The organism is Streptococcus cristatus, assembly GCF_963529205.1.
Taxonomy (GTDB): domain Bacteria; phylum Bacillota; class Bacilli; order Lactobacillales; family Streptococcaceae; genus Streptococcus; species Streptococcus cristatus_O.
Genome location: NZ_CAURYF010000005.1, coordinates 1 through 57671, shown reverse-complemented (window position 1 = coordinate 57671; position 57671 = coordinate 1). Strand labels below are relative to the sequence as shown.

Annotated in this window: 58 protein-coding genes, 1 tRNA gene and 3 pseudogenes (1 of these 62 running past the window's edge); 8 read left to right on the top strand and 54 right to left on the bottom strand. The window is 40.3% G+C overall.

Features of this window, described 5'->3' with window-relative positions; genetic code table 11:
* The 6 genes and pseudogenes from RWS39_RS02285 to RWS39_RS02260 form a co-directional block, all read right to left on the bottom strand.
* On the bottom strand, positions 1 to 157 hold the 5' end (the start) of the coding sequence (locus RWS39_RS02285) for a gamma-glutamyl-gamma-aminobutyrate hydrolase family protein (protein WP_223368198.1). The gene continues 533 nt to the left of window position 1, outside the view; 157 of the gene's 690 nt are visible here — the first part of the coding sequence; the start codon lies at positions 155 to 157; its stop codon lies off the left edge, out of view.
* Positions 158 to 326: 169 nt separating this feature from the next.
* Complete coding sequence (locus RWS39_RS02280) at positions 327 to 1070, bottom strand: 16S rRNA (uracil(1498)-N(3))-methyltransferase (RefSeq protein WP_314480020.1); 744 nt, start codon at positions 1068 to 1070, stop codon at positions 327 to 329.
* On the bottom strand, positions 1071 to 2024 hold the full coding sequence (gene prmA, locus RWS39_RS02275; RefSeq protein WP_314480058.1) for a 50S ribosomal protein L11 methyltransferase: 954 nt from the start codon (positions 2022 to 2024) through the stop codon (positions 1071 to 1073).
* A gap of 142 nt (positions 2025 to 2166) precedes the next feature.
* Positions 2167 to 2636, bottom strand: a pseudogene (locus RWS39_RS02270) (GNAT family N-acetyltransferase).
* Positions 2633 to 3085, bottom strand: a complete 453-nt coding sequence (locus RWS39_RS02265; protein WP_314480017.1) for an NUDIX hydrolase — start codon at positions 3083 to 3085, stop codon at positions 2633 to 2635. The pseudogene RWS39_RS02270 and the gene RWS39_RS02265 overlap by 4 nt, the downstream one beginning before the upstream one ends.
* 9 nt (positions 3086 to 3094) lie before the next feature.
* Positions 3095 to 3565 (bottom strand): DUF3013 family protein, encoded by a 471-nt coding sequence (locus tag RWS39_RS02260; protein ID WP_314480014.1) that lies wholly within the window; start codon positions 3563 to 3565, stop codon positions 3095 to 3097.
* An 87-nt stretch (positions 3566 to 3652) separates the two neighbouring features.
* Here RWS39_RS02260 and RWS39_RS02255 point away from each other — a divergent pair, with 87 nt between their 5' ends.
* The gene (locus RWS39_RS02255; RefSeq protein ID WP_314480011.1) at positions 3653 to 4921 is read left to right on the top strand and encodes a replication-associated recombination protein A; all 1269 of its coding nucleotides are present in this window, start codon (positions 3653 to 3655) and stop codon (positions 4919 to 4921) included.
* A 265-nt stretch (positions 4922 to 5186) separates the two neighbouring features.
* Positions 5187 to 5259, top strand: a tRNA-Lys gene (locus RWS39_RS02245).
* A 54-nt stretch (positions 5260 to 5313) separates the two neighbouring features.
* Here RWS39_RS02245 and RWS39_RS02240 read toward each other — a convergent pair.
* From RWS39_RS02240 to RWS39_RS02115, 25 genes are all read right to left on the bottom strand, one after another.
* A complete protein-coding gene (locus tag RWS39_RS02240) occupies positions 5314 to 6480 on the bottom strand; it encodes a site-specific integrase (protein ID WP_314480009.1) in 1167 nt (388 codons plus the stop codon).
* Complete coding sequence (locus RWS39_RS02235) at positions 6480 to 6668, bottom strand: DUF3173 family protein (protein ID WP_314480008.1); 189 nt, start codon at positions 6666 to 6668, stop codon at positions 6480 to 6482. The genes RWS39_RS02240 and RWS39_RS02235 overlap by 1 nt, the downstream gene beginning before the upstream one ends.
* Before the next feature lie 165 nt (positions 6669 to 6833).
* Entirely contained in the window at positions 6834 to 9128 is a 2295-nt protein-coding gene (locus RWS39_RS09545) for a MucBP domain-containing protein (RefSeq protein WP_390896030.1), read from the bottom strand.
* A 25-nt stretch (positions 9129 to 9153) separates the two neighbouring features.
* Entirely contained in the window at positions 9154 to 9369 is a 216-nt protein-coding gene (locus RWS39_RS02220; RefSeq protein ID WP_314480006.1) for a hypothetical protein, read from the bottom strand.
* A gap of 48 nt (positions 9370 to 9417) precedes the next feature.
* Complete coding sequence (locus tag RWS39_RS02215; RefSeq protein WP_314480003.1) at positions 9418 to 12207, bottom strand: MucBP domain-containing protein; 2790 nt, start codon at positions 12205 to 12207, stop codon at positions 9418 to 9420.
* Positions 12208 to 12269: 62 nt separating this feature from the next.
* Complete coding sequence (locus tag RWS39_RS02210) at positions 12270 to 13013, bottom strand: LPXTG cell wall anchor domain-containing protein (protein ID WP_314480001.1); 744 nt, start codon at positions 13011 to 13013, stop codon at positions 12270 to 12272.
* Positions 13014 to 13033: 20 nt separating this feature from the next.
* Positions 13034 to 14113, bottom strand: coding sequence for a phage tail tip lysozyme (locus RWS39_RS02205; protein ID WP_314479998.1), 1080 nt, complete (start codon positions 14111 to 14113; stop codon positions 13034 to 13036).
* Between the two features lie 3 nt (positions 14114 to 14116).
* Positions 14117 to 16153, bottom strand: coding sequence for a hypothetical protein (locus tag RWS39_RS02200; RefSeq protein ID WP_314479995.1), 2037 nt, complete (start codon positions 16151 to 16153; stop codon positions 14117 to 14119).
* Between the two features lie 57 nt (positions 16154 to 16210).
* On the bottom strand, positions 16211 to 18673 hold the full coding sequence (locus tag RWS39_RS02195) for an ATP-binding protein (protein ID WP_390896032.1): 2463 nt from the start codon (positions 18671 to 18673) through the stop codon (positions 16211 to 16213).
* A gap of 32 nt (positions 18674 to 18705) precedes the next feature.
* Complete coding sequence (locus tag RWS39_RS02190; protein WP_314479989.1) at positions 18706 to 19101, bottom strand: TcpE family conjugal transfer membrane protein; 396 nt, start codon at positions 19099 to 19101, stop codon at positions 18706 to 18708.
* Positions 19102 to 19103: 2 nt separating this feature from the next.
* The gene (locus tag RWS39_RS02185) at positions 19104 to 19328 is read right to left on the bottom strand and encodes a TcpD family membrane protein (protein WP_314479987.1); all 225 of its coding nucleotides are present in this window, start codon (positions 19326 to 19328) and stop codon (positions 19104 to 19106) included.
* Between the two features lie 19 nt (positions 19329 to 19347).
* Complete coding sequence (locus RWS39_RS02180) at positions 19348 to 20283, bottom strand: conjugal transfer protein (protein WP_314479985.1); 936 nt, start codon at positions 20281 to 20283, stop codon at positions 19348 to 19350.
* A gap of 59 nt (positions 20284 to 20342) precedes the next feature.
* Positions 20343 to 20822, bottom strand: a complete 480-nt coding sequence (locus RWS39_RS02175) for a hypothetical protein (protein WP_314479982.1) — start codon at positions 20820 to 20822, stop codon at positions 20343 to 20345.
* 7 nt (positions 20823 to 20829) lie between these two features.
* Positions 20830 to 21048 carry a hypothetical protein gene (locus RWS39_RS02170; RefSeq protein WP_314479979.1) on the bottom strand — a complete coding sequence of 73 codons (219 nt, stop codon included), beginning with the start codon at positions 21046 to 21048 and terminating at the stop codon, positions 20830 to 20832.
* A gap of 84 nt (positions 21049 to 21132) precedes the next feature.
* Complete coding sequence (locus RWS39_RS02165) at positions 21133 to 21414, bottom strand: hypothetical protein (RefSeq protein WP_314479976.1); 282 nt, start codon at positions 21412 to 21414, stop codon at positions 21133 to 21135.
* Positions 21415 to 21471: 57 nt separating this feature from the next.
* Entirely contained in the window at positions 21472 to 21762 is a 291-nt protein-coding gene (locus RWS39_RS02160) for a hypothetical protein (RefSeq protein ID WP_314479973.1), read from the bottom strand.
* A gap of 91 nt (positions 21763 to 21853) precedes the next feature.
* Complete coding sequence (locus RWS39_RS02155) at positions 21854 to 22237, bottom strand: hypothetical protein (RefSeq protein WP_314479970.1); 384 nt, start codon at positions 22235 to 22237, stop codon at positions 21854 to 21856.
* Positions 22238 to 23512, bottom strand: a complete 1275-nt coding sequence (locus RWS39_RS02150) for a replication initiation factor domain-containing protein (protein WP_314479967.1) — start codon at positions 23510 to 23512, stop codon at positions 22238 to 22240.
* Positions 23513 to 23784: 272 nt separating this feature from the next.
* Positions 23785 to 25515: an FtsK/SpoIIIE domain-containing protein gene (locus RWS39_RS02145; RefSeq protein WP_314479965.1), complete on the bottom strand. Its 1731-nt coding sequence runs from the start codon at positions 25513 to 25515 to the stop codon at positions 23785 to 23787.
* A gap of 20 nt (positions 25516 to 25535) precedes the next feature.
* Positions 25536 to 26009, bottom strand: a complete 474-nt coding sequence (locus tag RWS39_RS02140; protein ID WP_314479963.1) for a hypothetical protein — start codon at positions 26007 to 26009, stop codon at positions 25536 to 25538.
* Between the two features lie 18 nt (positions 26010 to 26027).
* Positions 26028 to 26324, bottom strand: a complete 297-nt coding sequence (locus tag RWS39_RS02135; protein ID WP_314479960.1) for a hypothetical protein — start codon at positions 26322 to 26324, stop codon at positions 26028 to 26030.
* Positions 26325 to 26486: 162 nt separating this feature from the next.
* A complete protein-coding gene (locus RWS39_RS02130) occupies positions 26487 to 29168 on the bottom strand; it encodes an SEC10/PgrA surface exclusion domain-containing protein (RefSeq protein WP_314479958.1) in 2682 nt (893 codons plus the stop codon).
* A 102-nt stretch (positions 29169 to 29270) separates the two neighbouring features.
* Positions 29271 to 29603 (bottom strand): hypothetical protein, encoded by a 333-nt coding sequence (locus tag RWS39_RS02125; protein WP_314479957.1) that lies wholly within the window; start codon positions 29601 to 29603, stop codon positions 29271 to 29273.
* Between the two features lie 132 nt (positions 29604 to 29735).
* Positions 29736 to 30035, bottom strand: coding sequence for a hypothetical protein (locus RWS39_RS02120; RefSeq protein ID WP_314479954.1), 300 nt, complete (start codon positions 30033 to 30035; stop codon positions 29736 to 29738).
* Positions 30035 to 30457, bottom strand: coding sequence for a helix-turn-helix domain-containing protein (locus RWS39_RS02115; RefSeq protein WP_314479951.1), 423 nt, complete (start codon positions 30455 to 30457; stop codon positions 30035 to 30037). Before RWS39_RS02115 ends, RWS39_RS02120 begins: the two co-directional genes overlap by 1 nt.
* Before the next feature lie 993 nt (positions 30458 to 31450).
* Between RWS39_RS02115 and RWS39_RS02110 the strand changes: the two genes are divergently transcribed.
* Complete coding sequence (locus RWS39_RS02110; protein ID WP_314479949.1) at positions 31451 to 31798, top strand: helix-turn-helix domain-containing protein; 348 nt, start codon at positions 31451 to 31453, stop codon at positions 31796 to 31798.
* Positions 31795 to 32670 (top strand): ImmA/IrrE family metallo-endopeptidase, encoded by an 876-nt coding sequence (locus RWS39_RS02105; protein WP_314479945.1) that lies wholly within the window; start codon positions 31795 to 31797, stop codon positions 32668 to 32670. The genes RWS39_RS02110 and RWS39_RS02105 overlap by 4 nt, the downstream gene beginning before the upstream one ends.
* 9 nt (positions 32671 to 32679) lie before the next feature.
* On the opposite strand, the gene RWS39_RS02100 is transcribed toward RWS39_RS02105, so the two are convergent.
* The 5 genes and pseudogenes from RWS39_RS02100 to RWS39_RS02085 all read right to left on the bottom strand — a co-directional run bounded on the left by RWS39_RS02100 (position 32680) and on the right by RWS39_RS02085 (position 34705).
* Positions 32680 to 32820 (bottom strand): hypothetical protein, encoded by a 141-nt coding sequence (locus tag RWS39_RS02100; RefSeq protein ID WP_314479942.1) that lies wholly within the window; start codon positions 32818 to 32820, stop codon positions 32680 to 32682.
* 99 nt (positions 32821 to 32919) lie between these two features.
* Positions 32920 to 33273, bottom strand: coding sequence for a hypothetical protein (locus tag RWS39_RS02095; protein ID WP_314479939.1), 354 nt, complete (start codon positions 33271 to 33273; stop codon positions 32920 to 32922).
* A 586-nt stretch (positions 33274 to 33859) separates the two neighbouring features.
* Positions 33860 to 34162 (bottom strand): annotated as a pseudogene (locus RWS39_RS02090) (tyrosine-type recombinase/integrase); the annotation flags it as partial.
* Positions 34159 to 34477 (bottom strand): annotated as a pseudogene (locus RWS39_RS09540) (replication initiation protein); the annotation flags it as partial. The pseudogenes RWS39_RS09540 and RWS39_RS02090, both read right to left, overlap by 4 nt.
* A gap of 45 nt (positions 34478 to 34522) precedes the next feature.
* Positions 34523 to 34705, bottom strand: coding sequence for a hypothetical protein (locus RWS39_RS02085; RefSeq protein WP_002916824.1), 183 nt, complete (start codon positions 34703 to 34705; stop codon positions 34523 to 34525).
* 207 nt (positions 34706 to 34912) lie between these two features.
* On the opposite strand from RWS39_RS02085, the gene RWS39_RS02080 reads away from it, so the two are divergent.
* Positions 34913 to 35425 (top strand): helix-turn-helix domain-containing protein, encoded by a 513-nt coding sequence (locus tag RWS39_RS02080; RefSeq protein WP_003013606.1) that lies wholly within the window; start codon positions 34913 to 34915, stop codon positions 35423 to 35425.
* A gap of 217 nt (positions 35426 to 35642) precedes the next feature.
* Positions 35643 to 36158, top strand: coding sequence for an HdeD family acid-resistance protein (locus RWS39_RS02075; RefSeq protein ID WP_003004261.1), 516 nt, complete (start codon positions 35643 to 35645; stop codon positions 36156 to 36158).
* 540 nt (positions 36159 to 36698) lie between these two features.
* Here RWS39_RS02075 and groL read toward each other — a convergent pair.
* The 13 genes from groL to RWS39_RS02010 form a co-directional block, all read right to left on the bottom strand.
* Positions 36699 to 38321, bottom strand: coding sequence for a chaperonin GroEL (gene groL / locus RWS39_RS02070; RefSeq protein WP_314479928.1), 1623 nt, complete (start codon positions 38319 to 38321; stop codon positions 36699 to 36701).
* Positions 38322 to 38344: 23 nt separating this feature from the next.
* Complete coding sequence (gene groES, locus RWS39_RS02065; protein ID WP_048766103.1) at positions 38345 to 38626, bottom strand: co-chaperone GroES; 282 nt, start codon at positions 38624 to 38626, stop codon at positions 38345 to 38347.
* Between the two features lie 140 nt (positions 38627 to 38766).
* A complete protein-coding gene (locus RWS39_RS02060; protein WP_005591588.1) occupies positions 38767 to 39057 on the bottom strand; it encodes a hypothetical protein in 291 nt (96 codons plus the stop codon).
* 17 nt (positions 39058 to 39074) lie between these two features.
* Positions 39075 to 39914 (bottom strand): PTS system mannose/fructose/sorbose family transporter subunit IID, encoded by an 840-nt coding sequence (locus tag RWS39_RS02055; RefSeq protein WP_039975565.1) that lies wholly within the window; start codon positions 39912 to 39914, stop codon positions 39075 to 39077.
* A gap of 1 nt (position 39915) precedes the next feature.
* Positions 39916 to 40761 (bottom strand): PTS mannose/fructose/sorbose/N-acetylgalactosamine transporter subunit IIC, encoded by an 846-nt coding sequence (locus tag RWS39_RS02050; RefSeq protein WP_005591586.1) that lies wholly within the window; start codon positions 40759 to 40761, stop codon positions 39916 to 39918.
* Between the two features lie 124 nt (positions 40762 to 40885).
* The gene (locus RWS39_RS02045; RefSeq protein ID WP_314479927.1) at positions 40886 to 41380 is read right to left on the bottom strand and encodes a PTS system mannose/fructose/N-acetylgalactosamine-transporter subunit IIB; all 495 of its coding nucleotides are present in this window, start codon (positions 41378 to 41380) and stop codon (positions 40886 to 40888) included.
* Positions 41381 to 41418: 38 nt separating this feature from the next.
* Positions 41419 to 41853, bottom strand: a complete 435-nt coding sequence (locus RWS39_RS02040; RefSeq protein WP_314479925.1) for a PTS sugar transporter subunit IIA — start codon at positions 41851 to 41853, stop codon at positions 41419 to 41421.
* A 179-nt stretch (positions 41854 to 42032) separates the two neighbouring features.
* Positions 42033 to 43313: an ABC transporter substrate-binding protein gene (locus RWS39_RS02035; protein WP_314479922.1), complete on the bottom strand. Its 1281-nt coding sequence runs from the start codon at positions 43311 to 43313 to the stop codon at positions 42033 to 42035.
* On the bottom strand, positions 43310 to 43993 hold the full coding sequence (locus tag RWS39_RS02030) for a response regulator transcription factor (protein WP_061908824.1): 684 nt from the start codon (positions 43991 to 43993) through the stop codon (positions 43310 to 43312). Before RWS39_RS02030 ends, RWS39_RS02035 begins: the two co-directional genes overlap by 4 nt.
* Positions 43986 to 45299: a sensor histidine kinase gene (locus RWS39_RS02025; RefSeq protein WP_005591581.1), complete on the bottom strand. Its 1314-nt coding sequence runs from the start codon at positions 45297 to 45299 to the stop codon at positions 43986 to 43988. Before RWS39_RS02025 ends, RWS39_RS02030 begins: the two co-directional genes overlap by 8 nt.
* Positions 45299 to 46285, bottom strand: coding sequence for a substrate-binding domain-containing protein (locus tag RWS39_RS02020; protein WP_061908822.1), 987 nt, complete (start codon positions 46283 to 46285; stop codon positions 45299 to 45301). Before RWS39_RS02020 ends, RWS39_RS02025 begins: the two co-directional genes overlap by 1 nt.
* A 209-nt stretch (positions 46286 to 46494) precedes the next feature.
* Positions 46495 to 48273 carry an ABC transporter ATP-binding protein gene (locus RWS39_RS02015; protein ID WP_314479915.1) on the bottom strand — a complete coding sequence of 593 codons (1779 nt, stop codon included), beginning with the start codon at positions 48271 to 48273 and terminating at the stop codon, positions 46495 to 46497.
* A 1-nt stretch (position 48274) separates the two neighbouring features.
* Positions 48275 to 49981, bottom strand: coding sequence for an ABC transporter ATP-binding protein (locus tag RWS39_RS02010; protein WP_314479912.1), 1707 nt, complete (start codon positions 49979 to 49981; stop codon positions 48275 to 48277).
* Positions 49982 to 50139: 158 nt separating this feature from the next.
* On the opposite strand from RWS39_RS02010, the gene RWS39_RS02005 reads away from it, so the two are divergent.
* Positions 50140 to 51156: an NAD(P)H-dependent glycerol-3-phosphate dehydrogenase gene (locus tag RWS39_RS02005; RefSeq protein WP_314479908.1), complete on the top strand. Its 1017-nt coding sequence runs from the start codon at positions 50140 to 50142 to the stop codon at positions 51154 to 51156.
* Positions 51157 to 51186: 30 nt separating this feature from the next.
* Entirely contained in the window at positions 51187 to 52089 is a 903-nt protein-coding gene (gene galU / locus RWS39_RS02000; RefSeq protein WP_005591576.1) for a UTP--glucose-1-phosphate uridylyltransferase GalU, read from the top strand.
* Between the two features lie 106 nt (positions 52090 to 52195).
* On the opposite strand, the gene abpB is transcribed toward galU, so the two are convergent.
* From abpB to dapD, 5 genes are all read right to left on the bottom strand, one after another.
* Complete coding sequence (gene abpB / locus RWS39_RS01995) at positions 52196 to 54154, bottom strand: C69 family dipeptidase AbpB (RefSeq protein WP_314479905.1); 1959 nt, start codon at positions 54152 to 54154, stop codon at positions 52196 to 52198.
* Between the two features lie 282 nt (positions 54155 to 54436).
* Complete coding sequence (locus RWS39_RS01990) at positions 54437 to 55120, bottom strand: rhomboid family intramembrane serine protease (RefSeq protein ID WP_125382854.1); 684 nt, start codon at positions 55118 to 55120, stop codon at positions 54437 to 54439.
* Complete coding sequence (locus RWS39_RS01985; RefSeq protein WP_125382857.1) at positions 55104 to 55640, bottom strand: 5-formyltetrahydrofolate cyclo-ligase; 537 nt, start codon at positions 55638 to 55640, stop codon at positions 55104 to 55106. The genes RWS39_RS01990 and RWS39_RS01985 overlap by 17 nt, the downstream gene beginning before the upstream one ends.
* A 20-nt stretch (positions 55641 to 55660) precedes the next feature.
* Positions 55661 to 56794, bottom strand: a complete 1134-nt coding sequence (locus tag RWS39_RS01980) for an N-acetyldiaminopimelate deacetylase (RefSeq protein ID WP_005591572.1) — start codon at positions 56792 to 56794, stop codon at positions 55661 to 55663.
* A gap of 90 nt (positions 56795 to 56884) precedes the next feature.
* Entirely contained in the window at positions 56885 to 57583 is a 699-nt protein-coding gene (dapD, locus tag RWS39_RS01975; RefSeq protein ID WP_002917803.1) for a 2,3,4,5-tetrahydropyridine-2,6-dicarboxylate N-acetyltransferase, read from the bottom strand.
* Positions 57584 to 57671: the final 88 nt, after the last annotated feature.

Below are 57671 nucleotides of genomic sequence, written 5' to 3'. Positions count from 1 at the left end.
TGACCAGACTTTTATCCCCAACAGGAATCACCATCGGCAGACCGCCGACCAGCTTGATGCTTTCGGCAAATTTGCAGGATACAGATGAATGAATGTTTTTGCCCGCCTGATCCACTGGACAAAGATTAGCTGACACTCCAACAATTGTTCTGCACATAGATGATCCCTCCTTAACTTGATATAGAATATCTTACCATTCCACCTCTCAGCCGTCCAATAGTATTTTTTTAAGCTGGCCATAAAAATTTTTTATGTCAAGAACAGTTTTCCACAAAAAGGGATATAGTAGCGACAGACAAGAAAAAATGAGCAAAAGTCCGCTGATTTCATTTTTCTAATTCAAGCATGACACTGACTGCGGTCAAGGCATAAAGCGGAGCGGTTTCAGCCCGCAGGATCCGTGGGCCTAGACCTGCTGAGACAGCGCCTGCTTGGCCAAAGGCTGCTATTTCATCTGGCGATAGACCACCTTCTGGTCCGAAGATGAAGAGCAGTTTGTCTCCCTTGGTCAAGCCTTTCACAGCCTGAACTAGAGCAGCAGCTTCACCTTCCTTGGCTGCTTCCTCATAGGCTACAATGATGCGGTCAAAGTCTGCCAAGGCCGCCAGAAAGTCGGCCTGTTTATCAAAGAGCCGAACCTCTGGTATCAGATTGCGCTTACTCTGCTCAGCTGCTCCCTGAGCAATCTTCTCCAGCTTTTCACTCTTTTTAGCCAGTTTTTTGCCATCCCACTTGGCTACCGACCAGTCAGCCGGAAAGGCCCAGATAGCATTCGCCCCCAGCTCCGTTGCCTTCTGGGTGATAAATTCCAACTTATCGCCCTTGGGAAAGCCTGAAGCAATGGTCACTTGAACCGGCAACTCGGTATTGTCCGCTAGCTCCTCCAAGATTTCCAAGCTCTGCTGGGCTGGGTCTAGCACTCGCGCCAGCCGTTTCACGCCATCATCAAAGACCAGTGTGACTTGGTCGCCCTCTTTGAGCCGCATGACTGAAAACATGTGTTTGGCCGTGTCCTTATCTGTGACCACCAAAGGAGACTGATGACTTCCTTTTATAAAATACTGCTGCATCTAACCACCTATCACGCCTGAAATGTCCTGCGTTTTCTTAAAGACACAGGCATTCCATTCGCCCTGAATCATATGCGTTTCCAGGAAAAATCCTGCCGCTTCTGCTGACTCGCACACCATTTCCCACTTCTCAGAAATAATCCCACTCATAATCAGATAGCCCTCATCCTTGACCAGACGGTAGGCATCCTCGGTCAGATGGATGAGAATATCGGCCAAGATATTGGCAACTATGACATCCGCCTTGATTTCCACACCTCGGAGAAGATCCCCTGGCGCTACGTGGATGTTCTCCATACCTGGATTGAGCTCAATATTTTCCTGCGCCACGCGCACCGCCACCTCGTCTAAATCATAGGCGTAGATGTCCTTAGCACCTAAGAGAGAGCTGGCAATGGAGAGGACGCCGCTGCCCGTGCCTACATCCAGCACCGTTTCTCCGCCTCGCAAGACCTGCTCCAGCGCAAAGAGGCTCATCTTGGTCGTCGGGTGAGTGCCTGTACCGAAGGCCATGCCAGGATCCAGCTTGATAATCTTCTCACCAGCTGTCGCCTCGTAGTCCGTCCAGGACGGCACAATTGTCAAGGCATGGGTGATACGAGCTGGCTCAAAGTATTTCTTCCAGTTGTCCGCCCAGTCTTCCTCAGCCAGTTCCTGCCGGGTCAGCTGAATATCTCCCGTCTCCAAGCCGAAGCCATCCAGCTCAGCTAGTCGCTCATTGGCCTGGGCTGCAACAGCCTCTATATCCACCGAATCCGGGTAGTAGCCGGTAATCTTGACCCGCTCGCTCTGCTCAACTTCTGGAAAAAGCTCACCATACCGGTCAACCTGTCCCAGATAATCAGCGCTGTCATCGATAGCCACCCCCTGACTGCCCAGCTCAATCAGAATGTTCGAGGCTGCTTCCTCCGCCTCCCGCTTCACTTCAATCGTTAATTCCTGCCAAGTTTCCATCATTAAAATACCAAGCCCGTAAAACACAAAGCCAAAATAGGAAATTCTCTGACGACGTTTGCGTCTAAGAGAACCTTAACTTTTGGAACAGTGTTTAGGGCGGGTTCAGTTTAGAAATTTAACTGAACAATCCTTTCTTTGTTTATTTCATTGTCTTCGTCATGTAGACCATATCCATGCCCTCTTTTTCGGGCTCAGTATGAGTCTGTCGGTAGCCATTTTTCTCATAAAAAGCTACCATACCTTTATCCTGGAAAACCGTACACAAATCCCATCTGATAACGGTGGAGAATTTCTCCTCAATCAGACCAAGGCCTTCAGAACCATATCCTTTATCTGGTACTGAGGCAAAATCGCTACGGTTCCAATCCAGCCTGCTGTCTGTTCGTCATTTGTATTCAAGCGAATAAAGCCAAGAATCTTCTCGTCGTCTTTGACAAAATAATAAAAACTATTGGGCCGCTCAACCAGCTTCCAGCGAATCCGCTCTCGCTCCTCCAGATAGGGGTCGTATTGATCCTGATATTTTTCATAAACAGCCTTAAAACTCGCTCGCTGAATGGCAATAATGGTCTCTAAATCCTCAGCTCCCGCCCGCTCAATATGAATCATGCTCGCACCTCCAAATAATCGCTCAACCTGTCCTGCAGCTGCGGAATAACCTTTTCATCTGCTAAAAACTGGCTCACATCCATCATCTGATAAGCCTGCCCCTCATCGCCAAAGGCGATACTGGCAAAATCTTCCTGAGTGATAGTTCCCACCATAAAAATAGAGGTTTTGTCTGGATCAAGCATTCCTTGATATTCCTTAGCCCAGACAATAGCCGTTTCTTCAAGATTCAAACCAAGTTCTTCGAAAACTTCTCTTTGAACACATTCAAAAGGAGTCTCCTCGTCCTCGCGGCCACCGCCTGGCAGCTCCCACATATTGGGCCAAGGAATGGTTGAAATATCGTCTCGCAAGATAGTCAACAGCTTATCATCACAGAGCAAGGCAATCTTGCAACCAGAAAACTCCATCTGTTTGTGCAGCAAATCTAGTCCTTCTGCATCCGCCATCAGCGCCTCCTAATACCTCGTATATGAATAAAATTCTGTCTCAGTCAAATCCGCTCTACCATTTTCAAAAGCCTCAGCATTCCAAGCTATCTCAAACTCTGCCGCCTCTGGGTCTGCTAAGAAGTCCATAAGTGCATCGAGACCAGACTCAGCCGTTTGGGTTAGGAAATCCACGAAATAAGCCAGAAACTCCCGTGACAGGCCCTTCTTAGGCTCATAGGGCAGGGCTGCCAGATAGTCCTCTGCCTCAAAACGAGACTTGACTGGATTGTAGAAAAGCACAGCTTCCTCAAAGTAAATATCCTCAGCCGAGGCATTTCCCTTAGCATCAACCGTCTCAATCCCGCCTGGATTTTGCACCTCAAGGAGAAAGGCCACTTCCACTGCGTGATTCTTCTTGTCCCAGTTTATCTCATAGTCAAAAGGAAAGCTCTTCCCCATTTCCTCGTCCAATATCTCCAAAAAACCGTACTTAGCCATGATTTCCTCTTTTCATTGTGATAAAATATTACTATCTACAATAGTAACACAAAAATCCAAGAAAAACACTTGCAGAAAGGAAATCTTATGCCAGAAAACCTAGCCCTGCGCATGCGACCGACCAGCATTGATCAGATCATCGGCCAGCAACATCTGGTCGGATCTGGAAAAATCATCCGCCGTATGGTTGAAGCCAACCGCCTGTCCTCGATGATTCTCTACGGGCCACCCGGCATCGGCAAAACCTCCATAGCCTCGGCTATTGCCGGCACAACCAAGTATGCCTTTCGGACCTTTAATGCCACCGTAGATAGCAAGAAGCGCCTGCAGGAAATCGCTGAAGAAGCGAAATTTTCCGGCGGACTGGTGCTCCTGCTGGATGAAATTCACCGCTTGGACAAGACCAAGCAAGACTTCCTGCTGCCGCTATTAGAAAGCGGTTTGGTCATCATGATTGGGGCGACGACGGAAAATCCTTTCTTTTCTGTCACTCCCGCTATTCGCAGCCGGGTTCAGATATTTGAGCTTGAGCCCCTCAGCAACGACGACATCCGGACAGCCATTCAGCTAGCCTTGACGGATAAGGAACGAGGATTTGATTTTTCAGTAGAGCTAGACGATGAGGCTCTGGATTTCATTGCTATCTCTACCAACGGAGACCTGCGCTCCGCCTATAATTCACTGGACCTAGCCGTACTCTCTACCCCAGAAGATAGCAAGGGCATTCGCCACATCACGCTCGATGTCATGGAAAACAGCCTGCAAAAAAGCTATATCACCATGGATAAGGACGGAGACGGCCATTATGATGTCCTCTCTGCCCTGCAGAAGTCTATCCGTGGCTCCGATGTCAATGCCAGTCTCCACTACGCAGCCCGCCTCATTGAGGCTGGAGACCTCCCTAGCCTAGCTCGACGCTTGACCGTTATCGCTTACGAAGATATTGGCCTTGCAAATCCTGATGCCCAAGTCCATACCGTCACAGCGCTAGAAGCGGCCCAGCGGATTGGCTTTCCTGAAGCCCGTATCCTCATTGCCAATATTATCATTGATCTGGCTCTATCTCCCAAGTCCAACTCAGCCTATGTGGCCATGGACAAGGCCCTAGCCGACCTAAGAAAGAATGGAAATCTTCCCATTCCCCGCCACTTACGCGACGGCCACTATGCCGGCAGCAAGGAATTGGGCAACGCACAGGACTATCTCTACCCTCACTCCTATCCTGGCAATTGGGTCAAGCAGGACTATCTGCCTGACAAAATCAAAGATGCCAATTATTTCACTCCTAATGAGAATGGCAAATACGAACGCGCTCTCGGTATGACTAAAGATAAGATTGATCACTTTAAAAAATGATGGCATCGTTTGCAAAAAATCACATTTTTCTCTTGAATTTTTCAAAATTTATGGTATTATAATTATAGAAACGCTGTGGTGTACGACTTCACACTTAAGTGTTGACCGACTATTTTTTGTATTATTAGGGAAACAAAAGACTTCTAACAGCGTGCAGGCCGTGTCACGCGGAAGCAGCTTCAGTTAGAGCGAGTTGCCCACCTGCTTAATTGCGCGGGTTCAATACAAATCGTGAAGGTCCGGCACCAATACAGCTTTTTCTGTTGCCTCCTTAGCTCAGTTGGTAGAGCAGTAGACTCTTAATCTATGGGTCGCAGGTTCGAGCCCTGCAGGGGGCATAGAAAGTATGACTAAGAAAGCCTATTCTATAGGCTTTTTTACTTGCTCTAAAATCACTTTGCCCCACTTTTTGCCCCACTTTTTGAATTTTCGTATTTCAGCGAACGAATTCGATTAAATTCCTCATCTATTTTCTCTTCTAAAGTATGACCATAAACTTCTATCAACATCGTTATATCTTTATGACCTAATACTTTTGCAATCACTCCTAAGTCAATTCCTCGGTGCCATAAATAACTACCATAAGTATGACGTGCTCCTTTTGTCGTAATAACAGGCCTAAGCTCCAATTCTTCTAACATTTCTCGTAAATACTTATTAACTGTATCTGTCAATGGCACACCATATTTATATGAAAAATGCTGAAAAACTAAGCACTCAGGATTATTTAGTCCAAGTTCTTTATTAACCCTCTCTTGTAAAGCAATCAACTCACGCAAAAGCTCCATATCTTCTCTCTTGAGTGGCACATAACGTATAGAAGTCTTATTCTTTGGTGGTACAAATTTTCTTAACAAGGTATTATATCGCCTATAAGTATAAATACGATTATTCTCAAAGTCTACCTCATCTGAAGTTAAAGCCATCAATTCCCCAAACCGCATTCCTGTCACAAATAAAAAATACAAAATAAAAGGCACAATCGACTTAAAATAGTCAAACCGTTTTCTTAATTCTACTAAAACTAAAAAATATTCTTCTTCACTATGCAAATATTTTTCATCTGTTTCCTGCTCTTTCATTCCTGGATATAATTCTACATCTTTTGTAAAATCATCAACCATCAACTTATCCCCAATAGCCATTCTCAACGCAGCTTTAACACCATTATGAAAGCGCCGTAACACATCCCTGCCAACTCGTTCAGCGTATTTGTTTAAAGCACGTTGATAATCACTTCTTCGAATAGAAGAAATTTTCTCATCTCCAAACAATTCAATAATGACCTTTTTCCTAGCTACATATTTTTGTTTAGTTGACTCACTTTTATTACTCGGAAGAATTTTTAACTCTAACCATTCCTGATACAACGACACCAAAGTCATATCCTTGCTCAGCCTTCCACCCAAACGTATTTTCTGAGCTATCTTTTCCGCTTCAACAATAGCCTCTTTCTTTGTTTTGAAACTACTTCCATGAGCGACTGTTTGACCTTTCTCCCTTACCTCATACGACCAAAGTCCTGTAGATCCTCTTCTTCTATAACGAATACTAGCCATTAGACTTGAACCCCTAGAATTTCAGCTACAACCTTTTTAGGTACAATCATCAAACGTTTCCTATCATAAAACGTAAACCCCCTTTTCACTAGTAATTCTCTTGATTCCTTTATAATTCTTTGAGCTGTCGCTTTATTGTAACCCATAGACATCAGCTCTTTATCCGAAATAACATTCTCATTTTTCATTCTTTTTCCTTCCTATATCCGAACATTAAATAAACCTGGTTTCCAGGTAATTCATTAAAAATCCGAACGATTTTTTGACTGCAGAGCCTAGATAAGCATTCAGAAGACGAACATTCTATAAAAAAAGAAGCAAGCAAGCACCTATGCTCACCTGCTCTCTTTTAGCTAATTATTCTTACGTTTCTTTGTATAACCATAACCAGCAGCATAACTTACAACTGAAGCAGCTGCAACCAAGGCTAGTTGAGCTGATGAATCCGTCTTCGAAACATTTGAACCTGGAACCGCACTAGTCTTTGGTAAAGTTTTAGGAGCAACCTTATCTGCTTTTGGCTTGGCAGGCTTAGCTGGTTGCTCAGGTTTAGGCTCTTCCTTCAACTTATAAACAAACTTCAAAGTCTGATTATCAGAGGTCACCTCACCTTGCAAACGTTCTGGCACAGCTGTCAAAATGTAAGTTTTATCACCTACTTTGAGTTCCTTTTGGAGTTCGCTATCATATTTCCAGCTGCTTCCAACCAACTGACCTGTTTCAGCAACAACTTGAGAGTCCTTCAACTCTTTGCCACTCTCATCTGTAAAGATGGCTTTTACTTGACCACCTTTTTCATGAGCAAGGTAAGTCAAGGTTACATCTTTATTAGAAAGTTTGCCTGCTGCAGAGCCTTCTTTAAGGGATACTTCGTAACCATCGACTTTTGGCGATAGCACGTTATAGCCAGAACCTTCAAAACCTTTTGCAACAACAAATTCTTTGTCAATTTGTTTACCAGTAATAGCATCCAAGACCTTGAAAGTTACTGTATAAACCTTTTTGTCGGAAGGTTTAGCTTGGTAAACATAGTGCAAAGTAACGTTGTCCTTTGTTACTTTTCCAGTTTGTGTTTTTGGCGCACCAACAAGCATATACGTTTGACCGTTGACCATAATTGACTTGTCAGCTTCTGGAGCTTTCCAATCAGCGCCAATTTCCTTTCCTGCTTCTGAAACAGTTAAATCACTTTTACCAGAAATTGTTTTGCCATCATTTGTTCGGAAGTCTGCTTTTACAAATCCTCCTTTTGATGAAAGTGTATCAGCTTTTTTAGCTGCTTCTTTCCCATCCAATGAGACAGAAGCAGTGACTGTGCCTACACCAGTAAAATTGTATGAAATTTCATAGTCCCCATCAGGTAGTTTTTCTGTGAAGTCAACTTTACCGTCTTTAATCGGTAAATCCTTACTTACATTTTTACCTTTCAAAGTAGTCTTTGTGACTTCGATTCCTGCACCACCAATAGTGATCTTAGCTGTTTGATTTTCTCCTTTGGTTACTTTCACCTTTTCAGTTGCAGTTTCCATAAACTGCTTCAGCACTTCTGCATCCACAATCTTTGGATCTTTCCCTGTGGCATCATAAATATTAGGATGCCCTAACTTTTTCATCTGATTGATGGATTCGTTACTATTTGTGTCCTTATCTGTAACCTTATTACGGTTCACCACCGTCATAAAGGTTTTTGCACGTGTTTTTGCCCAGTTGGCAAAAGTAGGATCCATTTCCTCACGACCTTCACCCCATCCATCTGTGTATTGAATAACACTGATGGTATCTGTCGGTTTGGTAAGCTTGGTGACAATATCTTCAAATGGAACTTTCGTTCCTGGAGTATCAGTCTTATAACCAAGCTCTCCAAAGGCTTTGGCTATAGCAATGTAATAATCTCCCTCCTTTTGGAAGGTAGAACCCTTCTCTGAAGGATGCTTGATTGCCATTAGCTTGTCGATCAATCCGAGAGCCTGCTCTTTAGTCAAAAGCAAAGATGATACACCATAATTATTTTTTAAAGTGTTCTCATCATTTACACCAACAGCTACATAGCTATCAGTGAAATTCACTGCATACGTTTGTAGAATGTGTTTGCTCTGAGGATTAGTATTAGCCTCAATAATTTTTCGGCTCTGCAACAAAGAAGCTTTCAACTTGCCAGCATACGACACAGAGGTATCATAGATATGCGTCGTTGTCAATGGTTCGATTTCGTTTGTTTTGCTAGTATTTGTAGGAGCTTTTGCTGTGAAATTCAGCTCACTTGAACCTACTTTATCTGCCACGGTTTCAACTGAATTTTCAGTAGCTTTCACTTCTGGCTTAAATTCAGGTTGTTTAGGCTCAGCTGGAGTTGGGTTTGGATTTTCCACTACTGGAGCAGCCTTTTCAACTTTTTCAACTTCAACAGGTGTCTTATCCAAGTCCTTAAATTCTTCAGCTGAAGATGGTTGTTCTTTTTCTTGTTGAGGTTGAGCTGCAACACTTTCTTCCCCAGTTTTTACAACAGTTTTTTCAGGTTCAGCTTTAACCTCATCCGCACTGGCTGATACAGCTCCGACAGATACGATAGCAGCTGCTCCTAAAACAGCACCACATAGGCTACGTGCGACTTTTGATTTTCTAAATCCATATTTCAATTTTTGTTTCATTCAGTCTTTCCTCATCATTATTTTTCTAATACAAAGGTACTTGCTGCACTTTCATTTTTTTAGGTTCTTCTTTTTCTGGTTTTTTTAGAAATGATTGACCATTTATCAAATGGAAATCCTGAATACTCACTTCATTATTGAGTTTCTTCCTTCTACTTGCATCTAAAATCGCATGAGCTACCATATATATAAAATACATCAAGCTCAAAACAAAAATTACTACGCTAACATATAAAACCATTCTTTCTCCTTTTAAAAAACAAAGGTGCAGCCTCCTGCACCTTATATTCTATTCTTCATCCTTTCTGCTCTTCAGACCAACAACTCCTAATCCTCCTAATGCAGCACCAACCACAGACAAAATAGAAGTAGCCGTTCCCGTTTCAGGCAAAGCACTCAATTTCTGTGTTGCAGGAGCTGCAGGGCTTGGTTGCGCTGGTTCTGCTGGTGTCGTTGGCTGAACTGGCTTATCTTCCAACTTCTTATACACTCGAACAGTGATGCCATTTACATTTTCAACATTTTTTGGATCTTCAGGATATTTTTCATAACCTGGAATTTCCTTGAAACCTTTCGTGCCATCTTCTTTAGGTGCCACTGTTTTTCCTTCAGTGTCAATATGAATTGTCACTGGATTTTCTTTCGGATCTACTTTAGGCTCCACTTTTCGATAAACACGCACTGACTGACCCTTTGGATCCTCTTTATTCAGCAAACTTGTTGGATCCGCCTCATAACCTGGGATTTTCTTAAATCCTTTCGTGCCTTTCTCTTTTGGAGCAATCTCTTTACCATCACGGTCAATATGAATGGTTGTTGGGTCATTCACTGGTACTGGTGTTGGTTTAGGAGTCACCTTCTTGTAAACCCGCACGGTCACACCGTTAGGGTCTTCATTGTTGCGAGGATTTTCTGGATCAGGCTCATATCCAGGAATTTTCGCAAACGGCTTCGTTCCGTCCTCTGGAGGAGTAAGTTCTTTTCCACCACCATCAACGTGGATAGTAGTCGGTTTGACGGTCTCACGGTAGATGTAGGTTACTACAATCTTCCCTTCAACCACTTCGCCTGTTTCCTTACCTTCAGTACGAACAAGTTGGTATTCTTTACCATCTTTAGTGATGGTCTTAGGCTTATTGTCGGTTGTGTCATACTTGGTTCCGACCTTAGCATGGTCAATGTCTGTGACTGGTTCTTTAAGAACCGTTTTAGCAGCGTCGTCCTTCACATAGTGCACTTCAACTGAACCCATTTTTTCAACTGGCGCTGGAGTAGGTTTAGGAGTCACCTTCTTGTAAACCCGAACAGTCTCACCGTTAGGGTCTTCATTGTTGCGAGGATTTTCTGGATCAGGCTCATATCCAGGAATTTTCGCAAACGGCTTCGTTCCGTCCTCTGGAGGAGTAAGTTCTTTTCCACCACCATCAACGTGGATAGTAGTCGGTTTGACGGTCTCACGGTAGATGTAGGTTACTACAATCTTCCCTTCAACCACTTCGCCTGTTTCCTTACCTTCAGTACGAACAAGTTGGTATTCTTTACCATCTTTAGTGATGGTCTTAGGCTTATTGTCGGTTGTGTCATACTTGGTTCCGACCTTAGCATGGTCAATGTCTGTGACTGGTTCTTTAAGAACCGTTTTAGCAGCGTCATCCTTCACATAGTGAACTTCAACTGAACCAGTAGCATTATCCCCTGGAAGTGTACTCTTAACTGCCTTCTTATAAGAAACCAAATGATATTTCACAGAAGGTTTAGCTGGAACACCAATTCCTGAAACATCTGCTTGTTGCAACTTTTGAGAATGATAAAACATTTCATGACCATGAGGATTGATTGCACTACTATCTCTTTGAGTCACTGTTTCAACTAAAGTTGATTTCAAGAATGCTTCTCCACCATATACACCTGTCAGACTCTTCTTTTGACTTAAATCAGCATCAGAGCCATTATGAATAGTCCAGTCACGGTTTTGAGGAGATACAGCAAGTTGAATATCACTTGCTTTCATCACATCTTTACCACCAAACGCATACTTGTTGAAAACATTAGCTGTCAATTCTTTTGAGTCAATAACCTTGCCGCTTTTGTCGTAGTAGGTCTTTGTAAACTCATAGCTCCAATCACCAATGTTCAACACATCATTATTAGCATTTCCTGTTCCACCAATTACAAAATTCCCGCTTACACTACCATAACGGTCAGCCAATAAAACCGTTTTGCCATTTTTTACAGGTGATTTTACCAGAGTAATTTTCTTTTCTACATATGCAACACCCAATTTCCCTAATTCAGAATCCGCTGCATAATTCACTTTGTAAGTGATTGTTTCACCTTGGGAAATTGAAATAGGAACCACTTTAGCATTTTTCTTATCTGCTACACTTGTATTTCCTGAGAACATATCCCCCTGAGCGTAGTAAGTTGTGATCTCTTTCATTTGACCAGCTGCAGACCCAACAACTGACTTCATTCCACTTAAATTCAATTCAACACTATTCGGTGCATTTAGAAAAGTAACAGAACCTTTACTTGAAGAAAAATCTCCGAAACTAGCTTTCCCATTGTTAAAATCCACATCAGCTGCATCATTCAACTGAGAAGATGCTGCATAATAAAGCAAAGGATTTTGAGCTACACTATCAACTACAGTTTTACGAGCTTTTTCCGCAGACGTTACTGCAGCAGCATAATCAGCCGCTTTCTGCTCGATTTCAGCCTTTTGAGCAGCTACCTCTTTTTTCGCTGCATCATCAAACTGTTTAACTTGGTCTTCAGTAGTTGCAGTTCCCAAATCTTTAGTTGCTTCCTGTTCCACTGTCAAGCCAGCTGCTTTCGCTTTGGTTACAGCATCCGTCAAGCCTTCATCAACTGTAACCGTTGACTCTTGAGCTTGTCCTTGAGCTTTAGGCGCTGAACTTTCAGCTGTCGTTGCTGGTGCTGGAGTAGCAGTAACTTCATCAGCTGAAGCACTATTTACTCCTGCAAACAATGCAGCTCCTAACACAATGCCGCAAACAAGACCAGCTGCCTTTGACTTACGAACATAACCATGACCTTTAAGTTGTTTTGATTCCATGTGAATCTCCTTCTTTAATATTTTTTTCAAACCTTTTTATGACTTGTTCAGGTCAATGTGATTTATTTTCCGAATTTAAAGTTTTTGAATTTTAATGCTCCTGCAAACAAAGCAAAACTCGCTCCCAATAATGAAACGACCATTTTTTGCTCTTCTCCAGTTGAAGGCAAAATCTTCAATTCTCCCTTCTCATCTTTCAAAGCAACTGTGCCATCCTTCTGACGGACAGCTCCAATTTCTGCTGCTTTTTTCTCAACTACAGAACCATCTGCTTTCTTCACCAATACATTTCCATCTTTAGTTCCTACTACCGTATTTCCTTTATGGTCAATAATCGGCTTAACATTCAAATCAGCTTCCGTCACATTAGGAGCAACTGGCTTCTCTGGATTAACAGGTACATCTGGATTAACTGGACTGATCGGATTGACAGGCTGTGTTGGCTTTTCCTCCACCTTTTTGTCTTCTGCTGGTTTAGGCAATTCCTTGTCCTTCTCAGGATTCGCTGGCTGACTCGGTTCTGTTGACTTACCTTCATCCTTTGGCTTTTCAACATCACTCGGCTGAGTATCTGGCTTTTTATTTTCACCAATAACACCATCTTTTGTAGATGGCTCGGCTGGAGCAGGTTTCGTTGTTTCTTTTCCAATCACAACTCCTGTGTCTCCCCCTTTATCTGGAGCTTCTACACTTGTTCCTGGCTCACTAGAGCCAATTGTTACTCCATCTGCAGATACGTTTCCTGCAAACATCAAAATCGAAGTTGCTACAACAGTAGCTACACCAATGACTTGTTCTTTTTTCATTTCCATTTTCCTTTACATTTTTATTTATGACCAATAACATAGGTCAACTTTTTAGCACTCTCTGAATCAAATACACGATAAGTAACCACACCTAACCCAGAAACGTTGCTTTCCGAAATTAAAACTGATCCATCTGCGGCTACATCTTCTACAAATGAAACATGACCATATGTAAAATCTGCTCCTGCTTGCCCTGGATAGAAACTAACTGCTGCATGTTTGGTTGGAGTATTCGTCACTTCATATCCTGATTGACTTTTCCAATCTCCACCATTTCCCATATAGGGTGAAAATGATACACCAAACTCTTTTGCTCGATTAAATACAAACCAAGTGCATTGTCCATACGGATAAGAACTAGCAATAAAACCTGAAGTATTCATAGGTTTGTCTAATGTAAAACCTGCAGGAATTTCACTAGAAATTTGACCTGAAGCAACTTGCGCATTGCCTTTTACTTTGCCCTTCTTCTTTTTACTACTTTTCCTCTGGTTTGAAACCGTACCTTTAAATACTTCCTGCCATTTTTTGGCATTCTTCTTTAAAGTTTCAGCTTTTGTTTGTCCATCCGATAAGGAAACCCCTTCATAATGTTCTGACCAATACAAAGCGGCTTCTTCAGGACTCTTTGCCGTTTTTAAATAATCCTTAACCTTTTTCCAGTTGCCATTTAGCTCTTTACTCATTAAATCCAGTTCCACATCTGGATCTAACTTTCTTTCTCTAGCCAATGCCCAACGATTTCCGTTGACTTGGTTAGACCAGCCAGACCACTGGAAATAGCCAGCGACACCTCCCCCTGTATTGATTGCTGCAGGATCAAATCCTGACTCTCGCTCAGCAACAGCTAATACTCCAGTCGCTCCTTCTAAAGTAGATTCTTCCTTTCCCATGAGCCAATTTAATATCTTAATGACATCCTTAGCCCTTTCTTCAGAAATATCTGTTTTAGAAGCAACTTCTTTAGCTGTTAAGCTCGTTCCAACTCCTGTCGTTCCTTCACTTCCACCGCCTGCAGCAGAAGAAAATAAAAGAAACGACATCATGACTAGCGGCAGCATCACCCCCATCAATGGCAAAAATAGCCATTTCTTTTTCATCTTCTACCTCCTAAAGCGATTCCGAAATTTTACTTCTGGCACAAATAGATTCTCTCTATCTGTCTTTATCTCAGGTTCCGAAAACGGAGAGTCCTCCACTTTGGATGGTGGTCTCACAATCGGTTTTCTCACTTCTGGAATTGGTTTTGGTTCTGAAATCTCATGTGGCTGTTCAATCGGTCGTTTGACCTCTTGTTTAGGCGGACTGCTCTCTGATTTTTTACGTGTCTTATCCAAACGCTCTTCAACTTCCTCAGGCTCAACAACTGGTGGTCTCACCTGTGGAGGGGATGGTTCTTCTTTCAACACTTCTGGCGCTGGTTGATAAGGCGTTAGTGGACGAGGCGCTGGATTGCGTTGCTCATTCTCCAATAATTCTTCCACTCTTTCTACCTCATGTTCTGACTGAGGTGGAATAGGCGGCAAATTTGGTCTCTCCACAACTGGTTTCGGTGCCAAATCTTCCTCTTCTAAACGAGACGGAATTTTGTTCCGTAGTCCAGGTACTTCTTCCTCTCGAAACGGCTGATCTGTTTCAAAATCTGGACGTTGAATTGGTTTTGGCACCATTTCAATACTTTCATTTGGCGAAACACCCCCTTCAGGGTTTCCTGCCCCAAAATCCGAAACAGGAGCTGGAGCAGGTGTTGGAACTTGAGTAGAAGGCTGACTCTTGTTTTTGAGCCAGTTCTTCCAATTCCCTTTTTGCATCCAACTCATCCTGGTTGCCTTGCCCTCTTCACCTTCATACTCCAGCTCATTTACTGATCCTTGCGTATTTAATTGTGGCAACTTATGAACCCAATCTTGAGCCACAGAAGTCACCCTATTCGCTGTCAGAATGCTGATGAGCCAATCTCTCTTCTTCCAGAGAATAAAGAGGACAAGAGCTTTTAAAATCGTTCCTAAGATCAAGTTGCCAGCTACAGCCTGAGTCAAAATCTCCCCTAATTTATTGTAAAAATACAAAAACAAGACCGAGATAATAGACATGGAACCACTCAAACCCAAGGAAATCAACATTTTCTTATAAATATTAAAAAGAATGTTTTCAAACGTTGGAATCAACGACAATAGGATGGCTATTGGGGATAAAAAGACAATCAAAATAAACATCAATCTCATGACGAAAGCAAAGATAGCAAAGCCATCTATCACCACTCCCATGACAAAAGACTCTATCACAGAGATAAAAGCATAAGTGAACTTCATACCCCAAGAATCTACTAAACCGTAGTATTTTGTCTTTTTGTTATCTCCAACAAAATCTTTCATTTTTTTATTGCCAATTTTAAAATCATCATCCCCATCATTGTAGAAGACCAAGCGTTTCAGTTCCTCGTCACTGAGAATGATTTTCCCGCTTTTATCTTCACCATTCATATGACTGTAAGGTGTCCAAATAGCTTTTAAAAAATATTCATCTAAAACAGCTGTCTGCTCTGAATGAATCCCAGATAAACTCCCTGTGACCTTATTTGAAAGCTCGTTTGTCACTGTCTCCACCGTATCATATAGAATTTCTGCCACATAACCACTTTTATCCTGAATCGTGGTCTGGGTAAACAAGGCTCCGCTAAAAGCAAAAACTGCTAACAATTTCATCAGCGTTTTTACAAAAGAACCATTCCTGACAAAATACACATAAACTGCATAAGCTGCCATCATTATCCCTACAGGCATAAGCAAACTATTCTTTAAATTCCCAAAAACTTGAGCCATTTCTCCAATCACAGTTCGAATTAAATCAGAAAGATTGCCAAGACCATTTGCGGCAGATAAGATTTCATAAATTCCTGCAAAAATTTTGAACTCAAACTTAGTAATCCAGAAAACAGCTTGAACAAATTTATTGATTAGATAACCTGTTTCTAAGCTTATTCCTAAAAAACCATCATCAAACCAGACTTTACTGGTAAACTGATCCAAGTGTTCTTTGACACTTTTGTAATCTAAGCCAGTTAAGGTTTGTTGAGCTTCTTCATCCGCTAAAACGAGGAAACTCGTACCTAGAACAACTAACCCAAAAATACTAAGCAACCAAAACACTTTCCTTTTGTTAAACTTTTCGTATAGTTTAATGTTTCCTCACCCCCTCTACGAAACAGCTTTAAGATCAGATTTTACCGTGTCAAACAGTTTCGTAATCTCAGGAAAAAGACCATCTACCGTTATGCGTTCTTTTCTACCAAACGTATCATAGTAGATACACTGACCCATTGTCATATTCCCAATCCATTCTCTAGTGGACTTAGTTACTGGAATTTTGAGATATTTCAGAACCTCTTCAATCTCATTTTTCTCCAGAAAGGCAAATACTGTACCAAAGCCAGTCGTATCATCTTCAGACTGAATGTCATTGACAGACTGAGTAATGAATACAAGAAAGTTATTCTCTGAACGCCCAACCCGTTTCATCATCTTGAGAATCTTCTTCCCTACTGAAGTTGAGTTAAAGAACCAAGCTTCATCAAAGAACTCAATCGTTTCCTGATGCGGATTTTGCTTTCCAAATTTTGTACAAAAGTAACCCAACGCATACATAACCGATAAACTCTTCCGCTCATCCTGAGTCAGTTCCAGATTGCTTGATGCTTCATTTGGAAGATTCAGACCTGTAATCTCCAAAATCGTAATCTTGGCATCCGTATCAATCCCCTCATTTTTTCCATCTGAGAAACAAAGGGAAAGAATGGACTGCTCAACTGCAGAAATCAAGAACTCTCCTGCATCACGAATCGTCTCATTTTCATGCTCTTTGAGATCTTCAAAAACTTGAATCATACCAACTTTCTGACCATCTTCTCTTAGAGCCAAGTATTTATCAAGTAATTTCAAATAGGCTGTTCGGATCTTGAGAGTATTCTCTTTTCCTAGCAAAGTATCAATCATACTATCCGCCAAGTCACGTGCCTCTCGACCTTTCAAAAATACTAATGGATCTAAAACCCCATAATTCTTTGGATCATTGGCATCCAACGTGACAAAATCAATCGAACGAATGTACTCTTGAATTTCTGGATAAATACCTTTCTCTTCATACTCTTTCAACACTGCTTGATATTGCCTTCGCATTTCCGCTTTCGGATCAATATACAAGGTTTTAGTTTTCAATAAGGTATGATAAGTAAATAGCAATTTAGTCAGATAAGATTTTCCAGACCCCGTCTCACCAATAATGGCGACATGGGGATTACTCGTTGTCTTATCTTTTACATTCAATTTATTCGCCTGAAGCAAATTTGTGAAAATAACATTCGAACTTGATTCTATCGCCGCTTTATAATCTCCTTGCCAAGAGCCGTTTTGATGATCCACACGTCCTATGTACAGACCAATATCTGTTCCCACTTTCTTAGTCATGAAAAACAGGTTTTCACAAAAAGCTTCTAAAGACATAGCCTGAAGGAAATTCTTGTCTTCTCTTTCTAATACTTCACCAATTCTTGTCTTGTAGAAGAGATACAATTGATCCGCATTAGCTCTAACTACTTCTACCCCAATTTGGTTAAGATAAGCATAGAGCGCTTCATACTTATTCTTCAAGCCTTCCATTGTTTGATCGGTTACAATCAAAACATTCAAGTAAGAAACTAAAGCTTCTTCCTCATCCACTTTTCGTCTCAGATCTTCTAAAAGAAAGATACTTTTTAAAACAGATGATTTCTGAACATCATCTGTTTCAGCTGCTTCTTGAGAAGTATTCTTGAGTCGCTTTCTAGCACGCTTGGCTTTTTCAGTCAGAGAAAAAACACCTTTCGGCAACGAAAACTGAACCTTAAAATTGCCCTCTACTGGAAAACGCAAATTCTGCAATTCTTCTTGTAAATGCAAATGAGACATGTTTTCTGGCACATGATTCACTGGTAACAAAGCAACATAACTAGATTGATCGAAATTTGTCAATTTTAAAATATTCACATTTTCAAATTCTATATTCACCTCGTCCAAATTGTCCATGGAGTTCTGAACTATAGAAATTTCCGTGTTTTTATCATAAAATTGACCTCTTAGGTACTGCAGGCGATTCAGAAAAATTGTTTCCCGAGTCGTTAAGGAGCGAATATCTAAAAGAGACAGCGTATTTTCTAAAACTTCTCTTTGATTCTGATACCCCTTCTCCCAATCTTTGGGAACTACTTCTCCAATGCCAAGAGTAGATAAAACAGTCTTTCTTGCATTATCATAACCTTGCTTCACGACACTTTTTAAGTCCACCGATACATGAATCGACTTCAACGGAACAATCAAATAATATTGATACTCATACAACGTGCCAATTGACTGTTCTAACTTTTCAATCGTGCCATTTAAGACATATTCCGCAAGAGAACCTGCACCACTGTCCCAATCAATATCTTGAGAAAGCTTTTTGAAATTTTCAATCAAATCTACATCAACTGGCAACATTTGAATCTCAAAATCATGATAAGACCTAAGATTATTCAATGCTGCATAGACCATTTTCTTAAACTCTTCCTTCGCAGCAGCATCCGTTGAATTGATAACTTTTGAAGGAATCCGATAAACTGCTAAAACAGAACCATCTGTCTTTAGCATCAAATTGTCTTTAATATCCCAAATCTGATTTTTCAATCATTCTCCTTTCTCTTTTTATGCTTTTCATAAATGATTCCTTTGTTGATATAAATACGATCTGACTTCAACCCGTACATCACATAAAATTTAAGATAATCTATGATATAGAAAATCAGAGCTTTCCCATCTACAACTAGATCTGATAAAATTCTAGCTGCATAAAAGGCTACCATACTAGCAAACATCCCTTTCAATCCAAAAGGGAAAGACTTAAACAATACATCCAACAGGACATAAAGTAGAGCAAATACCAACAAAAAATAAACAAGCAATGAAAACTTGATTGGAGCATCTAAAGACAGCCTATCATTCAATCGTTGAATCCAGTAAGGCTGATTGAGCGCTCGCTTGTAAGAATAAAGTTTCTTATCTTTTAATTCCTGTTCCATAACTAACCTTGACCAAAGATCTTAGCTATAATCGTTCCGACTTGACGCAAAACCTGTTCTGGATTTTTTACAAAGTAATAAGCTGCTCCACCAATCAAAAGTGAAAATACTGCTTTACCAATTTTTTGCTCTCGGATGCCATCAATAAACTTCCATCCAGCAAAACCAGCAATCACCCAAACCAATACTGCTTCAACAAACCAACTAAATACTGCTTGTAAACCCATCTTCTACCTCGTTTTCTTTCTATTTTTTGGCATAATCTTTCGGAATACCATGTTCCATCTTCGTAATAAAAAAGCTATCAGCTTTTTCTTCCAACTCAAACGTAAAATTCTCACTATGAGTTGTTCCAGCAATCTCTATTGTTGCCTGGATATAAGCCGTCACCTTCTTACCATCCTTTTTGTAATAAGCATAATCCAATGTTTTAAACACCGCTCCAGAAATAGCTCTTACATCCTTTGCGACTGCATTTAGATTATCTTGAGAAGTCGTATAGTTGCTGAAAAACAATTTGATAAAGTTATCCAATTTTTCCTGCTCTTCTTCTACCACTTCATCTGTTGCGGTCAGGTTCAAAACATTTTTTGCATCTACTTCAGTTGCCTTGAAACTTTCCACTGCTTCAAACCAGGGCAGACCAGACACATAGAATCCAGTTTTATTTTCTCCGTAAGGAATTGAAAAATTCACTGTAATTCTAGTCTTTTCCGCACCTGTTTCATAAGTTACACGATAAACAGCCACATTCTTCTTAATCTCTTGTACACGAGAAGAAATCAAGCTTGTAGGCTGTCTTAACTGACCTTGTGAGCGGACTTCTGGAATCACATCATAATAACTATTCAAACGTTCAATCTCTTCTTTTTGTAAAGACTCCTCACCCGAATAATTAAAATAGCTACTTACATAGCCATTTAAGAATAACTCCAAGCGATTATCTGTCTGATAACCATTATCCGTCTTCTCCACCACTTTCACAGTTGGCTTATTTGGCACTACTTGCCGTGTAAAAGTAACTATCACTGTTCCAGCTGCTAAACCAACCAACGCTAAAATTCCACCCAAAAACAACAAATTAGCTGTTCTTTGATTAACTTTTTTAGGCAATTTCATCTTAATTTTTTGCTTCTGATTGATTTTCTTCAAAAACCGCTTTTCTTTTTTCTCTTCTGCCATTTCTCTCCTTTTGCAACAATATTTTTCCGTCACAACGGAAATTTTATGTTTTTTCCAATCTAGTGGAAATATTCTTCATCTACATAAAATCCTTTCGGTGTGTTTAGCACCACCCCCTTTTCAATATAGCTATTTACAGCTGTTATCCAGCTACCCGCTTTATAAAAGAAATGAATAACAGAGCTAAATTCTGCCTGTTCTAGTAATTTCACCATCAATTCTGCTTCATCTCTTGTCAAAAAACGATAAGTCCTTGTAGCAATATCAACAAGCGATTTTCCTTGTTTTAACAAGTAAGATACAACAAACTCATCCCCCTTATACAACTCAACAATAATCTTCTTCAAAAGATAGGCTTTTCCTAAACTAAAAATCGTATCTACTCCCCAATCAGAAAATCCACAAACAAAAAAGGACTCCTCATCAATCCCTCTTTCATTTATTCTTTCCTGTACCTGTTCTTTTGTAAACTTCATCAAATCTAGCTCACACAGAAAACGTGATTCGCCATTTTCATGCACTCGAATGTTCGCAAGCATACATACCTCAATATTCCTCTGCTTGTCTATTTAATTGCTCCAAGTCCTCAACAGTGAAAGAACCTGTACCAATATAAGCAGAACCTTCCGTCTCTACAATCTCAATTTGTTCATCATACGAACCAGACAAACCAATCTTTGTGAGTTTTCCAAAATAAAAAGGCAAGCTAAACCATGCCTGCCTACCGTTTTGCGGATTCCTGATTAAAACCCTAGATTTACACACTTACTAAGCCTCCCTCTCTAACGAATAAATAAAAAGCCTCACCATAAACGATAAGTGCTTACAATGCAAAGTACCACATCGAACCTACTTACCATTCCACCTTTCGACAATACATTTTACTTCCTCAATCTGCTCTTCATCAAAAGCTCTAGAAAATCTGGAAGGCAAATAATTGAAATGCCTACTCACAACATTTCCTTCTTCATCAACTACAATAAAAGCCCTAAACACATATTTCTTTTTTAAAAAAAGTACAAAATCACACCTAGTTTTTCTAGTGTCTGTAGGTGTTACATCAGCACAATAACTTAGTCCACGAGTATGCGCCAACCGCAACAAGTCTTCAAATATTTCTTCCGCTGTCATTTTCAATCCCTTCATTGAATATAAAGAAAAAGGGAATCGAACCCTTTTCCTCTACTACTAATTTGCAAGCTCAGAGAAGCTGCTGCCACGTTTACGCAAAATACCTTGGTATTTTCGCATTTCCCCGTTCGCCCACCAATACTTCTTCAATTCATCCTGCATCTCCGAAATACCAGCTTCAGAAAGTTCCCGTCCTGTAAAATCATTTAGCTGATCGTCTTTCAACAAAACGTTCAACTTATTCGCAATATCAAACGCTTCTTCAAATTTGTTTGATTGCAAAAGCTCACCAAATTCTTGAGAAGTACCTTTAATTTTCTTAATCAATTCTTTTTTATTTTCAGCCATTTTCATTTCTCCATTTTTATTTTTTATTTGTTTTCGTAGTTCATTAACATTTAATGACTAGTCGGCGACCTAACCGATTTCATATCCTACCTCATCTATACTTTCTTAGCCGCTTAAGCAGATTGTTTTTATAAATCATCAAATACAAAAGAGCTACCTTCTCATCATCTGAAGCAAGCAACAATTCCTGTTTCAATGACTCACGCTTCTTTTCTGCAAGCTCTTTTAACATTTGTGTATATCCTGCCAATGCTTGATTATATGTCACTTTCGCATTCTTATCATTACGATAAGCAAAAGAATTCATCTTACTTTGTAATGCTTTTAAATTTAAACGTTGTTCTCTAAAACACTCATTTTGAATTTCTGGATCATAAAAGCTCGAATCAGGCAGCCTTAAAACTACATCATCAACAACATAGTCAAGTTTATCAATATGCTCGACTAGATATTTTTCAATTGCTGCAGCTTTCATTTACACCTCATGTGCTAAAAGTTCTTCTTTGCTCTTGCTTTGAGACTGAAGCTTCAAGGTTTCTAAAATCTTTCTTTCCTTGTCAGTGATTTCACCTGAATCCAAGATAATCTGAATATAATTCGTATTCATAAGCTTGTCATACTCACTGACCATGAGCCAGCTGTTTGAGACTGCATAAGTCAACCAACTGATTGTACGCCCTATACTATAGGGTTCAGGCTGAACTGATAATTTCATTGGCTCCACACCACCGAAGAGCCTCTGCCATTTTCGATCAGGAAGAAATGCACCATATGAATTTCTCTCGCCATAAACCTGAATCTCCTTATTGATAATCCCTTTCGCAATTTCTGCCAGATCAACACCGTAACTATATTCTTCAACTGCCTTATGTGCTTTTTCTTGAGCAAAGCGTAATTCATACCGATTCCAAATTCCAAAAACTTCCAACGCTTCAATCAGACTCATCTTTTCTTTCTTCGCTATTTCATAACGTTTCTCATAAAAGTTGAAGTACAGATTGGATTGCCTAGAACCGAAATATAAGGAAATACCTTGTCTAGCTTCCTCCTTTTCAAACTCATTCTGAAAACCAAGACCGCCACCACCAATATGATTCCAAGTCTTCAACTTATCAAAAATGACCTCGTTATGATAGACTTTCGTAATCATATCTGACAACAAAAAATGTTCCGACTCACTCTCTTGCCCCTGGTACATTTCATCCATTGCAATATCAAGTCTTGTCACCTTCATATCTTTGCGTTCAAAAATCATTTTGGATAAAATGTCGTGCCAACTCTTGTCATGATTTTCTAAAATCAACTCCATCTGACGGCAACCTTGACCCGACATTTGAACTGTAATTTGATAATTTCCTGTAAGATTCTTATCTACATAATCAAATATCCAAATATCACCTCTTCGCCACAAGTGATTGTAAGCCATCAACTTTGTATCCTCAGACACAAACTCCTTCAAATCACACAAGAGATACGCTTCAGTGAAATACGCTAAGTCACGTACCTCTTTGAATGTAATTCTCAGGTAGTCAATCATGACCCTTAACGCATCTTTTTTAGCCGATACATAGCCCAAAGCATTTTTTATTTCCCGAAAACGTGTTGAGGTTAGCCCTCTTTGATTAGACTCATAAGCTCTCAAACTTCTTACATTGATATTAACAAGCTCTGCAAATTGTTTTTGAGTCAAATTTGTTGTTTTTCGTAAGTCTTTTAAATGTTTTCCATCAATAATTCTGTCTTTTGCCATTTTTTCTCCATTTTGTGACACGCTTTTTTTGCGAAAATGACACACTTTCCAAATCTCGCAATCCCTTGAGCTACCTAGCGTTAGGCAAGGTCTTCATGCTCGTTTTTCGTTTTTCTACCCCCCTATTAGAAATTGGGGGTTGTTTGTTAAGACAACCCTTCCTGAGCATAGATGGTCGGTGCAATCGGGATATACGGTCTGGGCTACGCCCAGCCCTATCCCTGCACCTATCCATACTCAGGAAGAGCTGCCTTACCATAGCTCTTCCACCACTAACCAAAATAATTGGCTAATAGTTCCTTCCAAGTCTCTGTTCCAGACTCTTTCTTCTCAAATAAACGCTCCATTAGCTGCACTTGATCCTGAGAAAACAGTATTTCTCCATCCTCACGACTGAAAGAGGAGTATTTCCCATCTTCCAAAAGAGCAACCAATTTCACAACCTGAGACAAACTCTTACCTAAGTCTTTAGATAATTGTTTAGCACCAATTTTATCTTCTTCCATCAGCATTTCTTCCATTTCTTCAAATTCAGAGTCTCTCACAATTTCTGGCAACTCTACCTCTGGTAAGTCTACAGAAACAGACTCAGCAAATTGCAACAAATCTTCATCATGAATAATATCCGTTGAAACCTGGTTATTCTCCGTTGGATCAAACTGGTTTTCATGACGTGAAATCCTAGAAAACTCATCATGAAACGAAAATCTTTTCGGTAACAAAGGTGAATAAAACTCTCTAGCTACTTCACCGAATACAGCTGCATAACCACGACCATAAATTCTTCTTCCTCCAAGATATTTCAGATACTTGAACTCTTTGTTGCGGTTTTCAGAACCAAAAAGGATATCATATCCCATTTCGTCCAACCGACCAACAGAGATCCTAAAGTTGATATTAGATTGCAGCTTACTGCCTAAATCTTCCCTTGATGGCTTTTGCATAGCTAGAATACCGAAGCACCCAGCTTGCCGACCTAAAAGTAAGAATTGACCAATAGCATTATCAACCCTTTCTCTATCTTTATAGGACAACATAGCCATCAAAGCGTTATACTCATCACAAACGAAGAAATAAGGCTCTAAACCATATTCATGAAACTTTTTCATATCCTTATGGCCAAGCCGCTTCATTTCTGAACGCATAAAATCATATCTAGCCATCATAATAACAACTGCTTTTTCAAAATGAGAAACAATATCAGCAATCTCAAAAACAACCCGTCCTTTAAAAGCTTCAATATCACTCATAGTCACAAAATCAGCCCGCTTGGGATCACATATATCCGCAACACCAACTTTAGACAAAGCCAATATTAAAGAACGTAAAAGAACTGTTTTACCACCACCAGTACCACCAGCAACAAGCAAATGCGGATCACTAATAAAGTCCCAATAAAAGCCCTTCATCAGCTCCACACCTTTATCTTTATCCCAATGTACTTCAGGTATCGTGATCCTATTCAAATACGCAGAATAAGCCAATCTATACACCTTATATTTTGGTTCATCCAAAGTCTCCATAAAATCCATAAAGAAAGTGTCTTCTAAAGCTCCACCAATCTTCTTGAATTTCTCCTGGAATTTATTTCCTGCCATCTTGAAATGAACTGCTAGATCATATTTTCCCTGTTGAAGATAAATTTTCGGAAATTTAATAGAATGACCTTGATTATTAGATTTTTTCTTCTCGTAAACATATTTATTTTCATAAAGAAAAAACGATAGTTTGCCTAACCGCTCTAATCTTTTAAAAAAAGGTGTTGTCTCCTGAAGAAACCAAGTCAGATATAAAGACAATAAAAATGATAAAACCAACAAAAAAAGCGTTAAACCAATTTGTGACCAATCTAACGCTTGATAATCTTCAATGTGCAAATACACATAAAAAGCTAATCCACTTAAAAATGGAAGCAACAAAAATCCAAAGATAATAAAATTCATATACCGCATATAAGGACGAACCCTCACACCACGATACTGAGGAAGTAAACGTATAGACATTCTATACCTCCTTTAAAATATTATCCTTTGTGTTCTTCCTTACCTTTGTTTTCAGGCTGCTTTGGTGCATTCACATGCTGTGCAACGTTTGCACGCTTAATACCATCCGCAAAAATTTTGTATGTACCACCTGCAACATTGCTCCAAGTAATCACTACACCTTCCAATTCAACTACATCACCCAATTTCAAATTCAGATCTTCAATAGCATGCCGTGGCATATTAACGATTGACACAAAAATAGGTGCTTTCTGAGCATCAGAAAACACAGTCACATCGTTCCACTTTACTTCACCAGTTGACATTTGAGGATATACCCCAAAACGATCAGGCTGCTTCGTAGTGTCGTCTTCAGTAAAGAATACAGGTTCTTCCAATCGACGCCAGGACAGGCTTCCCAAAATAGCCTTTTCATCTAATCCATCAGAGAACGTGCGATACTCCTTATCAGCAATCTTAATTTTTTCACCAAATTCTAATCCAATTTTAGCCATAAACAAAATCCTTTCTTTCTATTTCAAAACAGTTAAGCCTTTAGCCCATACATTTTTGGCAGGCTCAACATTACGACCATTTACACCATAATCCACATACAATAGTGGATCTTCAACCTTAACCATTGCTCCTTGCGGAATAACGGCTGCAGATGCCGTTGTAATTACATGAAAAACTCCATGTTTTTCATTGAATAGATGATGTCTTGTATAAGACCCCTTTTGACCATCCATGTGAGTTGGCCCAGCTTCAAAACCATCATAAATTGCTTCTCCAATAAATTCTGGTTTTAGTTTCAATGTTTCTTGTTTCATTTTACAAATACCTCTTCTATTTTTTTTCTAAATCTTTTTTATAAAACTATTGCAAATAAAAAGAAGGCGAACGTGCCCTCCATTTTCTTATATTCAAATTTCAACCCTTTCACCATGTTAAATAAAAAGACCATCAAACAATTTTGACGGTCTAATAAATTACTATTGTACTTCTTTACGCAAACTTGCCAATCCTAAAATAGCAAGCATTGAAAATCCAATTAAAGCAAATTGAGAAACAGCTTCGCCAGTTGAAGGAAGTGCTTTACCTTTTTCAACTTCATGCACTGCAGGCGCTAAATAAGAAGTTATAGCAGCACCCTTATAAGCTAATTCCTTGTTGCCTTTAATCGCTGATAAAACAACCTGATCAGATTCTTTCTGAAGATTACCAGGCAAAGTTTCCACAACTTGATTTGCCTTAGAAACTACAAAGTTTTGTTTAGATTCACCTTGAATGAATACCGTTTCGCTTGAATTATTACTCTTACGATCAGCTTCTTCTCTAGCCCGTTTCTCTGCCTCTGCCTTGATTTGAGCTTGACGCTGAGCTTCCAAATATTCACGATAAGATTTCACAAGTTCTTTGTGAGTTGCAGACAATGCCTCAAAATTAGCTTTCGCAGCATCTAATTTAGCCTGAGCAGCTTCTAAAGCATCCTTCTTCTCTTTCAAATTAGAGTTCGCAAGTGAAAGATTAGATTCAGCTTCTTTCAATACAGAAGGAGCATTCTTCAAATCTTTTAGACGAGCTTCAGCATCCACAACAGATTGACTCAATCCCTCTACTGAACCTTGAAGAACTTCCAATTCATTTACAAGTTTCTCATAAGCAAGCTTCTTAGAATCAAAATCATTACGCTCTACATTCAATTTAGCTTCAGCACTTTGTTTTTCAGCTTTTTTCGTTTCTAACTTCGCTTGAGCAACTCTTAACTCTTCCCTCTTAGACTGAATATCTGCATTCAAACGTGAAACAGCAACCTGAGCAAGAGCATTCTCAACTTCAGCTTCAGTTAATGAAGCCTTTGCTTTATTCAATGTTTCTTGAGCAGCTTGTGCTTTCAACTCTACAGACTCTAAAGCTTTACGTTTATCCATTGCCTCATTATAAGCTTTCAGTGCTTTTTCATATTCTGACTTAGCTTGATTTAACTCATTCTGACCTGCATCATAAGCTGCTTTGGCTTGATTATAAGCCTTTTCAGCTTTGGCTTTTTCTGCTAAAAGCACACTACTGTCATAATGGTTCTGAACAACTGTACGATCAAAATTATTTTTTGTCGCTGTATCTAAATAATCAGAATCAATCGTAAGGAAATGCAAACCATTCCAAGAACCTTCTCCACCTTTCGGACTAGAAACATCAATACCTATATAGTCGTGTTTGCCAGCAGAAATTCTATGAGCTGCATCAGCAATACTTGAAGCATGATCCCACTCATATTCTGAAAACATAAACTGAAGCATAGACTCATAAACAGCAGCCTTCAATTGCGCTAAAGTCATCTTATCAGAATATGCACTACTTCCAGCCCAATTCTCATAATACTGCCAACCTTGCGCTTCACGAGTAGGATTAGTAGTCGGCAAACCATAATAAGCTGCAGCCTCATTTACTGCTTTTGCATCATGACCTACAGCACCACGTCTACGTGCCTCATCTAAATTCCACTTATGCGCAACATATCCATCTGTTACTCTATCAGCAAAATCAATAGAAGATGGACTAACTACAGAAGAACTAGATCCAACTTGCTTACGAACTTGATTAACCAAGTCAGAACCGAATAAAGACAATTCTTTAATCACTTCAGTCGGCAACTCGTTAATATCGTAGGCTACAGTATTATCGTCATTAGGATTAACTTTATACTGATGCAACTTCTCTAATTTTGCACTCTCAGCTTTCAAAATAGGTGCAAGTTTCTCTTTCTCTGCTCGAGAGCTAACAGCATACTTCTTCAAAGCTTCAACATAAGTAGCAGTTAATTGAATAGTGTTAAGCGAATCTACATTTGACTTCGCTAATTCATACGCAGCTTTTGTTTCCTTATGCTTAGACTCCAAAACATCATTCTTATTTACAACAGCATCATAAGAACTCTTGGCTTCATCTTTCTTCTTCGATTTAGCATCTTCTTCTTGATTAGCAGCCATAAAATCATTCATGTGCTTTCTATCAAACTCTTGTGCTTCTTTCAAAGCATTTTCAGCTGTTTTTACTGCTTGCTTACTTTTCTCAAGTTTTGCTGAAGCATCATCCGCTGCCTTAAAGATTTCAGCTGAATTCGTCCCATCCAAAAGTGCTTGTTTTTCAGAAACAACCTTCTCTGCTGAAGCAACTTCCTTACCTTTTTCAGATACTACAGCTGCTGCTTTATCAACTTTCTCACTCTGCTTATCCAATTCTTCTAAAGCCTTAACTCTAGCATCTTTAGCTTCAGCAACAGACTTTTTCGCATCTTCAAGATTCTTTTGTTTTGAAGCAATTTCTTCTTCAGCTTTTTTTATAGCTTCAGGATTAGCATTTTTCACCAACTCTTCAGCATCTTTCACAGCCTTAGAATCTTTTTCTACTTGGCTTTCAGCTGCCTTTACATCTGCAGCAGCACTAGAAACAGACTCTTCTTGAGCTTTAACCTCTGCTTCTGCCTTAGAAACTTTAGCTTCTGAAACTGCAATATCAGCTTCAGTAACAGTTTGATTAACTTTCTCAACTGCATCTACAGAACTAGCTGGATTACTAACTGTTCCTACTTCTTCAGCTTTTACTTGACTACCCAAGCCAAAAGCGCCTGCTACAATCGCTCCAGTTAATAAAACTTTGTCAACTTTTTTCATCTTTGAACTCCTTTTATATTTAATAAACGAAAATGTTTCCGTTTACTACCTTTTCTATTTTATATCAATTTATTTGCTTTTTCAAACAATTTAACTATTATATTATGTGACAATTACCCCTTTCTGATACCAATACTCCTTAAATCTTTCTCTAGCCCCTGTATTAAAACCATACAGACTAAAAGAAAAACCAATGGAATTTCTCTTTTTATAATAAGCTAACAATTCTTCTTTATACAAAGAAATAAACTCAAACAACGATTTTTTATCACTTTCTGTCAAGGCAAAAGGATAAACTGGATAATAACATTCTTCCTTCAAATCAAGGACTGCTATAGAATATACATAAGATGGTATTTTAACACCAGTCTCATACCTTTCCTTTTTTATTATCTTCAAAGTACCAATAACAGACTCCTTTCCTAAAATTCCCAACACTAATCTTCAATCACAATGCTTTCTTCATATCTCGAAATTCGACTTGAAACCACCAGCATTGAATACAAAAAAACGAGCCATAAAAGACCCAACATCAAAAAAATATATACAATAATCATCTATCTATTTCTACGAATAACTACGTATCAATACCTTTCCCCAGGAACGCTTTTTAGACAAGATGAAACGGTAAATCGTTACACTCACACGACCATCTGCAATCAAAAAAGCACCTTCCCTGAAATTATTTCGAATCGTCAATAATAGAGGTTCTGGTAAACTTAAATAATAACAACGACTCTTATTCTTGAGTGTTTCTACAATCATCAAATATTCTTCTTCAAAATAAAGAGTCACATATTTACCTTTTTTTAAATTTGTCAAACACCTATATAACAGACACTTATTAAAAACATTCTTTAAATCCATCACAACTTCTCCAAAAAGCCTTCAAGTAACTCTCGAACTTCTTCTTTAGTCACATATTTTTTATTCTCATTTTCAAAAACATGGACTACTTCGCTTTCTGACTGATGATCAATAATCTGCTTTACCAAACCATAAGCAAACTTTTTATCATAACCCAGACTCATGATTTCTGAAAAATCAAGAACCCGATCACGGGCAACATAATTCTTCTCTTGTGGAATATCCATCCCAACAAGATGATCTAAAGAACAATTGAAATATCTAGCTAAAGACTTCATTTTATCTAAATCAGGTACTCTTTCTCCACACTCGTATCTTTGATAAGCTCGAACTTGTATTTCTAAATAATTAGCAACCTGTTCTTTCGTCTTATTACGATCCTCACGAATACCTTTTAAGCGATTCCCCAGAGTATTTTCCATATGTAATTTCCTTTCAATACAAACAAAAAAGACGGTTTGGGAGCTAACCGTCTTAGAACACATACCATCTACAACTCTGACTTATCAGCTTATAAGAAACTACTTACTCTAAATAATCTCTTACAAACTAATAAGCCAGCCATCAATTTTACAGCACAAAAGCCATTATGTATCATCAATAAACTAGCTATTAGTTTATAGAATATTTGTATGCTCGTATCTTCGCACACTAGCTTTCATAATGCTTCACAGCATGACTACTCACTTCGATTACTCAATGATACAAAATATCACCTTTCACCATCAGCAAAATACAATATAATTATTGTATCTTACACCCCGCCCAATCAACTTGCGCCCTTATCTCTCTCTAAGGATAACAAGCATCATCTCCGACTCACCAAGCCAGCAGTTCTAGTCTCTTTGTTCTACACAGGTCACTAGCTAAACCCTAATGCTACGCATGTAAACTTAACGAGTTTTAAGAAGAAATTCACCAAAAACAACCAAAAAAGAAAAACTGCTCATGGATAAAGCAAATAAAAATGTTTTTTGAAAAAAGTTGTACTGTAGTCATTTTTACATAAAATCTGCTTAAAACTCGTTAAATTTACATACCTCTGAATCATCTTACCATTCACGAACACACTCATCATCACCTAATTTTTATACAGAGACAAAACTCATTTTGACAAAACATAATGGATAATGTATAATAAAATTGCTACATTTTATTTATTGGTGTGTTTGTAGTCTGGACTTCAGATTTCAGACGCACTTTTTATTTAATTATCAAAGAGCTAACTCTTTTAAAAAGATTAAGTAAAATGAAATAATTCCAATTCTTTATTCAAGATTTAATAAAGAACTTATTTTGTTATAATCTTTTTGAATTTGTAATCAACTGATTACATTTAATATTATATAATCAAATGATTACTTTGTCAACACTTTTTTTAGAAAAATTATATATTTTTTTGAAAGGCCACTATTATGTTTACCAAACGCCTTAAAAGCTTGCGAAAAGAAGCTGGTTTAACCCAAAAAGAAATAGCAGATCACTTCAAAACTAGCCCACAAAGCTATGCTCAATGGGAAAAAGGACTTAGAAGTCCGTCTAAAGAAAGCTTAGAAAAATTAGCACAATTTTTTAATGTTTCAACCGATTATCTTCTAGGCAATTCTGAACTCAAAAATCCAGAAGATCAACTATCAAATGTAGAACTTCTATTCCGCAAAACTTCAAAAAATATGACTCCTGAACAAAAAGAGACCTTTCAAAAAGAACTCTTAGAATTTATGGAAATTAGAAGAAAAGCCTTTGAGGAAGACGACCAGTGACAGAAACTTATTTCAAAGTTTGGGAAATCGCAAGAAAAGAACTCTATTCATTTATTAAGTTATATAATATTTCCAAAATCAATTATACTTTTGAAAATTATTTCAATCACATTATAAAAAAGCATAAAATCAAATTGCTGCCTCATCACTTTTCAGACGAGGCTATTTTAGGCTTAACCCTAATTGATAATCTAGGGATCTCTTTTTCTTACGAAGCTTCTAGTATTCCAACCAGACAAAATTTTACAAAATGCCACGAACTAGGACATTTAATTTTACGACATTCTGGAACTGTATTCGCAGAAAATACACAGAATAATGACCAACAGGAGAAAGAAGCTAATTATTTTTCATCCTTCATTCTCATGCCAGATATTGTATTGCTCACCAAAATCTTCTATCAGAAAAAAAATTTCCAAGAAACAAAACTTGAACTAAAAGTCTCTACACAAGCCTTTGAATTGCGCTTAAATGAGCTTTTAATAAACCAAGGTGACATTCCACCAAGCACTGCTCAAAAACTTGTTACAGGCTATATTACAGGCTCTAACAAACCTATCATGAAAATCTTTGCTTCTCTCAAAGATAAAATCATATCAGAATATGAGAGCATCTATATTGACGATATAGACAGATTTAAAATCCTTATCAATACAAAAGGTTTCCTTACACAATTAGATATTACCTCTCTATCTGACCTTGAATTTCAAAAAACAGCACAAGCTTTACAAAATATCGAAGTCAAAACCTACTACAATCAAGGCTTTGCCGTATTCTACTCCTGGAACACGGACTTCTTTTCAGAAGATGAAAGTTTGAGAAAAGCAAAACTCATCCATTACGACCTAACACAAAAGAGGACTAGCAATTAGCCCTCTTTTCTACCTTTCCTGAATTGTCTTTTCTAAATTATCTATCCTAATTCGTAACCTAAAAATCGCACTCCTTAATTCATCATTTGAATTGTGCCTATTCAAACTCTCTGCAATACGTTTTATATCAAATATCATTTCTTCTTTCATAATCTTAGTTTACCATTTCCCCATTAGAAATATAACTAAAAATCCTGAAATGTTATTTTTTATCCCTGAAATGTCAAAAAAGGCTAAATATTAGCCTTCTTACTTTTCAAGCACCTCTTTAGCCTTTTTCGCAATTTCTTTTTCTTTTGTAGTTCCAGCTTTTACATAAGTATTACCATCATAAGACAATACATCATCTTTTAATTCATATTCAAATATATCATCCCCAACCAAAGTATGATTTTCTTGTTTAATCGTAAATGTTTTACGAGGTGTACTTTGTATAAGTTTATCTTCACTAATTTTGACAGGATATAATTTAGATAAAATAACATTATCTTTTTCCCCATAAAACTCATAATAAGTTCCATCCATACTTTGTTTAGAAGAGCAAGCAACTAAAAGAATCGCTGAAGCAAATAGTGCAGCTAACAAATACAATGTTTTTTTCATAATATCACCTTTCACTTAATGATCGCTTTTCAAATTTTGAACACAACTACAGTTAAAAATATTCCAAATATACATTCAATATGTATAAAACAAAGTGTAGGCACTTTGAACATTTTATTAAATCATTGTAACATAACCACAACTAAAAAACAATTTAACAAAGATATAAGTAATTGTCTACAACATCTTTATTATTTTGTCAAAATCTTTTGCATTTATTCTTTGTGATAAAAATATTTGACTCATTTTTATGGCATGTAAATCTACACATTTACAAAATGAAAGAGACTAAATCCTTAATCTCCTTTATTTTATAAATTTCTCTATGATTTTAGAATAAATTACTAACCTATAATTTTATGTTTCTGCCCCACATTTGCCCCACTTTAAAAGTGAACTATACTTCTTATCGCAAAAATCAAATCTTCTCCCTGATTAAATTATCAATAAAAAAGAGTTTTAAATTCTACAATATACCCCTTTGTTTCATGCAGGGGGCATAGAAAGTATGACTAAAAAAGCCTACTCTGTAGGCTTTTTTGCTTGCTCTGAAATCATTTTGCCCCACTTTCTGCCCCACATTTTTTTATGAGCAATCTTTCCAAACATCTCTAATTTGATTAAATTCTTCAAAAATTTTCTCTTCTAAAGTGTGTCCATATACTTCTACTAACATTGAAATATCTCTATGCCCTAGAATTTTTGCAATAACTCCAAGGTCAAATCCTTTGTGCCAGAGGTAGCTTCCATAGGTATGACGTGCTCCTTTTGTCGTGATAATTGGATAAATATCTAATTCATTTAAAAGAACACTCAAAGCTTTATTGACACTTGCAATATCTGGTACCAAGTGAATATATCCATAATGCTGAAAAATCATTTTATACCTAGGATTGAAATCAATTCGAATCAATTGTTCATTTCCATAAGTGGATAATTGAAAAAATATAATATTGATTGAATCATACTCATTAAAATCTTTAGCTAAAGTAAATACATCATCTCGTACGTTATCATGTATTTCAAATGAATCAACTCTTGTACTTATTGCCTGTTTCAGATTTTTAAAAATTTGTCTTAGGGAACCAATGTCTGTATCCCAGATAACCGTTAATCTATCAATACTGACATCTAACCGCTGTACTAATTCTCCTACATCACATCGTTCTTGAATACTTCTTAAATCTTGTATAGAAACCAACAAAATTGTCCCCCCTTCTTTTAGATTTTTTAGGTTTCAGAAACACCGTCAAATCAACGATTGCTCGTTCCGTCGTTCTTTGGGCGTTGCCCTAAGTGTCCCTTTTTGCTGGCTGTTAGAATAGCCAGCTTTTGCTTGGCTAGAAATTGTCTGGACGGCAGTCTGCAGGACTTCGCCTGACTTCCCGTCAGGCTCGTCCCTTGTCCTTGTCCACACAATTTCTAGCTCCAAGGCTTCGAATAGTCGTAAGTCATAGTCTCGTCCTCAACTTCCTCCTCACTCACTATTCCTAAACATATGAGTTATTTGTATCGTTTATAACTTATTTGTAAGTTATAAATATATTTTATAAAAAATATTTTGAGTAGTCAACTAAAAACTTGATTTGTAAGTTTATAGGTGATAGAATAAGTTTAAAATACAACATAGGAGTTTATCATGACCTTTATTATTCAAAATTTTGGACCCAATTTGGCACGACTACGCATAGAAAAAGGAGTAAGTCAAACTCAACTTGCGGAAGATTTAGGAATCGGTAAACAGTCCATCTCTGATTATGAAAAACAAAAAAGCTATCCTACCTTTGCAAATTTGGATAAGATAGCAGAATATTTTAATGCAACTCCAACCCAACTATTTGGAACTAGTAAAGAGATTGAGTTAGAAAAGAGTGTTCTTGAATCTAATGAATACTCTGATAAAGTAAGTGAGATTTTAAAAGCTGTCAAATACATCGAAGATTTTCTAGAAACTGATGGACAGTACTTAGAGGATTTACTTTACTTAACAAGAGGCAACCAACTATACACAGAAGATGGAGATGAGTTGTATATTGATCCAACTTCTCAGAAAAGAACACTTCATAACCAATATGAACCTGGTTTTATTGAAGCAAGGGATAAATCTCCACTAGAACTCTTAATTGAAAATAAGGAATTGTTTGATAAATAGAAAAAGCGAGGATAACCTCGCTTCAGATTGAAGTTAAAATCTTTAGAAGACACTTTTATAAGGACTTTGTCTTCAATCTGTGAAAAGGAGTGAAAACTCCTTTTCTTTTTGTAAGTCAGACTGAAACTTCCAAATTGTTTATTTATTTTATTGACATTTTCTATAAAAATAAGTACAATAGTTTTATTAGAAACTATACTATATAGGGGGTATTGAAATGAAATTTTCTAATCGTTTACTGCTATTCCTTGCAGGAGTTGTTTTTGTCCTTTTAGGACTTTTCCTATTTACAAACCCAGTAGCTAATCTTGTTGCTTACAGCTGGTGGATTTCATTTGGTTTACTGGTTTCTTCTATAGCAGCTATTTTAGGCTATTTCTCTGCACCAAAAGAGCTTCGCTCACCTGTTTATCTTTTCCAAGGATTTGTTAGTCTTCTCTTAGCTCTTTACCTCGTTGCTTATGGCTTTGTGACCCTGCCGGTCGTCATTCCGACCATTGTAGGAATTTGGTTAATTGTAGAAGCCATTATTGCTTTCTTTAAAGGCAATCGTCTAAGATTGATTTTCCCTATTATTGGTAGCAATATCATGTGGGTAGCCTTGCTTGAATTTTTACTAGGTCTAGTGATTCTGTTCAATCCAGTGGCTACAGGTGTCTTTGTCGTTTATGTCATTGCCTTTTCATTTTTAGTTACTGGCTTCACCTACATTATTGAGGCCTTTCGTAAATAGTCTAGTTGCTATTTCTATCGCATTCAAAAAAGCTGGGAAATCATATTCTCAGCTTTTTCGTCTCTTTAATTATCACTTTTTCGCATTCCATTCTACGTAGAAATTTGTTTTTCCATTTTATTCTCCAATTTGATCTCGCACTGACATTTATTTATAACAAAACTATATATCTAGAATAGCATAATCATTAGGTATTATAGGTTTTCAAACAAAATACGAGTCATTCGTTTTTGCCCCGCTTTTGCCCCATTTTTAAATCCTGACATTGAAAATACCTAAAAGTATTTCCCTAAAATCAGCTATATTTCAACATTTTTGTTTATTTTCAATATGAAAAGTTCTTACAAATTCATGCAGGGGGCATAGAAAGTATGACTAAAAAGCCTTGGAATCCAAGGCTTTTTCATTATTTTACAATTTTTCATTTCACATTTCATTATCCGCACAATAAAAAGACTTCAAACCATTATTTTTGACCAATAGTTTGAAGTCTTTTTTACTTTATTGATTTCAGAAAAGTTGTACTTTCTTCGATGTGTCTTACATCATGCCGCCCATCATGCTTGGATCCATAGCTGGTGCTGCTGGCGCAGGTTCTGGCTTATTGGCCACAACTGCTTCTGTTGTCAAAATCAAGCTAGCAACTGAAGCGGCATTTTGCAGGGCTGAGCGCGTCACCTTGACTGGGTCAATGATTCCAGCTTCAATCATGTTCACCCATTCGCCGGTCGCTGCATTGAATCCTGTACCTGCTTCAGAGTTTTTCAGACGGTCGATAACGATTGAGCCTTCAAAGCCTGCATTCAAAGCGATTTGACGGACAGGCTCTTCCAAAGCTCGGAGGACGATGTTACGGCCTGTCGCTTCATCACCTGTTAAGTCAAGAGCAGCTACTGCATCCAATACGTTAACAAAGGCTGTACCACCACCAGACACGATTCCTTCTTCTACTGCGGCACGAGTCGCATTAAGAGCATCTTCAATGCGGAGTTTCATTTCTTTAAGTTCGGTTTCGGTTGCAGCTCCGACCTTAATCACCGCCACACCACCGGACAATTTAGCCAGACGTTCTTGCAATTTTTCTTTATCAAACTCAGAAGTTGTACTTTCGATTTGCGATTTGATAACGGCCACACGATTGGCAATAGCTTCTGGATTGCCAGAGCCTTCCACAATCACAGTGCTGTCCTTGTCAACAGTGACTTTAGAAGCTTGTCCAAGCGCTTCAATCGTCGCATCTTTGAGCTCCAGACCAAGATCTTCTGTAATCACTGTACCACCAGTCAAAATGGCAATATCTTCCAACATAGCCTTACGACGGTCACCGAAACCTGGTGCTTTAACAGCCACTACATTAAAGGTACCACGAATCTTGTTGAGAACCAGCGTTGGCAGAGCTTCACCATCCACATCATCCGCAATAATCAAGAGCGGACGGTTGGTTTTCAAAATACTTTCCAACAATGGCAGAATTTCTTGAATGTTAGAAATTTTCTTGTCTGTAATCAAGATATAAGGGTTGTCCAGATCAGCCACCATTTTTTCACTATCCGTCACCATGTATTGAGACAGGTAGCCACGATCAAACTGCATTCCTTCTACGACATCCAGCTCTGTTTCCATCCCTTTGGACTCTTCGATAGTGATAACGCCATCGTTGCCAACTTTTTCCATAGCTTCAGAGATGTACTCGCCGACTTTCTCGCTGCGAGAAGACACAGCAGCAACCTGAGCAATCGCTTCTTTGTTAGAAACTGGAATCGCAGTTTCTTTCAAGGCTTCAACAGCTGTTGCAACTGCTGCTTCAATCCCGCGACGGATACCGATTGGGTTGGCACCCGCAGTTACGTTTTTAATCCCTTCACGAACGATAGCTTGGGTCAATACAGTAGCAGTCGTTGTTCCGTCCCCAGCGATATCGTTGGTCTTTGAAGCCACTTCTGACACCAGCTTAGCGCCCATATTTTCAAAATGATCTTCCAGTTCGATTTCCTTGGCAATGGTCACACCGTCATTGGTGATAAGGGGTGAACCAAAAGATTTTTCCAAAACAACATTGCGGCCTTTAGGCCCCAAAGTCACCTTGACAGTATCTGCTAAAATATCCACACCACGAACCATTGCACTACGTGCATCTGATGAAAATTTAATATCTTTTGCCATCTTTAAACCTCTTTCTTCGATTTTTACTCAACAATTGCAAGAATGCTTGCTTCCCCAACAACCAAGAATTTCTCATCTTGATCTTTGACTTCAATGCCAGCATGACTTTCAACTAAAACCTTATCACCTGGCTTGACACTTGGTGCAACCAACTCTCCGTTCAACGTACGGATTCCTTGGCCAACTGCAATAACTTTTGCTTCTTTTGTCGCGTCCTGTCCTGCACCAGCAATGACAAAGCCACCAACTTTCTGTTCTTTTTCTTCTACTTTTAAGACCACACGGTCACCTAATGGTTTTAACATCTTTTTCCTCCAAAGATTGAATTTTAGCACTCTATGACATCGAGTGCTAATCTATAGTTATTATTTTATCACTTGGTCAGAAATAGTCAAGAAAAAACTTTGCCGAATGACAAAGTTTTTGGGGAAATTAATTGGAAACATTATTGAGCTAACTTCAGTTTCTCTTCAAAATCATCAATCACTTTTTGCAGATTTAGTCTACCCTTGTAGATGCCATAGCCAAAGACCAGCATGACAAGAATTCCCAAAATAGCTAAGATGACTCCTACGATAAACAGAAGCAGATTAGTTCGATGAAAGAGATAAATCAGGACAAAACCGATACTGGCAATGGTAAAGAAAAGACTAAACCAGCGTCCGAGATTTTCAATCATATGCTTCTGGTATTGAATTTCTGTTTCATAGCCTTGAATCAATTCTTGTTCTGTCATGATTTTTCCTCTTTTTCTTAATATTGGAGACCTGGGTTAAAGAAGCCAGCCAGTACTCCAAGAAAGGCGATAACAACCAGAATGAGCATCACTTTGATTGGAGAAAGGTTCTTCTTGGCCATGAGCCACCAGCAAAATACGATAAAAACAGCTGTTAAGAGACCTGGGTAAACACCGTCTAATTTATCTTGTAAGACAAGGTAAGGCTCTTTTTCACCCGGATTGGTCAATTGGAAGGCAGTTTTGATAGGTACCCAAGTTGCTGCAACAGCACCGATAACCATTCCGCCGACAATCCCAACAGATTTACGGATAGCTTGTCCTTGTTCTCCTACTAGAAATTCAACGGCCTTGTCTCCCAATTCATAGCCTTTAAAGTAAGCGAAACGCATACCGAAATAAGCCAGCAGATTCCAAACTAGGATATAGAAGATGGCACCGACAGGTGAGCCTCCATTTGAAAGCCCCATTGAAATCCCTAAAATAACTGGAATCAAGGTTCCAACGATCAGAGAGTCACCGATACCAGCAACCGGCCCCATCAAGCCAGCCCGAAGTCCGTTGATGGTTTCGTCATTTACTGCTTCTGCACCATTGGCACGCGCTTCTTCCAAACCAGCTGTGATCCCAACGACCAGAGTACCCAGCTGAGGTTCCGTGTTGAAGAAGGCTGTATAAGTGTGCATAGAACGCGCTTGCTCTTCTTTTGTATCGTACAATTCTTCCACGATTGGTAGCATAGAAGTCAAGTAACCAAAAGTCTGCATGTGCTCTTGAGAGAAGCAGGTCAAGTGACCATAGTACCAGTGGTGGAATGATTTGGTCAGTGTTTTTTTAGATATTTTTTTAGTTGCCATCTTAGATATCCTCCTCGTCATCATCGTCAAAATCACCTACTGCCACAGCACTAGCTTTGACATTTTTCGCCATCTGTACTTCATAGAAGAGCAGGGCAAAGATCAGTGATACAACTGCACTAGACACAAGGTTGAGGCCAAGTGAGGCAGCCAAGGTAAAGCCAACGAAGAATGGAACAAAGTCTGTCACTTTTTCAACGATTTGTTTCAAGAGAATCGCAATACCGACACATGGGAGGAGAGAACCTACTGTGAAGAGGGTTTTCATTGGTAGACCATCCATTGGGAGGGCATCTTTCAGAGCTGTAACAGCATCAGCACCGTAACGGCAAAGAATCAGTGTTGGCAAGAAAGAGAAGAGGAAGTGGGAAACCCATGGCAGATACCAGTCAACCGCATACAATTTTTTGTATTCTCCCTGTTCGACCGCTTTCCAGCCCATGTGTTGCCATACCAAGTTCATTGTTGCTGTTCCGTAGAAGAGAACAGTTCCCAGCGTACCAACCAGCACACCCATTGATTTTGCAAAGTCAGCAGCCTGCTGAGCATCTGAAATCCCTTGTGACTTGATCGCAACCATTGCCAAAGGAATACCGATATAAGAAACTGCACGGACATCGGCAGAAACAGTACCGCCAGGGGTTACCAGTGCGATATACACCAACTGCATGGCTACCCCACAGATAATCCCGAGGCTCACATCTCCTAAAATTAAACCACAGACGAGTCCTCCGACAAGCGGACGTCCAAGTGTATAGTTACCAATACTTGAGCCACCCATACCCGGCATAGAAGACAAACTAGCAAAGATACCGAGGATTGCGGCTTGCAACCAAGAAATTGTCATAATCTTTCTCCTTTAAGTAAGATCGAGCAGTAGCAGGAGCTCGGTTCCAACTCCTTCAAATAGACCTTGCTTGGCAAGGCTATCGAAAGTCCAAAACCGTGTCCCGCTTAACTTCTGCCCCTGTTTAAAAACCAAATTTAGATTTAAAATCGCTCCAGTAGCCGATGGAAACGTCTGGAAGCAGCTGGAATTTTACCTTGTAGCCTGCTTTTTCAATCGCTTCAATCGCTTCCGCTTCTTCTTGTGTGATGGATTGATTGTTACCCAGCTTGACAGCTCCTGGACGGTCATTGGCTGGTCCGACGATGATTTCTTTGACATCGCCTGGTACAAAGCCTTGGTCCACCAAGATTTCTTTCATATCAATCGGATTTTTGGTAATCAAGAAATAACGGCTGTCAGATTCGGTTACCTTGCCAGATTTTTCCTTGAAGGCTTCCTTGGTCCAAACGAAAGTTTTCTTGTCAGAAGCCCCTTTGTAGGCTTGGATCAAAACTTTGTTGCTTGCCGCTGCATCATTGACTGCAATCAAGCCATCGCAAGGATATTCCTTAGCCCAACGAGTGACCGTTTGACCGTGGATCATGCGGTCGTCAATCCGTACAAATGTTACTACCATTTTGAATCTCCTATCTAAGTTAGTAAATGAATAACTTTTTAAATGTCGTCGTCTTCCTCATCATCGTCTGATGAAACTTCAAACTCCTGCAAGGCTGCTGTCGCTTCTGAAAGAATCGTCTGAGCAAGGTCTTTGCCTTCCAGCATGTCCTTCATCACAAGGCCAATGAGCCCCATTGTCAGATTCAGTCCTCCAAGAATGACTGCCGAATCTAATTTGCCTAATTCTGCTAAGACACTAGCCGCTGTGGTCAATGGACTGCCTCCGACAATATCGGCTAAAACTAAGACAGAATCCTCTGCTTCTAAACCTGCCAAGGCTTGACGGAAATCAAGAGCAAAATCATCGACTGATTTCCCCTCTTTCAGACCCACAGCGATGATTTGGTCTGTTTTATCACCAGCAAACATCTTCAAGGAGCTCTGTACGCCTTCAGCTAGCCCCCCATGACTGACCAGTACAAGATATTTCATCTTTCCTGCCTCCTTATTTTCTTGATTCTATTGTACACAAAATGAAATCGCTTCCCTATTGTCAAATGTCACTTTGAAAAGATGACAAATGTGAGTTTAGATGTGACAAATGTCATATTGGTCTAGTCATCCGTGACTTTCTTTCTGACTTAATTAGAAATAAAAAAGAAAGCAGAAAATTATCTGCTTTCTATTTCTCTTTGAATGCTCGGCAAGGCACTGTCAATCTCTTGATTTCCCAGAGCTTCCTTAATCAAATAATCAAGCCTTTCCAAGGTCTGCCGATCGACTTCTTGTCCAATATCTATGATAGAACGCTCCATCATACTATCTAGCCTCTCAGAAGTCAAGGAATCCAAGCCGAAGTCATCTGCTTGCAAGATTTTTCTGGTTTGCTGACTTTTCACGACAGAGGGCAAGACTGATGTTCCCTGCGATTTTTCAAACAAGGTCTGCTGGCTCTCTTTGTCTTGTGACAACAAGAGCATAAATTCCCAAGCCAGCTTCTCTTGCTTAGTGTTGGAAGACATGCCAAAGAGGGAAGTCTTGACCTGTGTTCCCATCACCTTGCTATTGGCTGTCGGCATCGGGATACAGGTCCAAGAAAAGCTAGAATATTTAGCAACATGATAAGGATAAGGCTTGTAGGTCCGATACTGGGCTAGACTCATAGGATAGAAGGCCACTCGCCCCTCGTCAAAGTCATGAGAAGTCACCTTATAATGCTGGCTGAGCATGTCTAGCTTGCTCATAAAGGCCAATGCTTGATGCATCTCTGGGCTGTCTACATTGATACCTGATTTATCGGTAAGATGGCCGCCGTAAGCTATCAGAGCTTGCTGCCAAGTGTAATCTGTAATACCGTACTGATCTACCACGCCATCGCCATTGGTATCCTTGGTTACTTTTTTGCAAATCTCATAGAAATCCGCCAAAGTCCAGCCTGACTCAGGAATGCTGATTCCTTCTTTTTCAAGCAGGTCTTTATTGACACACATCATGATAGGATTACTCTCAACTGGAAGAGCATAGCTGACTCCCTGATATTGTCCAGCTTCATAAGCGACGGGATAAAAGGCTGTCCGTTCATCATCCGTTAGGAGGGTATCCAAGGATTTGAGGGCACCAGCTGAAGCCAACATGCTAAAGTCATTTTCTGGCACCATGAAAAGATCTGGCTGTTCGCCTTTTAAAACCTGTTCTGCCAGCCAGTCAGCATAATTCTTCTTGGGAATCCCGCTTTCGTAGATGATCTTGACATGGGGATGCGTCTTTTCAAATTTTTTAATCAGGGTGTCCAAGGCCTTGTTTTCACGACTATTTGGAACATCCCAGCTAGAGCCCGCATAGACACCGATGCGTAGGACTTTTTCATGACTAGACGACCAAAGTGCAAAGCTTAAAATAACTGAAACAAAAACCAAAACAAGAACAACCAAATGTCTAAGTCGCCACTTCATTTGTCACTTCCCTTGCTAAAGTCTCGCTGGGTGACTCCGGTCTGCACGGCCCAGATAGCCAGCTGAGTCCGGTCACGCAGATTCAGTTTAGACAGAATCCCTGATAGGTAGTTGCGCACGGTTCCTTCCGACAGATAAAGCTTGGCTGCAATCTCCTTATTAGAAATCCCAAAGCCAATCTGCTGGATAATCTTCCACTCCGTCCGGCTCATGTCCTCTACATTTTCCTCTGACACCGTGATAGCAAAGTTGGACTGGGCCATCTGTGAAAAGATTTTGAAGACCTTGGTGGCAATATTGGGATTGATCATAGCTCCGCCCCGATAGACTGTCTGAATGGCTTCGTGAAGCTCTTCTGTCGAAACCCCTTTGAGAATATAACCAGACGCACCGTATTTGAGAGCGGAGAAGATAAATTCATCGTCATCAAAGGTCGTCAGAATGATAATCTTAACATCCGGATACTGCTCCTTGACAGCCTTGGTACAGAGCACACCGTCCATGACTGGCATGCGAATATCCATCAAAATCACATCTGGACGCACCCGATGAAGCTTTTCCAGCACTTCCTTGCCATCTCCAACTGTCCCGACTACCTCGATGTCAGCATGAGCAGACAGGATGATTTGCAGAGACTCACGAATCAAGGCCTGATCGTCTGCAATTAAAACTTTAATCATTCCAACCTCCTATTTTGGGGATTTCAATGTAGGTATAAAAGCCATCTCGATTTTCAAAATGAACCTTCCCACCGATAATAGCCAACCGTTCCTGCATTTGCTTCAGACCATAGCCATAGTGCAATTCATCAAACCCTACACCATCATCTCGAATGGTCATAATATAATTTTCTTTTTCTAACAACTCAATCCAAACGGTCTTGGCGTGCCCGTGACGCACAGAATTGGTAATTGATTCCTGAACGATGCGAAACACAATATCTTCTTTGGCAATATCTAAATCGATCGTATCCCATTCATAGAGAAAATGGATATCCAAGTTGGAAATGGCTTCATACTCTCGGATAATCTTTAACAAAGCCTCTTTCAGACTATTATTCTCCAGAGTACCTGGCCGCATTTTATTGAGTGAGCCTCGGACATCCCGAATCCCGTCACGAACGACGACCGAGACATTGTTGAGCTGTTCCTTGGCCCGCTCGGTATCAATATCCACTAGTACCTTAATGGCATCAATTCCCGCTGAGATACCCGTCAAAGCATGGCCCAGTGTATCATGAATCTCACGGGCAATTCGTTTCCTTTCTCGGTCTTCAGCAATTTTTTCTGACAAAGCTAGATAGCTATTCAGCTCCCGATTGGCCTGAGAAGCCATGCGAAGCTCCTCCTCAATTCGGTGCCGCTCTGTAATCGCCGACATGATATAAAAGAGCAAGGAAATCATAAAGACTACAATATTGAGGGAGAAAAGAAAATTCTTACCAAAAAGCAGCAGCAAACGTATAGATTCTGGATAAAAACGAATATAGGTATCCAACGAAGGCAGTTTAACAAAGAGTGACAGCAGGTCGTAGTTTGACAATAGCAACATACTGAAACTCAAGATAATAAAGGAAAACCAGTATTTTTTATCCTTGGAGGCATTGAACTCTTTAGATCCATAGAAAATATCTGCAAAGACGAGAAGAATCAGCCCATTGTAAGACGAATGCAGGGCAGTAAAGATGACCAACATCAGCAAAATCTCAATCATGGTCACCTTATCGTAAACGGATAGCTGATTGGGGTGCTTTTCCCGATAGTACATCACCAGCAATAGGCAGGCATAAAAGATAATGGAAATCAGAAAAATGAAACTGGGAGATCCTGGAATGGCATCCAAACGTTCCAAAAGCGAGTGACTGAAGCTTCTTGTTACGACATAATTGGTTGCAAAGAGGTAAATCGAAGCATTATAGACAATGGCTATAAAATTGATGACCATCAGAGCTATTTTACTGTAAAAAATGCTTTTGTTTGGTTTCATTACTGCCACCCTGTAACTATATACTCGCTGATATTGTCCTTGTTTATCAAGCGGACTGGTATCAAATACTGTCTATCACACGACTTCTCTTCCCGCAGCAGCTCAATCACTTCTGCCACCTTTCGTCCCATCTGAATAGGCGACTGGGCCACTGTTCCTTGAATGTCGTTCGTATTGGCTAAAAAATTCTTAATATCTGGAGAACCGTCAACTCCATAAATATAAATTTTTTCTGCTACACCTTGATCCTTGATTGCTGCCAAGGCACCGATTGCTGCACGGTCATTAAGAGCCATGACAACGTTAAATTCCAAGCCATTATCCAAGGCATTTTTGACCTGGGGCATGCTTTCTTCGGTCTGTCCCAAAGTCTCCAGCTGAGAAACGATTCGATAGCCGGGATGTCCCTTGATGGTATCCAGAAAGCCCTGTAGCCGATCCATAGCTGAGATGGCATTCTGATGTTCAAGCAAGAGAATATTCGCCTCGGAAAGCCGACTCATCATATCTTTAGCAATCAAAACTCCCGCTTGATAGTTATCTGACACGATAGTCGTGTCAACAGCTACTTGCTTGCTCATTGGCGCATCTACCACGATAATGCGAATACCCGCTTTTTTAGCTTTATTCAAAGCCTTGATAATAGCTGGGCTGTCACTCTTTACTGGATTGATGACGATGATATCCACTTTCTCTTTGATAAAATAAGCAATTTGCTGGCTCTGCTTTTTCTCATCTAACTCCGAATCACGAACATAGAGCCGACTCCCCTGTTGATTGGTTTTTTTCTCCAATTCAGCATTCAAGGTTTGATAAAAATCATTGTTCATGGTCATATAGGTCGCCCCGATTTTCATTTGATTACTATCGGGCATACTAGCCTTAGAATAAATAAAAGCAAGGCAACAGATTACCAGCACAAAAATAGACCAGAGAGCGCATTTCTGGCAAGTCTGAATCCTCTTTTTCCCCTTACTTGATCCCATTCCCATCTCCTAGTCACCTATACTTATTAACACTTCACTTACGTTTATTATATTATAATCAAGCGAAAAAGCAAAACCTTTCTTGAATCCTAATAAATCAGAGACTAAACGACAGACTTTTTTAGCTTCTAATTTTTAGGGCAAGATAAATGAATATCAAAAACAAAAACGAAGGCATCTTCATGAAATACCTCCGCTTCTGTATGTATCTATTCAAACACAAATTGATTGTGGTAGAGCTCAGAATAGAAGCCGCCTAGATGCAGCAATTCATGATGATTGCCTCTCTCAATGACTTCCCCATCTTTTAAGACAATAATCTGGTCCGCATTTAATATGGTCTTTAGACGGTGAGCGATGACAAAGCTGGTTCGCCCTGCCACAATGGCCTCCATCGCGCTCTGGATCTTGCTCTCGGTTACCGTATCAACGTTGGAGGTGGCCTCATCCAAGATCAGCACTTGAGGATCGGTCAAAAGGGTTCGAGCGATTGAAATTAATTGCTTTTGACCTGTTGAAAAGATGTTTTGATCATCATCTACGATTGTATCGTATTTATCAGGCAAGCTTTCAATATACTCGTGAATATGGGTAGCACGCGCAGCAATTTCCACCATCTCCTGACTGGCATCCGGCACTCCAAATCGGATATTGTCTCGAATGGTTCCGCTGAACAAGACAGAATCTTGCAAAACGATACCTACATGACTGCGCAAGCTATCCAAGTCATAGTCTCGGATATCGCGTCCGTCAAATTCGATACTGCCCTTATCCACATCGTAAAAACGATTGATCAGGTTCATGATGGTCGTCTTCCCTGATCCTGTTGGCCCTACAACGGCAATCATCTTACCTTTTGGCGCTGAGATGGAAACATCTTTCAAAATCGGCTTACCTTCGACATAAGAGAAATCCACATGCTTTATCTCGACGCCTTCTTTCAGCTCGGTAAAGGCCGGAGCATTCTGCGGGCGCACTTCCTCAGGCGCATCAAACATTTCCTGAATCCGATCCGCACCAGTGAAAGCCAGCTGCAGACTTCCCCAGCTTGCCGCAACCTGAATGATGGGCTGATAGTATTGTTGAGAAAACTGTGTAAAGGTTGAAATCAGACCAATGGCTACTGAGGTCTTCACATTAGGATCATTGAGCATAATGGCCGAGCCCACAAAAATCACGATAGCCGTATTGATCAGGCTCATTCCGTTCATGACAGGAAAGAGCAAGCCAGAAAAGGCACGTCCTTTGAAAGTAGCTGACCGAACCTTATCATTTTGCTGGACAAAGCCTTTGATGACTTCTTCCTGCATTCCCTGCACAATAACTGCCTTCTGGCCGGAAATCGTCTCATCCATATAAGCATTGAGCTGACCAACTTCTTTTTGCTGCAAGTCTGTGTACTTGCGAGCCAGCTTGACGATAGACACCAAGACAATGATGGCTACTGGCGTACTGGCAATCGTCACCCAAGCCAAGGTCGCATGCCGCATAAACATGATGATAATCAGACCGATGTAGAGAGCAATATTGCTCATCACTTGGACTAGGCTCTCGTTGAAAGCCTGCAAGATATTATCCAAATCGCTGGTAAAACGCGACAAGATATCCCCATCTTGATGGCGGTCAAAGAAGGAAACGGTCAAGCGAGCTAATTTTCCAAAGAGCCCCTTGCGCATTTCATTGGTTGAGTAGGAAATGATCCGACTCATCAGCAGCATGTAGATCAAGCTCGATAGCAAAAGGAAGATGAAAGCCAGCGCTAAATTCCACATGATTCCTTGAAAAGCGGCAAAGGCTGAAACATCACCTGAAGCAAGCTTGCCACTCGCAAAAGCACTGCCCAACTCCACCAGCTCACTGATGGCGAGACCTGTAAAAATCGGAAAGAGAACCTGTAAAACCGTCGAGATGATAATCATAATCATAACGACCAAAAAGGCCAGTTTATACTGCTTGAAATATTGCCAGAAAAATTTTGCTGTCTTCATATTAGTCCTCCTTTCCTTTTTGTGTCTCATAAATTTCTCGGTAGACATCATTTGTAGCAACCAAGTCTGCGTGTCTACCTTGGCCAATCAAGCGTCCTTGATCTAGCACCAAAATCTTGTCCGCATGGACAACAGAGCTAATCTTCTGGGCAATAATGATGGTTGTAGTTCCCTTCAAATCCTTGTTCAGTGCCTCCTGAACCAGCTTTTCGGACTTGGCATCCAGAGCTGAAGTCGAGTCATCTAGGATAAGAATATTGGGATTGCTGACGACACCACGCGCGATGGACATTCTCTGCTTTTGTCCACCGGAGAAATTATTTCCCCGTTCTTCGACCTGGCTGTTGTAGGTATCTTCCATGCGATTGATAAACTCGCTGGCCTGAGCAATGCTCGCCGCCTGTTCTAACTCTGGCAAGCTGGCATTTTGCTTTCCTTGACGCAGATTATCCGCAATCGTCCCCTTAAATAAAATAGCTTTTTGCAGAACGATGGAGACATTTTTTCTCAGAGAAGCTTCACTAATATCTCGCAAGTCCTTGCCACCAATTTTGATGGAGCCTTCCTGAGGATCAAAAAGACGTGGAATGAGCTGGGCCAGAGTTGATTTCCCTGCTCCCGTCGCTCCGACAACACCAATCATCTCTCCCGGTTTGACTTCAAAGCTAATATCCTTGAGCATGGGCTCTGTATCTGTCGGATAGGTAAAGGTCACATGGTCAAAGACCAGACTACCTTCCAAATCTTCTTCAGCTTCATTCTTGAAGGTCATCGCTGGCTCTGTATCCAAGACCTCCTTGATCCGCCGAATCGACACCATAGCACGCGTAACGGTATTGCCCAAAAAGCCAACCATGATGATGGTAAACATGATTTGATTCAAGTAAGAAATGAAAGAAACAATCGAGCTAACCAAGCCTGGATCCATCTGTATCATGCTAGACAAGAGCCACATGGTCAGATAGACAGCTCCATAGCCGACGATCATCATCATTGGTTGAACGATCGAAAAGGCATAGCCAATAAAGAGATTTTGCTCTAGGAGTTCATCTGAAACTTGCGTAAATTTCTGATACTGCTCACTCTCCTGCACGAAAGATTTGACGACACGGACGCCACGCAGGTTTTCTTTAGCAATCGCATTGATCTTTTCTAAGAGGACTTGGAATTTGGCAAAGCGTGGACCCATCAAGCCCATCATCACTCCTGTCAAAAAGAAGACCAAAAAGACCATCAGGACAATCACCCACCACAAGGAAGGAATGGTCACCACCGCCAAAATAAAGGAACCTAAAAATAAAATAGGCAGGCGGAATAAAATCTGGAACATCATCATGACCAAATTTTGCACTTGGTTGATATCGTTGGTCATGCGGACAACTAGATTCCCCGCATTGAACTGTTCAATATTGGCATAAGAGAAGGTCTGGATTTTCCGAAAGGTTTTTTCCCGTAAATCTGACGACACACCTTGCGCAATATAGGCTGCCAGGGTCACATTTGTCCCGCCAGCAACCAAGCCAACCAGACCAAAGCCCAGTAACCAAGCCCCCAAACGATAGATTTCTTCTCGATTTCCTGCCAAAAGAGCATTCAAGACATCTTTGAGATACAGGGGCTGCAACAGCGAGCTAGCCAGCATCAGCGATGTCATAAGAAGAGATAAAAAGATAAATAATTTATAGGCTGATAAAGCTTTTCTGAACATAATTCCTCCTCGTAGATTTTTAACTTTGTTTAGCTTCCTTACTATATCATAGATAAAAACATTGTCAAGTAAGAAATTTCAGTTATTATATGGTACAATATAATAAATAACTCTAAAAGCAAGTGAGTCCTTTTGTGGGTCTCGTACAAGGAGAAAAGATGGATAAACAACGAATTGCTGTGATTGGTCCTGGTTCGTGGGGAACGGCTCTATCGCAAGTCCTCAATGATAATGGCCATGAAGTCCGAATTTGGGGCAATATTGCAGAGCAGATTGACGAGATCAATCACCAGCATACAAACAAACGCTATTTCAAAGATGTGGTTCTAAGCGAGGAAATTAATGCTTATCATGACTTGAACGATGCTCTAGAGAACGTAGATGCTGTGCTTTTTGTCGTACCGACCAAGGTGACCCGTCTGGTAGCCCAACAAGTTGCGCAAACCTTAGATCACAAGGTAAAAATCATGCATGCATCCAAGGGATTAGAGCCTAATAGCCACAAACGAATTTCAACTATTCTGGAAGAAGAAATCCCTGCAGACTTGCGTAGCGAGATTGTCGTTGTTTCAGGTCCTAGCCACGCTGAGGAAACTATCGTCCGCGATATTACCTTGATTACCGCAGCATCTAAGGACCTCGAAACCGCTAAATATGTGCAGGAGCTCTTCAGCAACCATTACTTCCGCCTCTACACCAATACCGATGTCGTTGGAGTGGAGACAGCAGGTGCTCTGAAAAACATCATCGCAGTCGGAGCTGGTGCTCTTCACGGACTGGGCTATGGTGACAATGCCAAAGCTGCCATCATCACACGCGGTCTGGCTGAAATTACCCGACTGGGTGTCAAGCTTGGTGCCAGCCCTCTGACTTACAGCGGTCTTTCTGGTGTCGGTGACTTAATCGTCACAGGAACCTCTATCCACTCTCGCAACTGGCGGGCTGGAGATGCGCTGGGTCGCGGCGAAAAACTAGCTGATATTGAAGCCAACATGGGCATGGTTATCGAAGGAATCTCTACAACCAAGGCAGCCTACGAACTGGCTCAGGAGCTCGGTGTCTACATGCCTATCACTCAGGCTATTTACAAGGTCATCTATGACGGCCATGATATCAAAGATGCCATTCATGATATGATGAGCAATGAATTCAAAGCTGAAAATGAGTGGTCTTAAGTTATAGTATTTTTTATAAAGGAGAAATTTATGCCAAAAGTCAGAAAAGCAGTCATCCCTGCAGCCGGTCTCGGAACCCGCTTCTTGCCAGCCACTAAGGCACTGGCCAAGGAAATGCTGCCAATCGTTGACAAACCAACTATTCAGTTTATCGTCGAAGAAGCTCTTAAATCTGGAATCAAAGACATTTTGGTTGTCACAGGAAAGTCAAAACGCTCCATCGAGGACCACTTTGACTCCAACTTTGAACTAGAATACAACCTCAAGGAAAAGGGCAAGAACGACTTGCTCAAGTTGGTGGATGAGACCACTGGTATTGGCTTGCATTTTATCCGTCAGAGTCACCCACGTGGACTCGGGGATGCAGTCCTTCAAGCTAAGGCCTTTGTTGGAAATGAACCTTTTGTGGTCATGCTGGGTGATGATTTGATGGATATTACCAATGACAAGGCAGTGCCACTCACCAAGCAACTCATGGATGACTACGCAGCAACCCACGCGTCTACAATTGCAGTTATGCAAGTTCCTCACGAAGAAGTCTCTGCTTACGGCGTTATTGCACCGCAAGGCGAAGGCGTCAATGGCCTCTACAGCGTTGAAAAATTCGTCGAAAAACCGGCACCAGAGGATGCACCAAGTGATTTGGCCATTATCGGACGCTACCTGCTCACGCCAGAAATTTTTGAAATTCTAGAAAAACAAACTCCCGGCGCTGGCAATGAAATTCAACTGACTGATGCCATCGATACCCTCAATAAGACTCAGCGCGTTTTTGCCCGCGAATTCAAAGGTGATCGCTATGATGTCGGCGACAAGTTTGGCTTCATGAAAACTTCTATCGATTATGCCCTCAAACACCCTCAAGTCAAAGACGATTTGAAACAATACATTATCGATTTAGGCAAAAAATTAGATAAGAAAACGAAAAAATAATAGAAGCGCTCAAGTAATAGATTAGCTGATGCAATAGCTTTTAACACTATACAGAAAAACACCTAGATTTACTAGGTGTTTTTCACTTGTTGTTTTGATTGGGAAATCATTTGGTATTAACAAAAGTTTCCACATTCTTGAAATTTTTGCCATTATCAGAATTGGCCGCATATCCAAAGCGGTTATTTGGATTGCCTTCTGCATTCGCAACTGTTATTTGTGGAGCCTGACTTGGTGCTTGAGGAGTCTGGTTTTGTACTTGAGGCACTTCAGTACGAACAGATGGTTGTCCAAAAACTTGCACATCTGCTTTAGCTGCATAGCCAAAGCGATTGTTTGGATTGCCTTCTGCATTGGCAGGAATATCATGTGTTGGAGGAGCCGCAGTATAATCTGGTGCTGGAATGATAGTTTTATTTGCATCATCCGTAATTTGTGGTTTTTGTGGTGGCTTCGGAGTATCCGGTTTTTCAGGTGTTGATGGATCTTGTTTATCGTCTGGTTGTGAAGCACGATAAGGATCAGACTTACGTCCAGCAGCTTCTAAACGTTTTTCCATCATCTTTTCATAGTCCTTGAAGTGTTGGAAAAGTCGATCTGACATTTCAAGAGAATCTTTAGTTACTTTACCTTCAGCGGCCTTCGCAGCATCTGGTTGATCTTTCAGCGAATAGTTCTCAATATCTTTTTTCTCTTGATCAGCGATAAATTGTTTTTCCATCAGCTTCCAATGGTCTTGAACACTCTTGCCAAAGATATCTTGATTCTTGATAGCCATCTGGTCAATGTGCCATACTGTCCAGTACCATGAGTTTGGATCATAAGTAGCTGTCTGTGGTTTAAAGGCCTTGTAAGTATCCTGAACGTTACCATAGAAAGGCACATATGGTGTGTTACGTGATGGTCCCAAACCGAGCCAAACTTTACCACCGTAAGATTTTGGCAGTTTCGGATCAATTTGGTAGACATGGGCATCGATAACATTTTCATTGCCTAAAGCGTATTTGTACTGATCTTTCCGAACAGCATCATTTGCCCCATCATCACCTTGTTTCTTAACGCCAATTTGATCATCTGGTACGAAACGGCCATTCAAATGTTCAAAGCGGTTCCGTTGCATAGCAAAGGCATCTTTAAGAGTGAATTTCTTGTTTGGATCTGTTGGAGAGCGGAAAAGTTCGTACTCCTCATCCTCGTAAGTAATTTTAGATTTTGGATCAAGTAGTGTGATTCCTGCATACGTACGAGAACGATCGCCTTCTGCATATTTTTCAGGTCCGTATGATTTAGCAATGTGGAAATTGCCATCTTTATCTGTCTTGTAGTTTCCTGCTTCTTTGGCTACTTTCTCTACATCTTCAGAAGCAATAACATTTTCTTTGTCCTTCAAATCTACATGGCCAAGGTAATAAGTATTAGCAAAAACTGCGTATTTATCTTCTGGCACTTTTACGGCTACATATTGGTGGCCAGACAAGATTTCCATGTACCAAGTCTCTTTTTGATCGGCAACCACCACTGTATTCCCTTCAGCAGAGCCTTTTTCTTGAATGACTTTTCCAAGCAATTCGATTGCTTCACGAGCTGTTTTGGCACGTGGCAGAACCACATCTAGCATAGCAGCTTCTGCCAAGCCATCTGCTTTCAGAGGGTCTTTTTCAAGAACCTTTTTATTTGGAATTGCTGTGACTGTGGACGACATAGAAACACCTGCTTCATTAAAGCCATGTTCTCCAAAAGCACCGTTACTACCATCACCACGCGCAGAATCATAGGTTGCAGTATATTTCATTTCGCTGGCTGCACGTGGATAGGTAAAACCATTGGACTCATCCACAATCTGGTCGCCTTCCTTATATTTTTTAGCTTCCACAACAACGTAGTTTTTGTTGTGTTTGCCACCATTCGGGTAGTAAGGATAGTCTTCTGTCCGACCAAAAAGTGTTGATCCATCCTTGGTCAAATGCCGACCAATAATGAAACCACAGCAAGCTTGCACAGCTTGGACAGGTAAGAGCATGATTGCCATTAATGAAATAGCAATTTTAAAGATTGTCTTCTTCATTATGAACTCCTTTTTATTTTTTGGGGATGCCCCCTGATGTTTATAGTTCTAGTATAGTTCTTTTTAAGCATTTTTGCAAGCGCTTACAAAAATGTTTTTTTATACCTTTTACAGATAGAAAATAGAGAAAACATACATTGATGAAAAAGTAGAGATAGAAACATTCCTAGTTTATTCCTGATTTATGACTTATTATGAGGCTTTAAAATAAAATCCCTTACTTCATAAAAATCATATTTATAAAAAGAATACCGCTTTTTAAAGCGGTATTGAGTTCATTTCTTAAAAAATTGGTCGTTGAAAAGTCAGAAAAATCAGAATAGCTACTAATCCAAGGTAGGCTGCCAATGCTGAAAACCGTTGAGACTTGCTAAAAGCGTAGCGCTCTCCCGAAACTGGTAAGATCACAGCTCCTAAAGCTCCACCGACTAGACCACCCAAGTGTCCTGCAAGGCTAATTCCCGGTAAAAAACTCATGATCAGATTGACAGCCAGCAGGCTCATATAGGACTGACCCAGCTGCTGCAGATAGTAGTTTCGCGTAGCATAACGAAGCAAAACAACGGAAGCAAAAAGGCCAAAAAGAGCAGTAGAAGCCCCAGCTGCCAGGCTTTCGGGTGAAAAATAGACAACAAATAAGTTCCCCATCATTCCTGACATCAGGTAGAGTATCAAGAATTTCCAAGAGCCGAAGATGCCTTCAATCTGTCTACCAAGAAAGTAGAGCGTCAGCATATTGACCACAAAATGCTCCAAACCAATATGGATAAAAATAGCAGCAAAAACCCGCCAAAACTGCTCCGGCAGCGCTTGAATCGTGTAACCGTGCACAGCGCCAAAGTGATACAAGGCTTCGGAACTACTGTATTGAAAACCATAGGAAAGAAACATCAAGGCGAAAACAAAGCTCGTTAGGATAAGCAAAATGCTTGTCACGGGATAGTCTCTATCAAAGATTTGTTTCATAAATGAGTAACTCCTTTACCGCAACATCATGTTGTGCTGGTGTAAAATCTGCCTGCTGGGCTGCATAAATAGTGCTGATGGATGCTCCTGCATAATCAGCCAGATAGCGGTCATAGTAGCCACCGCCGTAACCAATCCGAAACCCTTGAGAATTGAAGACCACACCCGGCACATAAATCAGATCAATTTCTGTCTTGTCCACAGCCTCTTCACTTATCGGCTCCATAAGTCCAAAAGAGCTTTTTTGCAGGCAACTTTCATCATAATCCACAAATATCATCCGACCCTGGCCATAGGTTTTGGGTACTAAAACCCGCTTGCTATCCAACTGAGCCTGCTTAATAAAGGCTGCAGTTGAGACTTCATGCGGCATAGAAAGATAGGTAGCGATAACCTGAGCTTTTTGATAAGCTGCTGAACTGAGCAAGCGCTGGGTCAGCCAGTTATCTGCCAGCTTTTTTTCTTTTCCTGACAGTTTCTTCATCTGGGTCAGTACAGCTTGTCTCAACTCTTTTTTCATATAGCTCGTCCACTCTTTCCTTATCTTTCGTTGATTTTATAATCTAGGAATTTCCCAATCTTTTCAATAGCAAAGGGCAGTGCTGCCTCGTCTGGTGTCATCTTGGGATGATGGAGGGCATAGGGACTGTCCACTCCCAGCCAGAACATGACGCCATTGACCTTGCTGAGCAGATAGCCGAAATCCTCGCCTGTCATAGCCGGCGCAATATCAATCAGCTGCACTCCTTCTTCCTTCTGGAAAAAATCCATCAGTTCGTCTGCCAGACCAGGATGGTTTTCCACAGGCAGATAGCCACTTTGTTTAAGCTCCAAGTCCAATTCCAGACCGAAACTTTGAGCTATGCCCTCTGCTATTTCCCGTAAGCGCTTCTGAGTCAAGAGGTTCATCTCCCGAGTCAGAGTCCGAATGGTGCCATGCAGAAAGGCCGTTTCTGCGATGACATTGTTGGTCGTGCCAGCATGGAGCGAACCAAAGGTCACAACCGCTCCCTCGATAGGATCGACATTGCGGCTGACAATGGTCTGCACCTGGGTGATAAAGTAGCTAGCCGCTACCAAAGCATCATTGGCTTCATGAGGAAAGGCCGCATGACCTCCCTTCCCCTTAAAGGTCAGCTTAACTTCACAGGTACCAGCAAAAAGCGTTCCTCTGTTAGTCGCAATATCGCCGACCTTGAGGTCCGGTCGCACATGGAGTCCGTAAAATTCATCTGGCAGCCAGTCGCCAAAGGCACTAGCTTCATACATGAGCATACCGCCAGCTTCATTCTCCTCTGCAGGCTGAAAGAGAAAGAGCAGATTGTGGGTAGGCTGAGCACTCACAGCTTGTTCCAGCAGGCCTAGAGCAACCGTCATGTGCATATCGTGTCCGCAAGCATGCATCCGGCCTTCATGGGTACTGGCAAAGTCCAGTCCTGTATCCTCCACGATCGGAAGGCCATCAATATCTGTCCGCCAGCCAATCGTCTTATCCGGTGAACTTCCCTTGATAAAGACCAAAATACCTGTCCGCCAAGTTCGGATTTCCACAAAGTCTAGACCTGCTGTCAGTTCATCAATGACTTGCATCAAGTAAGCATGAGTCTTGTATTCTTCCAGACCGATTTCTGGTATCTGGTGTAAATCACGGCGAATTTTCAGATAATCAAGCATTTTTCTTTCCTTTAAAATCCTGTCAGAGCAAACAAAGATTCAGACCGCCCCTGATGCAATCCAAGGGCGGCAGTATTCTGTTAACCAATATTAAAGCGTACGCAGAGCATCTTCCAGAGCTGTCTTCTGCTGGGTCTTTTCGTCAATGGTCTTGATAACTCGAGCTGGAACACCAGCAACCACTACGTTTTCCGGAACATCTTGGGTCACAATCGCACCAGCCGCAACAACGGAACCACTGCCAATCTGCACACCTTCAATCACAACCGCATTGGCACCAATCAGCACATTGTCTCCGACCCGAACTGGCTCAGCGCTAGCTGGCTCAATGACTCCTGCCAGAACAGCACCAGCACCGACATGGCTATTTTTACCGACAATAGCTCGGCCACCCAGAATAGCACCCATATCAATCATGGTCCCAGCACCAATCTCCGCACCGATATTGATAACCGCCCCCATCATAATGACAGCATTATCACCAATTTCGACTTGGTCACGGATAATGGCACCCGGTTCAATACGGGCATTGATATCGCGCTTGTCCAGAAGCGGCACTGCTGAATTGCGGGCATCCTGCTCTACGACATAGGTCTTATTTTCCTCTAAGTTCACTAGGAGTGGCTTTATTTCTTCCCAGTCTCCAAAAAGAACATTTCCTAATTTCACAACAGACCAAGGGATTGATCCGTGCAATTCTCCATCAAAGGTTACCTTGACAGGAGTTTTTTTCTTGGCATCAGCGATAAATTTGATAATTTCTTGAGCGTTCATTTTCGTAGCAGACATGGCGTCACCTCTTTGTTCTTTCTATTCTTTGTTGGAGGCTGGGACAAAAGTCCTAGCCTCTCAATTGTCTTTGGATTGTCGAGCAAGA

Excerpts from the sequence above, each read along its gene's own strand:
- RWS39_RS02280 (WP_314480020.1), bottom strand. The coding sequence starts at position 1,070 with ATGCAGCAGTATTTTATAAAAGGAAGTCATCAGTCTCCTTTGGTGGTC.
- prmA (WP_314480058.1), bottom strand. The coding sequence starts at position 2,024 with ATGGAAACTTGGCAGGAATTAACGATTGAAGTGAAGCGGGAGGCGGAG.
- RWS39_RS02265 (WP_314480017.1), bottom strand. The coding sequence starts at position 3,085 with ATGGCGGATGCAGAAGGACTAGATTTGCTGCACAAACAGATGGAGTTT.
- RWS39_RS02260 (WP_314480014.1), bottom strand. The coding sequence starts at position 3,565 with ATGGCTAAGTACGGTTTTTTGGAGATATTGGACGAGGAAATGGGGAAG.
- RWS39_RS02255 (WP_314480011.1), top strand. The coding sequence starts at position 3,653 with ATGCCAGAAAACCTAGCCCTGCGCATGCGACCGACCAGCATTGATCAG.
- RWS39_RS02240 (WP_314480009.1), bottom strand. The coding sequence starts at position 6,480 with ATGGCTAGTATTCGTTATAGAAGAAGAGGATCTACAGGACTTTGGTCG.
- RWS39_RS02235 (WP_314480008.1), bottom strand. The coding sequence starts at position 6,668 with ATGAAAAATGAGAATGTTATTTCGGATAAAGAGCTGATGTCTATGGGT.
- RWS39_RS09545 (WP_390896030.1), bottom strand. The coding sequence starts at position 9,128 with ATGAAACAAAAATTGAAATATGGATTTAGAAAATCAAAAGTCGCACGT.
- RWS39_RS02220 (WP_314480006.1), bottom strand. The coding sequence starts at position 9,369 with ATGGTTTTATATGTTAGCGTAGTAATTTTTGTTTTGAGCTTGATGTAT.
- RWS39_RS02215 (WP_314480003.1), bottom strand. The coding sequence starts at position 12,207 with ATGGAATCAAAACAACTTAAAGGTCATGGTTATGTTCGTAAGTCAAAG.
- RWS39_RS02210 (WP_314480001.1), bottom strand. The coding sequence starts at position 13,013 with ATGAAAAAAGAACAAGTCATTGGTGTAGCTACTGTTGTAGCAACTTCG.
- RWS39_RS02205 (WP_314479998.1), bottom strand. The coding sequence starts at position 14,113 with ATGAAAAAGAAATGGCTATTTTTGCCATTGATGGGGGTGATGCTGCCG.
- RWS39_RS02195 (WP_390896032.1), bottom strand. The coding sequence starts at position 18,673 with ATGCTAAAGACAGATGGTTCTGTTTTAGCAGTTTATCGGATTCCTTCA.
- RWS39_RS02190 (WP_314479989.1), bottom strand. The coding sequence starts at position 19,101 with ATGGAACAGGAATTAAAAGATAAGAAACTTTATTCTTACAAGCGAGCG.
- RWS39_RS02185 (WP_314479987.1), bottom strand. The coding sequence starts at position 19,328 with ATGGGTTTACAAGCAGTATTTAGTTGGTTTGTTGAAGCAGTATTGGTT.
- RWS39_RS02180 (WP_314479985.1), bottom strand. The coding sequence starts at position 20,283 with ATGGCAGAAGAGAAAAAAGAAAAGCGGTTTTTGAAGAAAATCAATCAG.
- RWS39_RS02175 (WP_314479982.1), bottom strand. The coding sequence starts at position 20,822 with ATGCTTGCGAACATTCGAGTGCATGAAAATGGCGAATCACGTTTTCTG.
- RWS39_RS02165 (WP_314479976.1), bottom strand. The coding sequence starts at position 21,414 with ATGACAGCGGAAGAAATATTTGAAGACTTGTTGCGGTTGGCGCATACT.
- RWS39_RS02160 (WP_314479973.1), bottom strand. The coding sequence starts at position 21,762 with ATGGCTGAAAATAAAAAAGAATTGATTAAGAAAATTAAAGGTACTTCT.
- RWS39_RS02155 (WP_314479970.1), bottom strand. The coding sequence starts at position 22,237 with ATGAAAGCTGCAGCAATTGAAAAATATCTAGTCGAGCATATTGATAAA.
- RWS39_RS02150 (WP_314479967.1), bottom strand. The coding sequence starts at position 23,512 with ATGGCAAAAGACAGAATTATTGATGGAAAACATTTAAAAGACTTACGA.
- RWS39_RS02145 (WP_314479965.1), bottom strand. The coding sequence starts at position 25,515 with ATGTCTATACGTTTACTTCCTCAGTATCGTGGTGTGAGGGTTCGTCCT.
- RWS39_RS02140 (WP_314479963.1), bottom strand. The coding sequence starts at position 26,009 with ATGGCTAAAATTGGATTAGAATTTGGTGAAAAAATTAAGATTGCTGAT.
- RWS39_RS02135 (WP_314479960.1), bottom strand. The coding sequence starts at position 26,324 with ATGAAACAAGAAACATTGAAACTAAAACCAGAATTTATTGGAGAAGCA.
- RWS39_RS02130 (WP_314479958.1), bottom strand. The coding sequence starts at position 29,168 with ATGAAAAAAGTTGACAAAGTTTTATTAACTGGAGCGATTGTAGCAGGC.
- RWS39_RS02120 (WP_314479954.1), bottom strand. The coding sequence starts at position 30,035 with ATGGATTTAAAGAATGTTTTTAATAAGTGTCTGTTATATAGGTGTTTG.
- RWS39_RS02115 (WP_314479951.1), bottom strand. The coding sequence starts at position 30,457 with ATGGAAAATACTCTGGGGAATCGCTTAAAAGGTATTCGTGAGGATCGT.
- RWS39_RS02110 (WP_314479949.1), top strand. The coding sequence starts at position 31,451 with ATGTTTACCAAACGCCTTAAAAGCTTGCGAAAAGAAGCTGGTTTAACC.
- RWS39_RS02100 (WP_314479942.1), bottom strand. The coding sequence starts at position 32,820 with ATGAAAGAAGAAATGATATTTGATATAAAACGTATTGCAGAGAGTTTG.
- RWS39_RS02095 (WP_314479939.1), bottom strand. The coding sequence starts at position 33,273 with ATGAAAAAAACATTGTATTTGTTAGCTGCACTATTTGCTTCAGCGATT.
- RWS39_RS02080 (WP_003013606.1), top strand. The coding sequence starts at position 34,913 with ATGACCTTTATTATTCAAAATTTTGGACCCAATTTGGCACGACTACGC.
- RWS39_RS02075 (WP_003004261.1), top strand. The coding sequence starts at position 35,643 with ATGAAATTTTCTAATCGTTTACTGCTATTCCTTGCAGGAGTTGTTTTT.
- groL (WP_314479928.1), bottom strand. The coding sequence starts at position 38,321 with ATGGCAAAAGATATTAAATTTTCATCAGATGCACGTAGTGCAATGGTT.
- groES (WP_048766103.1), bottom strand. The coding sequence starts at position 38,626 with ATGTTAAAACCATTAGGTGACCGTGTGGTCTTAAAAGTAGAAGAAAAA.
- RWS39_RS02060 (WP_005591588.1), bottom strand. The coding sequence starts at position 39,057 with ATGACAGAACAAGAATTGATTCAAGGCTATGAAACAGAAATTCAATAC.
- RWS39_RS02055 (WP_039975565.1), bottom strand. The coding sequence starts at position 39,914 with ATGGCAACTAAAAAAATATCTAAAAAAACACTGACCAAATCATTCCAC.
- RWS39_RS02050 (WP_005591586.1), bottom strand. The coding sequence starts at position 40,761 with ATGACAATTTCTTGGTTGCAAGCCGCAATCCTCGGTATCTTTGCTAGT.
- RWS39_RS02045 (WP_314479927.1), bottom strand. The coding sequence starts at position 41,380 with ATGGTAGTAACATTTGTACGGATTGACGACCGCATGATCCACGGTCAA.
- RWS39_RS02040 (WP_314479925.1), bottom strand. The coding sequence starts at position 41,853 with ATGAAATATCTTGTACTGGTCAGTCATGGGGGGCTAGCTGAAGGCGTA.
- RWS39_RS02035 (WP_314479922.1), bottom strand. The coding sequence starts at position 43,313 with ATGAAGTGGCGACTTAGACATTTGGTTGTTCTTGTTTTGGTTTTTGTT.
- RWS39_RS02030 (WP_061908824.1), bottom strand. The coding sequence starts at position 43,993 with ATGATTAAAGTTTTAATTGCAGACGATCAGGCCTTGATTCGTGAGTCT.
- RWS39_RS02025 (WP_005591581.1), bottom strand. The coding sequence starts at position 45,299 with ATGAAACCAAACAAAAGCATTTTTTACAGTAAAATAGCTCTGATGGTC.
- RWS39_RS02020 (WP_061908822.1), bottom strand. The coding sequence starts at position 46,285 with ATGGGATCAAGTAAGGGGAAAAAGAGGATTCAGACTTGCCAGAAATGC.
- RWS39_RS02015 (WP_314479915.1), bottom strand. The coding sequence starts at position 48,273 with ATGAAGACAGCAAAATTTTTCTGGCAATATTTCAAGCAGTATAAACTG.
- RWS39_RS02010 (WP_314479912.1), bottom strand. The coding sequence starts at position 49,981 with ATGTTCAGAAAAGCTTTATCAGCCTATAAATTATTTATCTTTTTATCT.
- RWS39_RS02005 (WP_314479908.1), top strand. The coding sequence starts at position 50,140 with ATGGATAAACAACGAATTGCTGTGATTGGTCCTGGTTCGTGGGGAACG.
- galU (WP_005591576.1), top strand. The coding sequence starts at position 51,187 with ATGCCAAAAGTCAGAAAAGCAGTCATCCCTGCAGCCGGTCTCGGAACC.
- abpB (WP_314479905.1), bottom strand. The coding sequence starts at position 54,154 with ATGAAGAAGACAATCTTTAAAATTGCTATTTCATTAATGGCAATCATG.
- RWS39_RS01990 (WP_125382854.1), bottom strand. The coding sequence starts at position 55,120 with ATGAAACAAATCTTTGATAGAGACTATCCCGTGACAAGCATTTTGCTT.
- RWS39_RS01985 (WP_125382857.1), bottom strand. The coding sequence starts at position 55,640 with ATGAAAAAAGAGTTGAGACAAGCTGTACTGACCCAGATGAAGAAACTG.
- RWS39_RS01980 (WP_005591572.1), bottom strand. The coding sequence starts at position 56,794 with ATGCTTGATTATCTGAAAATTCGCCGTGATTTACACCAGATACCAGAA.
- dapD (WP_002917803.1), bottom strand. The coding sequence starts at position 57,583 with ATGTCTGCTACGAAAATGAACGCTCAAGAAATTATCAAATTTATCGCT.